The organism is Pseudomonas saxonica, from assembly GCF_007858365.1.
GTDB lineage: Bacteria > Pseudomonadota > Gammaproteobacteria > Pseudomonadales > Pseudomonadaceae > Aquipseudomonas > Aquipseudomonas saxonica.
On record NZ_VFIO01000002.1, the window covers coordinates 517757 to 563050 of the forward strand.

General features: G+C 56.3%; 39 protein-coding genes, 1 tRNA gene, 2 rRNA genes and 2 pseudogenes (1 of these 44 running past the window's edge). 12 read left to right on the forward strand and 32 right to left on the reverse strand.

Going from position 1 to position 45294, the window contains the following annotated elements; genetic code table 11:
• The 3 genes from FJD38_RS09490 to ppx all read left to right on the forward strand — a co-directional run.
• Positions 1–294, forward strand: the final stretch of a protein-coding gene (locus FJD38_RS09490; protein WP_208727508.1) for an amino acid ABC transporter permease. 357 nt of this gene lie to the left of the window's left edge; the window shows 294 of its 651 coding nt (coding positions 358–651); its start codon lies off the left edge, out of view; its stop codon occupies positions 292–294.
• Positions 281–1015 carry an amino acid ABC transporter ATP-binding protein gene (locus FJD38_RS09495; RefSeq protein WP_122785343.1) on the forward strand — a complete coding sequence of 245 codons (735 nt, stop codon included), beginning with the start codon at positions 281–283 and terminating at the stop codon, positions 1013–1015. Before FJD38_RS09490 ends, FJD38_RS09495 begins: the two co-directional genes overlap by 14 nt.
• Positions 1016–1189: 174 nt before the next feature.
• Positions 1190–2692 (forward strand): exopolyphosphatase, encoded by a 1503-nt coding sequence (gene ppx / locus FJD38_RS09500; RefSeq protein ID WP_122785344.1) that lies wholly within the window; start codon positions 1190–1192, stop codon positions 2690–2692.
• 156 nt (positions 2693–2848) lie between these two features.
• On the opposite strand, the gene ppk1 is transcribed toward ppx, so the two are convergent.
• On the reverse strand, positions 2849–5086 hold the full coding sequence (ppk1, locus tag FJD38_RS09505) for a polyphosphate kinase 1 (RefSeq protein ID WP_122785345.1): 2238 nt from the start codon (positions 5084–5086) through the stop codon (positions 2849–2851).
• A gap of 345 nt (positions 5087–5431) precedes the next feature.
• Here ppk1 and FJD38_RS09510 point away from each other — a divergent pair, with 345 nt between their 5' ends.
• Both FJD38_RS09510 and elbB read left to right on the forward strand, forming a co-directional pair.
• Entirely contained in the window at positions 5432–6052 is a 621-nt protein-coding gene (locus FJD38_RS09510) for a DedA family protein (protein WP_122785346.1), read from the forward strand.
• 125 nt (positions 6053–6177) lie between these two features.
• Positions 6178–6843 carry an isoprenoid biosynthesis glyoxalase ElbB gene (gene elbB, locus FJD38_RS09515; RefSeq protein WP_122785347.1) on the forward strand — a complete coding sequence of 222 codons (666 nt, stop codon included), beginning with the start codon at positions 6178–6180 and terminating at the stop codon, positions 6841–6843.
• Here the strand turns inward: elbB and FJD38_RS09520 are convergent, their stop codons facing one another.
• From FJD38_RS09520 to FJD38_RS09540, 5 genes are all read right to left on the reverse strand, one after another.
• A complete protein-coding gene (locus tag FJD38_RS09520; RefSeq protein WP_122785348.1) occupies positions 6844–7296 on the reverse strand; it encodes a YaiI/YqxD family protein in 453 nt (150 codons plus the stop codon). It abuts the gene before it with no gap.
• Between the two features lie 170 nt (positions 7297–7466).
• The gene (locus FJD38_RS09525; protein WP_146385033.1) at positions 7467–9365 is read right to left on the reverse strand and encodes an FTR1 family protein; all 1899 of its coding nucleotides are present in this window, start codon (positions 9363–9365) and stop codon (positions 7467–7469) included.
• 67 nt (positions 9366–9432) lie between these two features.
• On the reverse strand, positions 9433–10065 hold the full coding sequence (locus tag FJD38_RS09530) for a LysE family transporter (RefSeq protein WP_122785350.1): 633 nt from the start codon (positions 10063–10065) through the stop codon (positions 9433–9435).
• A 77-nt stretch (positions 10066–10142) separates the two neighbouring features.
• On the reverse strand, positions 10143–10700 hold the full coding sequence (locus tag FJD38_RS09535; protein WP_122785351.1) for a mechanosensitive ion channel family protein: 558 nt from the start codon (positions 10698–10700) through the stop codon (positions 10143–10145).
• The gene (locus tag FJD38_RS09540) at positions 10700–12610 is read right to left on the reverse strand and encodes an ATP-binding cassette domain-containing protein (RefSeq protein ID WP_122785352.1); all 1911 of its coding nucleotides are present in this window, start codon (positions 12608–12610) and stop codon (positions 10700–10702) included. Before FJD38_RS09540 ends, FJD38_RS09535 begins: the two co-directional genes overlap by 1 nt.
• Positions 12611–12660: 50 nt before the next feature.
• Between FJD38_RS09540 and FJD38_RS09545 the strand changes: the two genes are divergently transcribed.
• Positions 12661–13125: a TIGR02444 family protein gene (locus FJD38_RS09545; RefSeq protein WP_122785353.1), complete on the forward strand. Its 465-nt coding sequence runs from the start codon at positions 12661–12663 to the stop codon at positions 13123–13125.
• On the opposite strand, the gene FJD38_RS09550 is transcribed toward FJD38_RS09545, so the two are convergent.
• On the reverse strand, positions 13122–14129 hold the full coding sequence (locus FJD38_RS09550; protein WP_146385035.1) for an AlgP family protein: 1008 nt from the start codon (positions 14127–14129) through the stop codon (positions 13122–13124). The two genes, FJD38_RS09545 and FJD38_RS09550, sit on opposite strands and share 4 nt — an antisense overlap.
• Before the next feature lie 247 nt (positions 14130–14376).
• On the opposite strand from FJD38_RS09550, the gene FJD38_RS09555 reads away from it, so the two are divergent.
• Positions 14377–15042: an FKBP-type peptidyl-prolyl cis-trans isomerase gene (locus tag FJD38_RS09555; protein WP_146385037.1), complete on the forward strand. Its 666-nt coding sequence runs from the start codon at positions 14377–14379 to the stop codon at positions 15040–15042.
• Positions 15043–15099: 57 nt separating this feature from the next.
• Here the strand turns inward: FJD38_RS09555 and rsd are convergent, their stop codons facing one another.
• The 8 genes and pseudogenes from rsd to FJD38_RS09600 all read right to left on the reverse strand — a co-directional run.
• The gene (rsd, locus tag FJD38_RS09560) at positions 15100–15579 is read right to left on the reverse strand and encodes a sigma D regulator (protein ID WP_122785356.1); all 480 of its coding nucleotides are present in this window, start codon (positions 15577–15579) and stop codon (positions 15100–15102) included.
• A gap of 213 nt (positions 15580–15792) precedes the next feature.
• A complete protein-coding gene (locus FJD38_RS09570; RefSeq protein ID WP_244302711.1) occupies positions 15793–16236 on the reverse strand; it encodes a disulfide bond formation protein B in 444 nt (147 codons plus the stop codon).
• 394 nt (positions 16237–16630) lie between these two features.
• Complete coding sequence (locus FJD38_RS09575) at positions 16631–17857, reverse strand: heme biosynthesis protein HemY (RefSeq protein ID WP_146385043.1); 1227 nt, start codon at positions 17855–17857, stop codon at positions 16631–16633.
• The gene (locus FJD38_RS09580) at positions 17854–18981 is read right to left on the reverse strand and encodes a uroporphyrinogen-III C-methyltransferase (RefSeq protein WP_146385045.1); all 1128 of its coding nucleotides are present in this window, start codon (positions 18979–18981) and stop codon (positions 17854–17856) included. Before FJD38_RS09580 ends, FJD38_RS09575 begins: the two co-directional genes overlap by 4 nt.
• A 16-nt stretch (positions 18982–18997) precedes the next feature.
• Positions 18998–19765: a uroporphyrinogen-III synthase gene (locus FJD38_RS09585; RefSeq protein ID WP_146385047.1), complete on the reverse strand. Its 768-nt coding sequence runs from the start codon at positions 19763–19765 to the stop codon at positions 18998–19000.
• Positions 19762–20703: a hydroxymethylbilane synthase gene (gene hemC, locus FJD38_RS09590; protein ID WP_122785362.1), complete on the reverse strand. Its 942-nt coding sequence runs from the start codon at positions 20701–20703 to the stop codon at positions 19762–19764. Before hemC ends, FJD38_RS09585 begins: the two co-directional genes overlap by 4 nt.
• 104 nt (positions 20704–20807) lie before the next feature.
• On the reverse strand, positions 20808–21554 hold the full coding sequence (locus FJD38_RS09595) for a LytR/AlgR family response regulator transcription factor (RefSeq protein ID WP_122785363.1): 747 nt from the start codon (positions 21552–21554) through the stop codon (positions 20808–20810).
• Positions 21551–21667: pseudogene (locus tag FJD38_RS09600) on the reverse strand (sensor histidine kinase); the annotation flags it as partial. The pseudogene FJD38_RS09600 and the gene FJD38_RS09595, both read right to left, overlap by 4 nt.
• Before the next feature lie 269 nt (positions 21668–21936).
• On the opposite strand from FJD38_RS09600, the gene argH reads away from it, so the two are divergent.
• Positions 21937–23331, forward strand: coding sequence for an argininosuccinate lyase (gene argH, locus FJD38_RS09605; RefSeq protein WP_122785399.1), 1395 nt, complete (start codon positions 21937–21939; stop codon positions 23329–23331).
• A 73-nt stretch (positions 23332–23404) separates the two neighbouring features.
• On the opposite strand, the gene FJD38_RS09610 is transcribed toward argH, so the two are convergent.
• Positions 23405–24064 carry a glutathione S-transferase family protein gene (locus FJD38_RS09610; protein ID WP_122785364.1) on the reverse strand — a complete coding sequence of 220 codons (660 nt, stop codon included), beginning with the start codon at positions 24062–24064 and terminating at the stop codon, positions 23405–23407.
• Positions 24065–24189: 125 nt separating this feature from the next.
• Between FJD38_RS09610 and FJD38_RS09615 the strand changes: the two genes are divergently transcribed.
• Positions 24190–24474 carry a hypothetical protein gene (locus FJD38_RS09615; protein WP_146385049.1) on the forward strand — a complete coding sequence of 95 codons (285 nt, stop codon included), beginning with the start codon at positions 24190–24192 and terminating at the stop codon, positions 24472–24474.
• Between the two features lie 7 nt (positions 24475–24481).
• On the opposite strand, the gene dibA is transcribed toward FJD38_RS09615, so the two are convergent.
• Entirely contained in the window at positions 24482–26404 is a 1923-nt protein-coding gene (dibA, locus tag FJD38_RS09620) for a phosphodiesterase DibA (protein ID WP_146385051.1), read from the reverse strand.
• A 148-nt stretch (positions 26405–26552) separates the two neighbouring features.
• Here dibA and desA point away from each other — a divergent pair, with 148 nt between their 5' ends.
• Positions 26553–27737, forward strand: coding sequence for a delta-9 fatty acid desaturase DesA (desA, locus tag FJD38_RS09625; RefSeq protein ID WP_122785367.1), 1185 nt, complete (start codon positions 26553–26555; stop codon positions 27735–27737).
• A 287-nt stretch (positions 27738–28024) separates the two neighbouring features.
• Here the strand turns inward: desA and FJD38_RS09630 are convergent, their stop codons facing one another.
• From FJD38_RS09630 to gabD, 3 genes are all read right to left on the reverse strand, one after another.
• Complete coding sequence (locus FJD38_RS09630; protein WP_146385053.1) at positions 28025–29251, reverse strand: HDOD domain-containing protein; 1227 nt, start codon at positions 29249–29251, stop codon at positions 28025–28027.
• A 145-nt stretch (positions 29252–29396) separates the two neighbouring features.
• Complete coding sequence (gabT, locus tag FJD38_RS09635) at positions 29397–30680, reverse strand: 4-aminobutyrate--2-oxoglutarate transaminase (RefSeq protein ID WP_122785369.1); 1284 nt, start codon at positions 30678–30680, stop codon at positions 29397–29399.
• Positions 30681–30855: 175 nt separating this feature from the next.
• Positions 30856–32298: an NADP-dependent succinate-semialdehyde dehydrogenase gene (gene gabD / locus FJD38_RS09640; protein ID WP_122785370.1), complete on the reverse strand. Its 1443-nt coding sequence runs from the start codon at positions 32296–32298 to the stop codon at positions 30856–30858.
• A gap of 348 nt (positions 32299–32646) precedes the next feature.
• Between gabD and FJD38_RS09645 the strand changes: the two genes are divergently transcribed.
• Positions 32647–32723 (forward strand) — tRNA-Arg (locus FJD38_RS09645).
• 257 nt (positions 32724–32980) lie between these two features.
• Here the strand turns inward: FJD38_RS09645 and FJD38_RS09650 are convergent.
• The 8 genes from FJD38_RS09650 to FJD38_RS09685 all read right to left on the reverse strand — a co-directional run bounded on the left by FJD38_RS09650 (position 32981) and on the right by FJD38_RS09685 (position 41773).
• Complete coding sequence (locus tag FJD38_RS09650; RefSeq protein ID WP_146385056.1) at positions 32981–34465, reverse strand: YdgA family protein; 1485 nt, start codon at positions 34463–34465, stop codon at positions 32981–32983.
• A gap of 278 nt (positions 34466–34743) precedes the next feature.
• Entirely contained in the window at positions 34744–36204 is a 1461-nt protein-coding gene (locus FJD38_RS09655) for an efflux transporter outer membrane subunit (RefSeq protein WP_146385058.1), read from the reverse strand.
• Entirely contained in the window at positions 36201–37103 is a 903-nt protein-coding gene (locus FJD38_RS09660) for an efflux RND transporter periplasmic adaptor subunit (protein WP_146385060.1), read from the reverse strand. The genes FJD38_RS09655 and FJD38_RS09660 overlap by 4 nt, the downstream gene beginning before the upstream one ends.
• Complete coding sequence (locus tag FJD38_RS09665; protein WP_122785375.1) at positions 37100–37309, reverse strand: DUF1656 domain-containing protein; 210 nt, start codon at positions 37307–37309, stop codon at positions 37100–37102. The genes FJD38_RS09660 and FJD38_RS09665 overlap by 4 nt, the downstream gene beginning before the upstream one ends.
• Positions 37306–39396, reverse strand: coding sequence for an FUSC family protein (locus tag FJD38_RS09670; protein ID WP_146385062.1), 2091 nt, complete (start codon positions 39394–39396; stop codon positions 37306–37308). Before FJD38_RS09670 ends, FJD38_RS09665 begins: the two co-directional genes overlap by 4 nt.
• Positions 39393–39824, reverse strand: a complete 432-nt coding sequence (locus FJD38_RS09675) for a MarR family winged helix-turn-helix transcriptional regulator (protein ID WP_146385064.1) — start codon at positions 39822–39824, stop codon at positions 39393–39395. The genes FJD38_RS09670 and FJD38_RS09675 overlap by 4 nt, the downstream gene beginning before the upstream one ends.
• 109 nt (positions 39825–39933) lie before the next feature.
• Positions 39934–40179 (reverse strand): DUF2789 domain-containing protein, encoded by a 246-nt coding sequence (locus tag FJD38_RS09680; protein ID WP_146385066.1) that lies wholly within the window; start codon positions 40177–40179, stop codon positions 39934–39936.
• Positions 40160–41773 carry a glycosyltransferase family 39 protein gene (locus tag FJD38_RS09685; protein WP_146385068.1) on the reverse strand — a complete coding sequence of 538 codons (1614 nt, stop codon included), beginning with the start codon at positions 41771–41773 and terminating at the stop codon, positions 40160–40162. Before FJD38_RS09685 ends, FJD38_RS09680 begins: the two co-directional genes overlap by 20 nt.
• Before the next feature lie 228 nt (positions 41774–42001).
• Between FJD38_RS09685 and FJD38_RS09690 the strand changes: the two genes are divergently transcribed.
• A complete protein-coding gene (locus tag FJD38_RS09690; RefSeq protein ID WP_122785380.1) occupies positions 42002–42700 on the forward strand; it encodes a GntR family transcriptional regulator in 699 nt (232 codons plus the stop codon).
• 53 nt (positions 42701–42753) lie between these two features.
• Here the strand turns inward: FJD38_RS09690 and FJD38_RS25115 are convergent, their stop codons facing one another.
• The 4 genes and pseudogenes from FJD38_RS25115 to rrf (FJD38_RS09705) form a co-directional block, all read right to left on the reverse strand.
• Complete coding sequence (locus tag FJD38_RS25115; protein WP_411172347.1) at positions 42754–43638, reverse strand: methyl-accepting chemotaxis protein; 885 nt, start codon at positions 43636–43638, stop codon at positions 42754–42756.
• Positions 43612–44682: pseudogene (locus tag FJD38_RS25120) on the reverse strand (HAMP domain-containing protein); the annotation flags it as partial. The gene FJD38_RS25115 and the pseudogene FJD38_RS25120, both read right to left, overlap by 27 nt.
• A 276-nt stretch (positions 44683–44958) precedes the next feature.
• Positions 44959–45074: ribosomal RNA gene (gene rrf, locus FJD38_RS09700) — 5S ribosomal RNA — on the reverse strand.
• Between the two features lie 105 nt (positions 45075–45179).
• Positions 45180–45294: ribosomal RNA gene (gene rrf, locus FJD38_RS09705) — 5S ribosomal RNA — on the reverse strand.

Genomic DNA, 45294 nt, shown 5'->3' on the forward strand with positions numbered 1-45294 from the left:
TCGGCCAGCCTGGCGCTTAGCCCACTGGAGCAATTGCGCTACGTCATTTTGCCGCAAGCCTTGCGCGTGGCCATTGCGCCCACCGTGGGGTTTTCGGTGCAGGTCATCAAAGGCACCGCCGTGACCTCTATCATCGGTTTCACCGAGCTCACCAAGACCGGCAGCATGCTGGCCAACGCAACCTTCGAGCCGTTTATGGTGTATGGACTGGTTGCGCTCGGTTATTTCCTGCTGTGTTACCCCTTGTCGCTCAGTGCGCGCTATCTGGAAAGGAAACTGCATGCCTCTGCTTAGAGTGACTGCTTTGCATAAATATTACGGGGATCATCATGTCCTCAAAGGCATTGATCTGACCGTCGAACAAGGCCAGGTCGTCGCCATCATCGGGCGCAGCGGTTCGGGTAAAAGTACGCTGCTCAGAACCTTGAATGGCCTGGAGTCCATCAACGACGGTGTCATCGAAGTCGATGACGAATACCTGGATGCCGCCCGCGCCGACTTGCGCAGCCTTCGCCAGAAGGTCGGCATGGTGTTTCAGCAGTTCAATTTGTTCCCTCACCTCAGTGTGGGTGAAAACGTCATGCTGGCCCCGCAAGTCGTACAAAAAGTACCCAAGGCCAAAGCGGCTGTATTGGCACGCGAGATGCTGGAAAGGGTCGGGCTTGGCGACAAGTTTGATGCCTTTCCCGAGCGCCTGTCGGGGGGCCAGCAACAGCGAGTGGCGATTGCCCGGGCACTGGCCATGTCCCCCAAAGTGCTGCTGTGTGACGAAATCACCTCAGCGCTGGACCCTGAACTGGTCAATGAGGTGCTCAGTGTCGTGCGCCAGTTGGCCCGAGAAGGCATGACGCTGATCATGGTCACCCACGAAATGCGCTTTGCCCGGGAAGTCGGCGACAAGCTGGTGTTTATGCATCAAGGCAAAGTCCACGAAGTCGGCGACCCGAAGACCTTGTTTGCTAACCCCCAGACCCCGGAACTGGCGAATTTTATCGGTACGGTGAACCTGGCCTGAGACTCGCCCACATCGCGTAGGCATTTTCGTATCCGATAATAAGAAAAACGAATTATCCGGGAACAGCTAATGTCTTTGCTTACGTGTTCCATATCAACGCATCTGACACTACGCGTTGGCGCGAGCCTTTGATCGTGGCACGATGGCGACGTTATCGACCGAGACTTCTCAACTATGCCCCAATCCCAAGCCAAGAGTCCGCCCCTGATCGCCGCCATTGATCTGGGTTCCAACAGTTTTCATATGGTGGTGGCAAAAGCGCAGAACGGTGAAATCCGTATTCTCGAACGTCTGGGTGAAAAGGTTCAGTTAGCTGCGGGCATCGACGAAGAGCGCAAGCTCAACGAAGAATCCATGCAGCGCGGGCTTGATTGCCTGAAGCGTTTTGCCCAACTGATCAACGGCATGCCACTGGGTGCCGTGCGTATCGTGGGCACCAACGCCTTGCGTGAAGCCCGTAACCGTCATGAATTTATCGTGCGCGCCGAAGAAATCCTGGGCCATACCGTTGAAGTTATTTCCGGTCGCGAAGAAGCCCGTCTTATCTATTTGGGCGTGTCGCATACCCTTCCAGACACGCCGGGCAAACGCCTGGTCGCCGATATCGGCGGCGGCAGCACTGAATTCATTATTGGCCAGCGCTTCGAGCCACTGCTGCGCGAAAGCCTGCAAATGGGTTGCGTGAGTTTTACTCAGCGTTACTTTCGCGACGGCAAGATCACCCCGGCGCGGTACGCTCAGGCCTATACTGCGGCGCGCCTCGAAATCATGAGCATCGAAAACGCGCTGCACCGTTTGGGCTGGGATGAAGCCATCGGTTCTTCGGGCACCGTTCGGGCCATCGGGCTGGCAATCAAAGCGGGTGGGCACGGCAGTGGCGAAGTCAATGCTGAAGGCTTGAACTGGCTAAAACGCAAACTGTTCAAGCTGGGCGAAGTCGACAAAATCGACTTTGAAGGTATCAAACCGGATCGCCGGACTATTTTCCCGGCGGGCCTGGCCATTCTTGAAGCCATTTTCGACTCTCTTGAACTGCAACGCATGGACCACTGCGACGGCGCTCTGCGTGAAGGCGTGCTGTACGACCTGCTGGGTCGCCATCACCACGAAGACGTTCGTGAGCGCACCCTCAGCTCACTGATGGATCGTTATCACGTTGATCGCGAACAGGCGGCGCGGGTGGAAGCCAAAGCCCTGCGGGCTTTCGATCAAGTGGCCAAATCGTGGGACCTCAAGGACGGTGTGTGGCGTGAGCTGCTGAGTTGGGCAGCCAAAGTGCATGAGGTCGGTCTGGACATCGCCCATTACCACTACCACAAGCACGGCGCTTATCTGATCGAGCACTCCGACCTTGCCGGTTTCTCACGCGAAGACCAGCAAATGCTCGCGCTGCTGGTGCGCGGCCATCGACGTAACATTCCAAAAGATAAATTCGCCGAATTTGGCGAAGACGGCATCAAGCTGATTCGCCTGTGCGTGCTGCTGCGCTTTGCGATTCTGTTCTATCACATCCGGGGTAATCAGGAGGCGTCGCAAGTCAAACTGCGCGCCCACGGCGACCACCTTGAAGTGATATTCCCAGAGGGCTGGCTGGCACAAAATCCGCTGACTCAAGCCGACTTCGAGCAAGAAGCACAATGGCTGACCCGAGTCGGGATTGTGCTGACGGTGTCTTGAAAACCTGCGTCCCGTAGCAGCTGCCGAAGGCTGCGTCCGGCGGTGAAACCGCCGTAAAGCCTGATATCGCGGTGTTTCACATTCACCGGGACTTCAGGGATTACGAGCGCTTCGCACTCGGACGCAGCCTGCGGCAGCTGCTACGGAGCTGGGCCTTTACACCGACGGGCCGGTGCTGACCGTCAACACCGGCAGGCTCAAACGCTCAAGCAAGGTAGCCTGTGCGCTACGCGGGTTCTGATTGCCGGTCGGTGTGTTACGCACATAACGACCGTCGGACTGCAAAATCCAGCTGTGGGTGTTGTCCGTCAGGTAGCACTCCAGCTCCTTCTTAACCCGCAGGATCAGCTTTTTACCCTCGACCGGGAAGCACGTTTCCACGCGTTTATCGAGGTTGCGTTCCATCCAGTCAGCACTCGACAGGAACATTTGCTCCTCGCCGCCATTGAGGAAGTAGAACACCCGTGTGTGCTCCAGGAAGCGACCAATGATCGAGCGTACGTGGATATTGTGCGAAACGCCTGGAATCCCAGGTCGCAAGCAGCACATTCCACGCACAATCAGGTCAATTCTCACGCCCGACTGACTGGCTTTGTACAGCGCCCGAATGATTTTCGGGTCCGTCAACGAGTTGAACTTGGCAATGATGTGCGCAGGCTTGCCCTCCACCGCGAACTGCGTTTCGCGGGCGATCATGTCGAGCATGCCTTTTTTCAGGGTAAACGGCGCATGCAGCAGCTTTTTCATGCGTAACGTCTTACCCATCCCGATCAATTGGCTGAACAGCTTGCCAACGTCTTCGCACAGCGCATCGTCCGACGTCAGCAGGCTGTAGTCGGTGTAAAGCTTGGCGTTACCGGCGTGGTAGTTGCCCGTGCCCAAGTGCGCATAGCGGACGATTTCGCCCGCCTCACGACGCAAAATCAGCATCATCTTGGCGTGGGTTTTAAAACCGACCACACCGTAAATAACTACCGCACCGGCAGCCTGTAGACGGCTAGCCAGTTGCAGATTGGACTCTTCGTCGAAGCGCGCACGCAGCTCAACCACTGCCGTCACTTCTTTGCCGTTGCGCGCAGCATCAACCAGCGCATCAACAATTTCAGAGTTGGCGCCGCTTCGATAGAGCGTCTGGCGCACGGCCAGCACATGCGGATCTTTGGCCGCCTGACGCAACAAATCGACTACCGGGGTAAACGACTCAAATGGGTGGAGCAGCAAAATGTCCTGCTTGCTCACCACACTGAAAATGTTCTCACTGTTCTGCAACAGCTTGGGAATCGCAGGTGTAAATGGCGTGTATTGCAGTTCCGGGTGGCTATCCAGCCCGGTGATGCTGAACAGTCGTGTCAGGTTGACCGGGCCATTGACCGTATACAGCTCGGTTTCGTGCAGGTTGAACTGCTTGAGCAAGTAATCGGACAGATGTTTAGGGCACGTATCCGCCACTTCCAAACGCACGGCATCGCCGTAACGACGAGAGAACAACTCGCCACGCAGGGCGCGAGCCAGGTCCTCTACGTCTTCCGTGTCGACAGACAAGTCTGCGTTTCGGGTCAGTCGGAACTGATAGCAGCCCTTAACCTTCATGCCTTGGAACAGGTCATCGGCATGGGCATGAATCATCGACGACAGGAACACATAGTTGTCCCCCGTACCGCCAACCTCTTCAGGCACCTTGATCACTCGCGGCAACAAACGCGGTGCCGGGATAATCGCCAGGCCCGAATCACGGCCAAAGGCATCAATACCTTCAAGCTCAACAATGAAGTTAAGGCTTTTGTTAACCAGCAGCGGGAACGGGTGCGTCGGATCCAGGCCGATAGGGGTGATGATAGGTGCGATTTCGTCGCGGAAAAATTTGCGAACCCATGCTTTGATCTTGGTATTCCAGTGGCGCCGACGAATAAAGCGCACCTGATGTTTTTCGAGTTCAGGTAACAAGATGTCATTGAGGATCGCGTATTGGCGATCAACGTGACCGTGTACCAATTCACTGATCCGCGCCAGCGCTTGATGCGGCTGCAAGCCATCAGCGCCCGCCTGCTCACGGGCGAAGGTGATCTGTTTCTTCAGGCCTGCGACACGAATCTCAAAAAATTCATCCAGGTTGCTGGAGAAAATCAGCAGAAACTTCAGCCGTTCCAGTAAGGGATAGGACTCATCCAGCGCCTGTTCCAGCACGCGAATATTGAACTGCAATTGAGACAGTTCGCGATGGATATACAGGCTGCTGTCATCCAGGCTCGGAATGGCGATCACTGGGTGCGCCGCCGCAAGTGTTTCCGCCACCGCCGGAGCTTGGGTGTCCTGGGCGGCTGGCGTTTGCGGGGCCGGCTCAACCATAGGCTGGGCCTCGGTAGCAGCGATTTCTGTCAGTCCTTCGGTATTCATTGAATGTTCCTGTAAGAGCGGGTTGACTCTCGTAACAGTTAAGCGGCGCATGCGGTCAAGCTGCCAGAATGCCACCAACGCCGGTGGGTTTAAACCGCTCGAAGGTGCTTTGTGCGAGTCAGAGCCTGTTAGAGGACAATTTGTCGGTTTTGTTCGTGTTAAACACGCCCGCACCTGCGCGCGCCCTTTATACCGACGCACCATGAACACTAGATGACAACGCCTATGATGTAGGTCAAATAGTCATCATTTGTAGGAATTGTTAACAACAAGAGACCTTCCGAGACTTTCCTGAACGTGCCTTAAGGCGTAGGCTGCGCGTTCAATTTCGCCAGCTTCCAGACAATGCTCCAACAATTTCTTCAAGAATTTGGCTACTTCGCCCTGTTTCTGGGGACGTTCTTTGAAGGTGAGACCATTCTGGTTCTCGCAGGCTTCTTGGCGTTCCGCGGATACATGGACCTCAAACTGGTCATGATTGTGGCGTTCCTCGGCAGCTATGCCGGCGACCAGCTGTGGTATTTCCTGGGGCGTAAACACGGCCGCAAATTGTTGGCGCGCAAGCCGCGCTGGCAGCTGATGGGCGACAAGGCGCTGGAGCACATCCGCCGGCATCCCGACATCTGGGTACTGAGCTTCCGCTTCGTGTACGGCCTGCGCACGGTCATGCCTGTGGCCATTGGCCTGTCCGGCTATCCGCCGGGTCGCTATTTACTGCTCAACGGTATTGGCGCAGCCATCTGGGCCATCGCGCTGGCGACCGCGGCTTACCACTTCGGAGCAGTGCTTGAGGGCCTGCTGGGCAGCGTTAAAAAGTACGAGCTATGGGTGCTTGGCGCTCTGCTTCTGCTCGGTGTGTGCCTGTGGATACGCCGCCGCATCAAAAATGCCCGTATTGCAAAACAGACGGCTCTGGAAGAAAAAAACAAAGCCGCTGCAACCACTGACACCCCGCCTTCCGAATAGACCTGTCAACTCCCCCGGATGACACCGCCGCCTTGATGATGCAAGCGCTGGCGGTGTACAAAGCCCTATAGCTTCACGCGCCGAATCCGGCGACATTAGGGCCATGTCCAAAGGAGACCTCCCATATGACTCAGAAAAAAGTTGCCGTGATTCTCTCCGGTTGCGGTGTCTACGACGGCGCTGAAATTCATGAGAGCGTTATTACCTTGCTGCGCCTGGATCAACGCGGTGCCAAGGTTCAGTGCTTCGCACCCAACATTGCGCAACATCATGTGATTAACCACCTGACGGGCGAAGAAATGCCGGAGTCGCGCAACGTCCTGGTTGAGTCGGCGCGTATCGCCCGTGGGGATATCAAAGATATTAGCGAGGCCAATGTCGAAGAGTTCGACGCGTTGATCGTTCCGGGCGGCTTTGGTGCAGCCAAAAATCTGTCGAACTTCGCCTTCAAGGGCACCGAATGCGCCGTACAACCTGAGGTGCTGGCGCTGGCCGAAGCGTTTGCCGAAGCCGCAAAGCCGATTGGGTTGATGTGCATCTCACCTGCCATTGCCGCCAAAATCTATGGCCCGGGTGTGATTTGCACCATTGGCAAAGACGCCGACACAGCGGCTGCTATCAGCAAAATGGGCGGCGAGCATAAGGAGTGTGACGTGTCTGAAATCGTTGAAGACAGCGCTCGAAAACTCGTCAGCACACCCGCCTACATGCTCGCCAACTCCATTAGCGAAGCGGCTTCAGGCATCAACAAAATGGTCGACCGTGTACTGGAACTGACTCAACAGGAATAATCAGCCCCGCATCAGTCGGGTCAGAATCCGATCAAGTGAATTGGCGAACGCCTGTTTTTCGCGCTCGCCATAAGCCCCTTGCCCGCCGCCCATCTGGCCCTGTTCCCGCAGGTCGGTAAACAGGTTACGCACCGCCAACCGCTCACCCATGTTCTGCGGGTCAAACTCTTTGCCGCGAGGGTCCAGTGCCGCCACGCCTTTCTTTACCAAGCGGTCAGCCAGCGGCACATCGCTACAAATTACCAACTCACCGGGTACGGCATGCTCCACCAGATAGTCATCCGCTGCGTCGGGGCCGCTGGGCACCACGATCAGTTTGACCAGAGCGTACGTGGGCTTGACCTGGCTCTGACCTGCCACCAGCACCACTTCGAACTGGCGCTTGAGAGCGAACTTGATCACTTGATCCTTCGCAGCCTTTGGGCAAGCGTCTGCGTCGATCCAGACACGCATGGTGGGTACTCCTGATGTGATTAATGGGCCGACAACCGGCGTCCGTAGCAGCTGCCGAAGGCTGCGTCCGGCAGCAAAGCTGTCGTAAAGCCAGGGTCCTCGGTGTGCCGGGAAACCTGGAACTCAGGGTTTACGATCGCTACGCAATCGGACGTCGCCCCCGGCAACTGCTACGAGGCACTCACCCGGCGTCTTTCAGCCAGTTTGCTGCGCCCGAAGAGCACCGCAATTGCCGCCAGCGCCAATACTTGAGCGCCCAGCGAATAGGCGTCCGCATGAATACCCAGCCAATCAAATTCGAAGAACGCCACGGGCCGCGTGCCGAAAATACCGGCTTCTTGCAGGGCCTTCACTCCATGCCCCGCGAACACGACTGACAAGGCGCACAGCAATGCCGCATTGATGCCAAAAAACAGCGCCAGCGGCAATTTGGCTGAGCCGCGCAGAATGACCCAGGCCAGACCGACCAACAGCACTAATGCGGTTGCACCACCCGCGAGCACGGCATTGTGCCCGGCCGGGCCAGCTTGCAGCCACAGGGTTTCGTAAAACAGGATGACTTCAAACAGTTCTCGGTAAACCGAGAAGAACGCCAGAATGGCAAAGCCAAATCGACCGCCACCGCTGACCAGGCTGCTTTTTATGTAATCCTGCCACGCCGCGGCATGACGCCGGTCATGCATCCAAACACCCAGCCACAGCACCATGACGCTGGCGAACAAGGCGGTACAACCTTCGAGCAGCTCTCGCTGGGCACCACTGACGTCGATCACATAGGCAGCCAAGGCCCACGTTGCCAAACCCGCCACCAATGCCAAGGCCCAACCTGCGTTGACGCTGCGTACCGCAGATTGCTGACCCGTGTTGCGCAAGAATGCAAGAATCGCCGCCAGCACCAGAATCGCTTCCAGCCCTTCGCGCAGCAATATCAATAAACCGGAGATGTAGCTCAATGACCAGCTCAGGCCGTCGCTGCCCAACAATCCGGCCGACTCTTTAAGCAAGGCTTTAGCCGCCTGCAGGCGTTGCTCAACCTGTGCAATCGGCAGCCCGTCCTGCAACGATTGCCGATACGCCATCAGCGCTTTTTCCGTATTTTTGCGCACAGTGCTGTCAACGTTGTCCAGGGAGCTTTCAACCAGCTCAAAGCCTTCCAGATACGCGGCTACCGATAGGTCATACGCTTGCTCGTGATCACCTTCGCGGTAAGCGGCCAAGCTTTTGTCGAGGGTTGCTCCGGTGTAGTCCAGCAACTGCGCTGGACCACGTTTGACCTGCGGTGGCTGGGCCCGTTGGGCGCGGAAGGTTGCCGCCGCTTGCGGGCCTTCGGCTGCCAGCACTTCATTGGGTGTTTGACGGGCAAGGTCGGCAAGGTTGTAGGTTTTATCCGCTTTGGCCGCTGCCGGATCGGCACTCAACCCTGCGACATAGGTCGCCAGATCCCAGCGCTGGCGCTCGTCCAGTTGGTCGGCAAACGACGGCATGTCGGTGCCTTCAACGCCTAGGGTCAAGGTGTTGAAAATGGCGTAAAGACTCAGACGATCCAGACGCACCGCATCGCGCAGATTGGCGGGTGACGGTGTCATGCCGACGCTGGCCGGGCCATCGCCCGCACCGGTTTGGCCGTGGCATACCGAGCATTGCTGCGCATATAACGTCGCGCCACGAGCCGGGTCTGGGGTGATAACGGGTGCTTGGCTGACTTCGTAAGCCGCCGCCAGCTTGGCCCCTAGCTGACGCGCGGCGCGGGCCACACTGGTGCCATCGTCATGCCGCTCAATGGCGGCCTGCAATGCATTGACGCCCTGCACCAGCTCGGCATGCTCAGGGCGATCTGGCAAGTCGGCAATCAAGCCCTTGAGCACCGACAAGAATTCCAACTGCTCGCGATACTCGGTCTCGTCGATGACATTGCCATCTTCAACCGTCGGCGGATAGTCAGCCCCAATGTAGTCGATCAGGTGCAGCGCTTGTGAGGCGCCCTCGGGGGAGTTGGCAGATGCGTTAAAGCTGCACAACGCGAGCACTGGCACGATCAGCCAGGTCAAGAAACGCGAGCGGGCGGTCATGAATTGTTCCGGAATGGAAATGAGAAGTAACACATTGTTCACTTCCCATGACCGCGACTCAAGATTTTTAAGTGGTGGCGCGATGCAATGTCGCTAGAAAACCGGCTGCCCCCACGAACAAACCCGCAAAGGTGCGGTTCATTCGCCGTTGCTGTTTGGGGGTACGCAGCAAGCGCAGCACTTTGGAGGCCAGCCCGGTGTAGCCGGCCATGACAATCAGGTCAACGCAGATCATGGTCACGCCCAGGGTCAGGTATTGGCTCACCAAAGGCGCGTGCGGATCTACAAATTGAGGCAAGACCGCCAGCATGAAAACCAGGGCCTTGGGGTTGCTGACGTTAACCAGAAACCCGCGAAACATCAGTGCCAGGGGTTTGCCGATGGGGCGTATGGTGGTGTCATCGCTGAGGTCGGCGGGTAGCGCACGCCATTGCTTGACCGCGAGGTAGATGAGGTAGGCAACACCGAACCATTTGATCGCGTAGAACGCGGTGGATGACGCAGCGAGTATGGCCCCGACACCGGCGGCAACAATAGCAATTTGCAGGGCCAGCCCCAATTGCAGGCCCAGCGCGTTCCAGTAGCCCCGCAAGAAGCCGTATTGCAGACCGCAAGACATTGAGGCAATCGCCCCTGCCCCCGGCGACAGGCTGATTACCCAGCAGGCCGCGAAAAAAGCTAACCACGTTTCCAGCGACATATCGCACCCCGGACAATTGTTGTAACAAGTCCACTAAGCTAATGCGCCACTTGGGAAGAATCAACTGGGGTTCGGCGTTAGACGTCGCCTTCGCGCCAGCGGCGTACCGAGCGCTGGAAGAACAAACTGTTGGGAACCTGCACCATGCTGCTACCGCTGCCGGCCTCTACAGGTTCGACCAGAGTGGTATAGAGCAGATTGATGGCCACGACACGGCCTTTGACGCCCGGCTTGTCGAGGGTGTCGAGCAGCTCCACCACATCACCGATCCGGAAGGGCCCGACGGTGAAGATCAGCACAGCGCACAACAGGTTAGAGAGCACGCTCCACATCGCGAAGAAAGCTATCGCTGCCACGGCGACAAAGCCCGAAAGGGCTGTCCACAACACCGTGGCCGAAACACCGAGGCGTTCGAGCACGAAAATCAGTGCGCTGCCCATGATGAGCCAGCGCAACCCACCACGCAGCGGGATCAGCAGTTGCGGCGGCAACGGGTAACGCTCCCCCATACGGGTCAGGAAACGCGCCACCCCACGCTGCATGAAGTAACCCACCAGCAGGATCAGCAAGATCTGCACGCCAATCCACAGCGGTGCAATCATCTGCCCCGGTACAGACAAGCCTAGGGATTCCATCAGGACAGTGCCTCCAGCTCCGCTTGCAAGGTTTCAAGCAGCTCCAGCGCTTCCATCCAGCGCTCTTCGAGCTGGCCTTCAAGCACTTTGAGCTTGGCCTGTTCGGCCAGCAGCTCACGCAGTTCGTCTTTGCGAGCCGCTTCGTAAACACCGCTGTCGCCCAGACTGGTTTCGATCTTCGCGAGTTTTTCGTTGACCTTACCCAGCTCGCTTTCGAGCTTGTCGGCTTCGCGCTTGTGCGGGGCCAATTGTTGACGCAGCGCTGCCGCTGCCTGACGTTGAGCCTTTTTATCGGTCTTGTCAGGGTTGACCGGCGTATTGCTGGTCGGAGCATTGCGCAAGCGATAGTCGGCCAACCAACGGGCGTAGTCTTCGAGGTCGCCGTCGAATTCCTCAACCTTGCCGTCCGCCACCAACAGAAACTCGTCCGTAGTGCTTTTGAGCAAATGCCTGTCGTGAGAGACCACCAGTACCGCACCGCTGAACTCTTGCAAGGCCATGGTCAGTGCCAGACGCATTTCGAGATCAAGGTGGTTGGTCGGTTCGTCAAGCAGCAGCAGGTTAGGACGGCCCCAAGCAATGAGCGCCAAAGCCAGGCGGGCTTTCTCACCACCGGAGAAATTCAGGACAGGCTCGTCGATGCGTGCACCACGGAAGTCAAACCCACCGAGGAAGTCGCGCAGCGTTTGCTCACGCTCAGTGGGCGCCAGGCGTTGCATGTGCAGCAACGGGCTGGCTTTGGAGTCCAGTGAGTCCAGTTGATGCTGAGCAAAGTAGCCCACCACCAGGTTTTCACCACGGGCCAAACGGCCCGACAGCGGCTCCAACTCGCCAGCAAGGTTTTTGATCAGCGTCGATTTACCGGCACCGTTCGGCCCGAGCAAACCAATGCGCGCACCCGGAACCAGTTGCAGCTTGACCTTCTCAAGGATGGTTTTATCGCCATACCCCAAGCGTGCATCGGACAAGTCGAGCAGCGGGCTGGAGAGCTTCACCGCCTCGCGAAACACGAAGTCGAATGGCGAATCGACATGGGCAGCGCTCAGTTCTTCCATGCGCTCCAGGGCTTTGATCCGGCTTTGAGCCTGACGCGCCTTGGTCGCTTGAGCCTTGAAACGAGCAATGTAGCTTTCCATGTGCGCACGTTGCGCCTGCTGCTTTTCGTAGGCTTGCTGCTGCTGAGCCAGACGCTCGGCACGGGCACGTTCGAAGGCGCTGTAGCCGCCGCGATAGAGCGTAATTTTGCGCTGATCCACGTGGGCGATGTTATCGACCACGGCATCAAGGAAATCCCTGTCGTGGGAGATCAGCAGCAAGGTACCCGGGTAATTTTTAAGGAAGTCTTCAAGCCACAGAATGGCGTCGAGATCCAAGTGGTTGGTCGGTTCATCGAGCAGCAATAGATCCGACGGACACATCAGCGCTTGCGCCAGGTTCAGGCGCATCCGCCAGCCACCCGAAAAGTCAGCAACCGGACGGTCCATTTGCTCATTGGTGAAGCCCAACCCGGCCAGCATTTTGCGAGCGCGCGCATCGGCGGTGTAACCGTCGGCGCTGTCCAGCTCGGCATGCAGACGCGCCAGCGCGGCGCCGTCCTCTGCGGCTTCGGCTTTGGCCAGATCGGCTTGCACCTGGCGCAAGCGTTGATCGCCATCGAGCACATAGTCGACCGCAATGCGGTCGAGGGTGTCGATTTCTTGCCGCATGTGGGCAATCCGCCAGTCGGCAGGCAGCAGACAATCCCCGGAATCAGGCGTCAACTCACCCAGCAGCAAGGCGAACAAAGTGGATTTACCGGCGCCATTGGCGCCGACCAGACCGGCTTTGTGGCCGGCGTGCAGGGTCAGCTCGGCGTCTTCTAGCAGACGTTGCGGGCCACGCTGTAAAGTCAGGTTCTGAAGTCGGATCATAATGGCGGCGGAGTCTACCAGCTTCCCTCTCAACTGGCGCGAATTGCACTATGCAGAATGACCTGTGGAATTACTGTTTGAACCTTTATGCCCGGCCGGGTGTGGAGCACGCTTGTTTGCGCCTGCAAGACCAAGGCATGGATGTGTGCCTGTTGCTGTGTGCGGCATGGCTGCAACAGCGTGGCATCGCCTGCACTGAGGCCCGGATGGAGCAATTAAAGGATTGCGCCGAACCGTGGCAGCGCGAGGTGGTGCAACCGTTACGGCAATTGCGCACACAGTGGCGCGAAGCCTGCGCACAAGATGAAGCGCTGGCAGCGTTGCGCGTGCAGGTCAAAGCATTGGAGTTGGAGGCCGAACGAACGTTGTTGAGTCGCCTGGAGGCGTTGAGCCAGCAATGGCAGCGTGCTCAATCGCAAGACAACTGCGATTGGCCAGCAATGATGGCGGCCAGTATCGACCGCCCGGATTACGGCGCGCTGCAAACACTGCGCGCCGCAATCGACCCCGCTTAGGACGCGCTGGAAGGTGTTGCTGCTGGCGTAGCTGAATTAGCCGGGGATGTTGCAGGAGTGGTGGCTGCTGGCGCTGTAGCAGGTGCTGCAGGCGATTTAGCCGATGCACTTGCAGGCGCTGTAGTCGGCTTGGCCGCCGCGCTGGCAGGTTTGGCTGCCGCGGGTTTTTTAACAGCTGGCTTGGGAGCAGCTTTTACCGCTGGCTTGGCTGCAGGCTTGGCAGCTACCGCTGGTTTAGCGGCTGGCTTTGCTGCAACCGCAGGTTTAGCGGCTGGCTTGGCGGCTGGCTTAGCCGCGGCGGTTTTCGGCGCAGGCTTGGCAGTGGCTTTTACTGGCGCCTTAGCAGGTGCTTTGGCTGCTGCGGGTTTGGCAGCAGCCGTTTTAGCTGTACCAGGCTTGGCAGCAGGTTTGGCTGCAGCAGTTTTAGCCGCGGGCTTGGTCGCTGGGGCTTTGGCTGCAACCGGCTTGGCGGCGGGCTTGGCTACACGGGAAGCTGCCGGCTTTTGCGCGGGTGTTTTAGCAGCGGGCTTGGCGGCTGCTTTTGCCGGTGCCTTGGCAGGGGCTTTAGCCGCAGGTTTTTTAGCAGCCGATGCTGGCTTGGCGTCGCGAGTCGACAACGCTTTGCTTACCGCTTCTTTAACGCGGCCCACACCTTGAGCTAACTTCAGGCTTTCTTGAGCATCACGCTTGAGTTGTTGAATGTAATCGCGGGTTTCAGTCTGGCGCTCTTTGAGCGAATCAAGAAGCTGCTCAAGCTCTTTAACCGCAGACTTGGCCTTGGACTGAGCTTTGGACTTGCCTGCACGCGCAGCCTCTTGCAGCTTTTCACGCGACTTGTGCAATTTTTCCTGCGCTTTGCCGCGCTGCTTCTCAAGCTTGGCGAGCAATTTCTCAGCATCAGCCAACGCTTGGGAACAAGCGTTTTCCAAATGCTCAAGCAAGCTGCCTGAGAGCTGTTGGAGCAGGTGCAACGGCGTATTTACTGGCTTCTTTTTGGCCGACATGGTTTACCTCCTGGCTGAAGTGAGTGCGGCTCATACTAGACCTCTGTAGGAACCGCCGCTAGATCATCTTGACACTAACCATAGCTGTGGGTTGCATGCCGTCTAGAAACTTGTGCCGGATCCTTTTTAAATAATCAACGCGCGCAATTCTCAGGGGCCATCAGCGCGTTTGCCAGCCCCGAATAAATACACGTTTCTACGACGGTGCACTGGCATAATCCTGCGCACTTCAGCCCGGAGAGTGTCCATGGCGCGTTACCTTTTATTGACGTTACTGAGCCTCGCACCGTTGGCCCACGCGGCCTCGCCTCCTGGCCCTGACGCCGCCCACGACCTTGCTTACAGCCTGGGCGCCAGCCTCGGTGAGCGCTTGCGTGACGAGGTTCCTGATTTGCAGATCCAGGCATTGATCGAGGGTCTGCGCACGGCGTATCAAGGCAAACAGCTGGCATTGAGTGATGAGCGCATCGAAGCGATTCTGACTGAGCATCAGGCAAACGCGGAAAACACGAGTACGGCACCACGCAGTGAAATCGCCTTGGCCTCAGAGCGTGATTTTTTAGCGATAGAGAAACGCAAGACGAATGCGCGAGAGCTGTCAGAAGGCGTCATTGTGACGGAGTTAAAACCCGGCACGGGCGCCAAGCCGGGTGCGCAGGATTCTGTGTATGTGAACTATGTAGGCCATCTACCAGACGGCACCGTGTTCGATCAAAGCACCCAGCCCCAATGGTTTCGCCTGGACAGCGTTATTGCAGGATGGCGCAGTGCGCTGGTACAGATGCCGGTAGGGGCAAAGTGGCGACTGGTGATTGCATCCAGTCAGGCTTACGGCGCTACGGGAGCCGGGGATTTAATTGCGCCCTATACACCGCTGGTGTTTGAAGTCGAATTGCTCGACAGCAGAAACTGATACCCGGAGAACGAAAAACGGCGCGCCCAGCGCACCGTTTTTTTACAGCCCCAAGACTCAGGCCTGTATTGCTTCAACTTCTTTTTGTTTGTGCGCGTTGTGCAGCACTTCGATCAGGCAGTCTTCGAGTTCAAAACGCTCATCCAGCAAGGCGCCGAGTTTTTTGAAATGGGCGGCAAGTTTGTCGCAAGCAGGGTTGTGGGCGTTTCCACAGCGCTCATGGAAGGCTAAGGCCGCCTCTGTGCTGACTGCAATTCGCGGATAAATACTCTGGGCAAACTGCAGTGCCCGAACATCATTGAATGCTTTGGCTTCTTCAGCCAGCTCTGCATAAATTTCAAAATGGCCTGCGGAAACGTAGTCCACCAAAATCACACAAAAATCTTTTTGGGGCTTCCGCTTGGGGTTTGAGCTCTTTTGCTCAAGCTTGACAGCCTCATACGCCTCGATAAGTTGTTCTCGCTCTGCAAGCCAGCGATCAATCAGCTTATGGACGCCATTGAAACGTTCCTGAGCATTCTTGCAACTCTCGAGCATGACGATCTCTCTTCCCTTGTGGGCTTAGGCCGCCTGGCGATGGCCAAGCCTGTCTGAGCCCAAATGTGCAAAGCGCACCTGGTTTGGGCGGCATATTTCCAATAATGCGTTCGGGCCAGATTATGCCCGCACGGCGACGTCTTCAAGGTACGCACGAGAGAAAGTTCATACAAGCGTTTAATCTGGACTGCTACGCCACGTCGCATGCTCGGGTCATTCGCGGTAAGAAAGCGCTCGAATAATTTGATAACCACTCAGCACAGTTAAACCGGCAAATGCCAGCAAGCTCAGTTCAGCCACGCGCAGATCGAATACGCTCCAGTGAGTCTGCACACACGCATCACTGCCCCGGTAGATTGTCGACACAACTTCGGAGAGCGGTAGATTGAGCCATATCGCGCCAAGACCGGGCTGACAAAACATAAGTTGCTCGGGGGCAAGCCCTTGTAACAGCACCTGCCTCACAGCACTGCCAGCGCCTCCTAGCGCCAACACGGTGGACACAATGGCGTAGGCCTTCATGCCATTACATTGTGGCCTGTGGATAAATGCTGCCAGGTTGACAATGCACAAGCCCAACAAGAAATACCGCTGGATCTGACATAGCAGGCACGGCTCAAACCCCAGCCCATATTCCAGAAATAAAGAGGCACCCATGACGAGAGCGCCAAGAAGGAAAACAAGCAGAAAAATGAAACGTGAGCAGGCCAAAAACATGGCTTTTCCGTAACAAAATTGGTAGCTGGCTACGGTAGATGAAAGCCATTGGCCCTTTCAAGATGGCTCGCTGGCGAACCGTCTTTAAGGTTGTAGGGAATAACAAACAGATCTTGCAGGCATGATGCTATTAACCTGTAGGAAATAACTTCACGCGTCATTTGGTGCCTGTTTTACACCTGTTGCGGTATCACTTCCTGCACTTAACCTTCGCTCTAAGCTAAGACTTTGTAGGAGACAGTGAACGGGAGAGCGGCTGTAAAAATAGCCTCCGCTCACCGCGTTCATTTATCGCTTGAAGCAATCCTGGCTGGGCTCAATTACCGGAAGCGTTTTAGGCCGGCAGCGGCAACGCCAGCAAGCGCTCATCCAGCATATTCAAGCCTTCCTGAAACAACTGGTTGCTGCGCCCCGTATCACCCAGCTGGGCCAGTAAGCGCGCCAACTCTGCGCAGGTCTCAGGATTACGCTCAATCTTCAGGCTACTTTCAAAGTAGTCACGCGCCTTGCCCCACAAACTGTTTTGCAAACACAGACGACCCAACGTCAGCAGCAAACTGGCGTCACCGGGATGCGCCTTCAGCCACCCTTCGGCCGTCTGCAACTGTTTCACCGGGTCACTGCCACGAAGCAGGCCATACAGGCGCACAAGGTGGCTGTCATAGTTGCGCTTGAGAGCGCCACGCAACACCTCTTCTGCCTCGGCTTGAGCACCCAGCTGACGCAATTGTTCGGCATAAGCCAGCACCAGTGCAGGCTCCTGACGCTGGGCCGATGTCAGTTGTTGCCACGCACGCTGCAAGGCTTTAAGCCCCGCCTCGCCTTCTGTTTCACGCTGCGCAGCCAGGCTCAGGTTTTGACCCCAGGCGCGACGCTCCAGCTCGGCCAGCTCATTTGCGGGCAGCACTTTGTCTTTGCGCAATTCGGGCAACAAGCGGATCAAGGCCGCCCAATCACCGCGCTGCTGGTGCAAACGCTGCAACTGGCGGAGCACTTGCACGTTGTGTGGATGACGCTCGTGCATGGCCTGTAAAGTGACCAGCGCACCTTCTGTGTCGGCACGGTCGACTTGCAACTGGGCATGGCTCAAGGCAATCGCCAGTTCGGCTTGAGGCTGGCGCTCAAGCGCACGTTCCAGCAAGCGGTCGCTTTCTTCATAGCGCCCTAGCTCATTGGCAGCCCTGGCGGCACCAAGGTAGTAAAGCAATGGCTGGCGCTCAGCTTCGGCAGCTCGAGCGAGGTGTTTTTGCGCACTGGCCCAACGGCCCTCGGCGAGGTCCATCTGGCCTTGCTCGATAGCGATTTGCACGCGACGGCTACGGTTACGTCGCGACCAGGGATTGACCAGCCCGGTCGACGTGGTCAGCAGTTCGACCAGCAGCTTGATGCCCCAGACCAGCAGCCAAAGCACCATCACCAGTGCCAAGGTCGCCCACAGGCTGGATTCGTAACGGAAGCTTTTGTAGGCAATCAGCACATAACCCGAGTCCTCGGCGATTGCCAGGCCGATGCACGCCGCCGCTGCGATCAACAAAAACACAATCACATAGAAACGTCTCATGGGCTGGTCTCCTGCGCAGGATTGCCAGCCGCCTTGCCCGGCTCGTCAGCAGAAACGTGGCGACGCTCCAGATAGGCCTGCACGGCGCTCAAGGTGCCGGCGAGGTCGGGGGTTTGTACCGTGACAGGCTGTTTGCTCAGCGCCACCACCTGCTCTAGCAACTTCTTACTTTGCGCGTTATCCGAGTTGAAATTATTTTTAAGCACGTCTTCGGCTTGCGCCAGCGCCTGGGTATAAACCGGCTCCTGAGCATTGAGGGCTGCCCACTGCGCCTGTTCCAGCGCCAGACTCAGGGCAAGGCGTACTTGAGTCAGGCTCTGACCGGCCAAGAGTGGTCGTACATTTTTATCCGCGTTGAAGTCGATACGGATGTAATGCGAAATCTCATCCCACCACTGCGCCCAACGACTCGCGCCATCGCCATCAGCTGTGAGGCCCAACAGAGAGTCGCCCGTATCCTTGAAGGACGGTGCCAGCGCATTGAGCTGTGCCACCTGGTCACGCAAGGCGGCCAACTGCAGGAACAGGCCTGTGCGATCGGGTTGTTCTACGCTGCGCAGGGCGGTAAGGGTTTTGGCCAATTGCTCACGGGCAGCGAATGACCCGGGATCATTCTGCTCGCGCAGAATATCGTCAGCGCCCTGCACCAGCGCTTGCGCACTGCTGATGTCTTGCAGGGCTGACAAGCGCAGGCTGGCCAGGCGCAGCAAATGTTCGGCCTCGGCCAAGCGCCAATCCTTGCGGCTTGCACCCAATACGGTTTCAAGACGCTGGTTCAAGCGCTGTTGATCACCTTGCAACTGCACAACCAATTGGCGCTGGTTATCCAGCTCATTGGCAGACGGCAACTGATTGAGGCGCGTCAGCAGTTGTTGCTCTCCCTGCTTGATCGACAGCGTTTGCGCCGCCAGCGCCGGTACTTCGCTTAACTGCTGCTCGGTGGCGACTTGCAGATGACGCACCTGCCACACCCCCCAACCGCCGACGGCAACGCCAGCGGCACCGAGCAACAGCGCCACCACGGCCAGACCATTGCCCCGCCGCTCGGAGCGCGTATCGGGCTTTTGAGCCGGCGCTTGAGGCGCGGGCTGCACGGATTCTTTTGGCAAGACTGTTTCGCTCACGTATCCATCCTTTGCATTAGAAAGCAGGTACGGGATGTTCCCGTAACGCCGCCAGCAAAGCCGTGGCACTGGCACCACGACAATCCACAACGTTTAGCGCCCCGGCATTTCGCGCCATTTGCGCAACCCGAGGGCTTGGAACAAACAACGGTAAACTTGCCAGTTGCGGCCAGGCATCGCCTGCCAATTGGCATAAATGTTCGAAACCCTGCCCACTGCTGACCACCAGACCGTTCAGGCGTTCCACTTTCACGCGTTCCACCAGCGCGGCTGGCGGGTAGGAAGGCAGCTCGCGACGGTACAGCTCAAGGTAGTCGAGTTGTGCACCCAGGTCTCGTAAACGCTCGGCCAGCATCTCTCGCCCACCCTCGCCGCGCAAAATCAGAACCCTTGGGTTATCGCAGGCAACAGCCTGACTGAACGCAGGCAATGCCAACAAGGCCTCACTGTCATCCGCGCTTTGAGGGTAGCTAACATCGAGACCATGGTCGGTGAGAATCTGCGCGGTCGCGGCTCCCACACTGAACCACTTCTGGGCGGGGGGCTGTGGCCAATACTGGCTGACCAGAGCAAGGCCCAGCCGCGCTGCGGGTTTGCTGACGACAATGACCGCGCAATAGCGATCAAGCTGAGCGATCAGCGCCCGCTGCGCGTCAGTCAATACCAACGGCTGGATGTTCAGCAGCGGCAAGCTGCTGCTGTAAACACCCACACTGGACAACTCACACGCCAGCGCTGCCGACTCCTCTGCGGGCCGGGTCAGCAACAAGCGCCAACCTGTCACTCGTGACCTGCCTCACCGTAAACAGCTTTCAGGATCGCGCCGGCACCTTGATCCAGCAACGCTTCAGCCACCTCGATCCCAAGTTCTGTTGCAGCGCTATGGGGCCCGCGTGCCTGAGCCGTCAGAAGCATGCTGCCATTGGGGTCGCCCACAAGGCCTCGCAACCAGATTTGATCGCCTTCGAGCACGGCATAACAGGCAATAGGCACCTGACAGCCGCCATTCAAATGCTTGTTCAATGCGCGCTCGGCCGTCACACGCACCGCGGTGTCGGCATGATGCAAAGGCGCTAGCAAGGCATGAATGTCACTGTCGGCACTGCGGCACTCAATACCCACCGCGCCTTGGCCGCCGGCCGGCAAGCTGTCATCGATACTGATCGCGCAGGTGATGCGGTCTTCAAAGCCGAGGCGAATCAAACCTGCAGCCGCAAGAATGATGGCGTCGTATTCACCCGCGTCCAGTTTGGCCAGACGGGTATTAACGTTGCCACGCAAAAAACGGATATTCAGGTCGGGTCGACGGGTCAACAACTGGGCCTGTCGACGCAGGCTCGATGTGCCGACCACGCTGCCTTCTGGCAAGGCATCAAGCGTGGCGTAGGTCGTGGAGACAAAAGCATCGCGCGGGTCTTCACGTTCGCAGATACAGAACAAGCCCAAGCCTTCAGGGAAGTCCATCGGCACGTCTTTCATGGAGTGCACGGCGATATCTGCTTCGTTTTCGAGCAATGCGGTTTCGAGCTCTTTCACGAACAGACCCTTGCCGCCGATTTTCGACAGCGGAGAGTCCAGCAACTTGTCGCCACGGCTGACCATAGGAACCAGCGTCACCAAAAGACCTGGGTGAGCGTGCTCCAAGCGGGCTTTGACATACTCGGCCTGCCACAGAGCCAGGGCGCTTTTACGGGTAGCGATGCGGATTTCGCGAGAGGACATGGATCAATCCGTACTGAATAGATACGGCTGATAATAACAGCTCAGCCAAAACAGCTTTGACTTGTATCAGAAAGTACGTGGCCTCCCTGGCCCGCTGACCGGCCCTAAAGCTGCTGCATCATTTTGCGAACCCCGGCTACATGACGTCTGCTGACAATCAACGCATCACCATTGAGCCCACGCAGATAGAGCTGGAAATGCCCTAACGGCGTACGTTGAAGGCGCTCGATACGGTTGCGTGCCACCAGCGCATTGCGATGAATACGCACAAAACGTTCGCCGAATTCGTCCTCAAGGGATTTGAGAGGCTCATCAAGCAAGACTTCGCCGCCTTCGTGACGCAACGTCACGTATTTATGATCGGCGATGAAGTAGATCACTTGTTCGATGGGAATCAGCTCGATTCCTTTGCGGGTTCGGGCACTGATATGACTTCGCGGACCGCTGCCCGATTGCGCGGCAGGCCGGGTCAGCGCAGCTAGCTGGCTTCGATTGGGCCGATGCGCCTCTTTCAATGCTGCGCTCAATGCCTCGGCACTGATCGGCTTGAGCACATAGCTGAGCCCGCTCTCCTGCAAAGCTTGCAGCGAGAACTCGTCAGGGGCGACGCAAAAGACAACCGAAGGGGGCAGCTCGCGCTCGCATAATTTGGCAGCAACCTGCAAGCCGTCGAGGCCTGGGAGACCAATGTCGAGTAACACGACATCCGGCTTGAGGCTTTCGATCAGGCTCAATGCCTCTTCGCCATTAGTGGCGGTGGGTTCCAGCAATGTATGGCCACCAAGCGTGCCAACTAATCGGCTCAAATGCTCGCGGGCCAGGGTTTCGTCATCAACGATCAGGACATTCATATAGCGCTGTATTCCTGCGTGAGTCTCGCACAAGGATAGCGTAGACAGGTGAAGTGACGACTGTCACGGCGATCCACGCTAAGACTAGCGCGAAGGCCAAAAAGTGCCGCAACATCGCAGCAAAATTCACCTGTGTCTGTTGCTCGGTTTATTACCGAATCAGTTTAGTCATTGATAAAGACCTGCAAAGACTGATCCATATGACCAACTGTAGACGGTTGCCAAGACGAATGGGGGTAATCCGTCAATTTCGTTGCTGTATTTTTTATAACCCACTTCATACAAAAGGTTACCGACGTACGTCAACGTCAGCGCTGGCAACCCTGTTATGATCTGCAGCAACTTTTTGTGTAACTTTCCTCAGCCGATTACGAGCGAATTCATGAGCACCGACAAGACCAATCAGTCCTGGGGCGGCCGCTTCAGTGAACCCGTCGACGCCTTCGTTGCGCGCTTCACTGCTTCCGTCACTTTTGACCAGCGCCTTTACCGTCACGACATCATGGGCTCCGTGGCTCACGCCACGATGTTGGCCAAAGTCGGCGTGCTAACCGATGCCGAGCGCGACAGCATCATCGAAGGCTTGAAAACCATCCAGAGCGAAATCGAAGCCGGCACGTTTGACTGGCGTATCGACCTGGAAGACGTGCACATGAATATCGAAGCGCGCCTGACCGACCGCATTGGTGTGACCGGTAAAAAACTGCACACCGGTCGCAGCCGTAACGATCAGGTCGCCACCGATATTCGCCTGTGGCTACGTGACGAAATTGACGTGATCCTGGCTGAAATTACCCGTTTGCAGAAAGGCCTGCTGGAGCAGGCCGAACGCGAAGCCGAGACCATCATGCCCGGCTTTACACACCTGCAAACCGCACAGCCAGTGACATTTGGTCATCACATGCTGGCGTGGTTCGAAATGCTCAGCCGCGATTATGAGCGTCTGGTCGACTGCCGCAAGCGCACCAATCGTATGCCTCTGGGCAGTGCCGCACTGGCAGGCACCACTTACCCGATCGACCGCGAATTCACGGCGCAGCTGCTGGGTTTTGACGCCGTGGGCGGTAACTCGCTGGACAACGTGTCGGACCGCGACTTCGCCATCGAATTCTGCGCCGCAGCCAGCATTGCGATGATGCACTTGTCGCGCTTCTCTGAAGAGCTGGTGTTGTGGACCAGTGCGCAGTTCCAGTTTATCGACCTGCCTGATCGCTTCTGCACCGGCAGCTCGATCATGCCGCAAAAGAAAAACCCGGACGTCCCGGAACTGGTACGCGGTAAAAGCGGCCGTGTATTTGGCGCGCTGATGGGCCTGTTGACCCTGATGAAAGGCCAGCCACTGGCCTACAACAAGGACAATCAGGAAGACAAAGAGCCGTTGTTCGACGCGGCTGACACCCTACGCGATTCGCTGCGTGCCTTTGCCGACATGATCCCGGCGATCAAGCCCAAGCACGCCATGATGCGCGAAGCGGCGTTGCGCGGGTTCTCGACAGCTACTGACCTAGCCGATTATCTGGTGCGTCGAGGCCTGCCGTTCCGTGACTGCCACGAGATTGTTGGCCACGCGGTGAAGTACGGCGTTGAAACGGGCAAAGACCTGGCTGAAATGAGCTTGGAAGAATTGCGCCAGTTCAGCGATCAGATCGAAGACGACGTGTTTGCCGTGCTGACCCTCGAAGGCTCGGTCAACGCCCGTAATCACATTGGCGGCACCGCGCCTGCGCAAGTGAAAGCGGCTGTAGCCCGTGGCAAGGCGTTGCTGGCTAACCGCTAAGCTCGTTTACCTTGCAGCAAAAAAACGGGCACTTTATGTGCCCGTTTTTTTTACCCAGCGCTTAAGCCAAGCTTTATTTCTTGCTACTGATCCAGGCCAGAAACTGCGGCATGACCGCTTCTTTATCCGCAGCGATTTTCTGCACGTGCGGGTTTTGCTCAAGTTGTTCGAGCAACGCCTTGGCCCCCGGCAGATCGGCCAGCAAGTCCAGGCCAAACAATTTATGCCCGACCGCACACGCCAGACTGACGCTGTAAAGGAAGTAAATATCCGCCAGGCTCAGCGTCTCACCCGCCACGAAGGGTGAGAATTTTCCGTGGCGACCTAGCGAAGCAATACCTTCAAGCAACTCAGTACGGGCTTTAGTTTTGATTGCCTCAGGGACCGTCATGCCGAAGAATGCCTCCGAGTACAACGCACGGGCAGGCAACTCGATATACAGCTCTATTTCTTTGGCGAGCGCCAGCACTTGAGCGCGCTCGAAAGGATCCGTCGGTAACAGCTTTGGACCCGATTGTGTCTGCTCGATGTACTCAAGGATCACACTGGTTTCGTTGATAAAACCTTGCTCGACACCCAACACAGGGACTTTGCCACGCGGGCTGATGGTCAACGTTTGAGGTGCAGAACCTGGAAAGAAGGGGACTTCTTCGAAAGCAACGCCCTTTTCCAGCAGCGCCAGTTTGACCATGTTGTAGTAATTGCTGACTGCGAATCCATAAAGCTTAAGCATTGCAAAGCCTCCAGGCCGTGTTGGGGTTGGCAGCAGCTGTTATAGAGGTTCGCCGCTAAGCTGGCTAGCAGCATCACTGAGCTGAATGCCGTTAGACTGCCACCCTTTACTTAAGGAGCCTGCCCATGAGCGAGCCAACCGATATCGACACCGACGAAGAAGAATTCGCAGAAGATACCCTGACTCAAGCGATTGAAAACCAGATTGAAAGCGACAACCCCCCTGCCGCTAAAGCCACGTTCAATAAGCTGACTTTGGTTGGCTACGAGCGCGACGAAATTTTGAGCATGATGGCGCATGTGCTTGCCGTGGAGATTGACGCGCTCCTCGAAGAAGACCGCGCCTTTGATTCGCAATGGTACGAAACAGCCCTTCGCGAGCTGCCGACCCTGCCGCCCGAGAAGAACTGAATCCGGCTTAGCCGTGAATCGCTGGAGCTCGCTGCCAGTCCAGTTCGCTGGCCGGCATCGGGCGTCCAAACCAGTAGCCTTGGCCCAGATCACACGTGAGGTCGTGCAGGAATTGCGCCTGCTCGACTTGCTCGATCCCTTCTGCCTGCACATGCAAGCCCATGCTTTGAGACAGTGCGATGACCGCGCGAACAATCGCCACGTCGTCATTGTCTGCCGGTAGCCCGGCGACAAATCCCTGATCGATCTTGAGCTTCTGCACAGGTAACTGCTTGAGCCGTAGCAAAGACGAAAAACCCGTTCCGAAATCATCAATGGCCAGTCGCAACCCCAAGGTTCGCAGGCGATGCATTTGCTCCAGCGCGGCCTGTGAATCGTCCATCACGGCACTTTCCGTGACTTCCAGTTCCAACAGCGCCGGATCCAGCCCTGTATCGGCCAGCACGGTAGATACCAGCGTGAACAATTCAGGACGAGCAAACAAACGGCTGGAGATATTAACGGCCACAAATGACAACTCGACGCCAGCGCATTGCCACTGGCCCATTTGCCAGCAGGCTTGCTCCAACACCCACGCGTCAATTTCGGCAATCAGACCGGTACGTTCGGCGATCGGAATGAATTCGCCCGGCGATATCAAACCTCGCACCGGATGCTGCCAGCGCACCAGCGCCTCAACGCCAATCAGACGGCTGGTCTTGAGGTCGTGCACCGGCTGGTAATACACACGCAGCTCTTGCTGCTCCAGTGCCCGGCGTAAATCGCTGGCCACTTCTACCCGGTATTGTGCGTGAGTGGTCAGCTCTTCGGTGTAGAGGGCATAACCCTCGCGGCCCGTTTTTTTGGCCTTATACAACGCCGAGTCGGCATTGCGCAGTAATTGCTCGGCGTTCAAAGCGTCACGAGGGAATACGCTGATGCCGACGCTGGCGCTGATAAATAGCTGATGCTTCTCAACCTCAAAGACCCCTTTCATCACCTCCAGCACCTTCTGCGCAGCCAACGCCGCCTCAGCCGTGCGCGAGCAATTGTCGACCAATACGGCAAATTCATCGCCACCCAATCGGGCCACGGTGAAACCTTTACCGAATAGACGCTGCAAACGGTCAGCGACCCTCTTGAGCAGCAAGTCACCGATGTTATGGCCCAGGCTGTCATTGACGATTTTAAAGTGATCAAGATCGATCAGCAGCAGCGCGCACCCCGAGGAGTGCCGTAGCGCCGAGGCTAACGCCTGTTCAGTGCGATCGGTAAACAACAGTCGATTGGGCAAGTCAGTCAGCGCGTCGTGGTGGGCCAACCGAGTCAATTCAGTCTGGGATTTTTTTATGGCCGAAATATCCGTGAACACCGCGACATAGTGAGTTACTAGCCCTTCACCATCAGTAATCGCACGGACGGTTTGCCACTGCGGATACACTTCGCCATCTTTGCGACGGTTCCAGATCTCACCGCTCCAGTCACCGTTTTCTTGTAGTGACTTAAACACCGCCTGATAGAACTCGGGGCCATGACGACCCGACTTGAACATATTGGGGCGGTGGCCCAACACTTCGTCGGCGGTATAGCCGGTGATTTCAACCAGAGCACGGTTCACATGCACAATCGTGCCCCGGCAGTCGGTGACCAACACGCCTTCACGGGTGCAATCGAACACCACGGCCGCTTGGCGCAGGCGCTCCCGATCTTGACGTTGATGCTTCAAGCGGGCGCCCACACCCATAAAACTCAACAGCCGTGCGCGGGCAATAAAAATTAATACGGCACTGAAAAACGCCCAAAAATAACCGTTGATCCGTTGCCACTGGGCCAATTGGCTCCAATCATCGAAATAACTGTTCAATAAATGATCAGATATTTGCAGCCAGAAAACCGATAACAGCCCGTACAACAAAGCCGCACGCAAAGCATCACGATATGAAACCGACATAAGAAAGTTAAAGAACCTACAAAAAAAGAGGAATTATAGTGTAAGAAACATCTGAATACTCTTATCTGAAAGGTCGACTGGTTTTATCTGGCAGCAAGGGGATAATGCGCGTTGCAATTTTTTTATCTTCCCGAGGGCCAAACAGCCTATGTGGTACAACGGTTTTCTTGACTTGTCAGCCTGGCAACTGGTTGCGGTCACCCTGTTGATGACCCACGTGACCATTATTGGGGTCACGGTTTATCTGCACCGCTATTCAGCGCACCGCTCTTTGGAGCTTAACGGTGGCCTGAAACACTTCTTCCGCTTCTGGCTGTGGCTAACCACTGCGCAGAATACCCGCGAGTGGACTGCCATCCACCGTAAGCACCACGCAAAATGCGAAACCGTAGATGACCCGCATAGCCCGGTCATCAAGGGGTTATCGACCGTTTTGCGCAAAGGTGCAGAGCTGTACCGCGAAGAGGCACAAAACGCGGAAACACTGCGTATTTACGGTAAGAACTGCCCTGAAGACTGGATAGAACGGAATCTGTATTCGCGCTACAAATTGCTGGGCGTGGGCATCATGCTGGCCATTGACCTGCTCTTGTTCGGCGCCATCGGCCTGACCATCTGGGCGATCCAGATGATGTGGATCCCGGTGTGGGCTGCAGGCGTGGTCAATGGTCTGGGCCATGCCGTGGGTTACCGCAACTTTGAGTGCCGCGACGCGGCGACCAATCTGGTGCCGTGGGGCATCATCATTGGCGGTGAAGAGCTGCACAACAACCACCACACCTACCCCAACTCGGCCAAGATGTCGGTCAAGAAATGGGAATTCGACCTGGGCTGGGCGTGGATCAAGGTGTTCAGCTTTTTAGGTCTGGCCAAGGTTCAACGCGTTGCGCCCATTGCTCACCGGGTTGAAGGTAAGGGCAATCTGGACATGGACACCGCCATGGCGATCCTGAACAACCGGTTCCAGATCATGGCGCAGTACCGCAAGTTAGTGATTGCCCCCTTGGTGCAGCAAGAGCTGGCCAAGGTTGATCATTCGGTTCGCCACCAGTTCCGTCGCGCCAAGCGCTTGCTTTCGCGTGAGACCAGCCTGCTTGAAGATCGTCATCACCAGCGTATCGAAAGCCTGCTGGAGCACAGCCAGTCGCTGAAAGTGATTTACGAAAAGCGCCTGGCCCTGCAGCAGATCTGGGTCAAGACCAGCACCAACGGTCACGACATGCTGGCCGCTATCAAAGAGTGGGTACATGAGGCAGAAGCCAGCGGGATTCAGTCGTTGCGCGAGTTTGCCAATCAATTGAAGACGTACTCATTGCGTCCCGCTAAAGCGTAGAGGCTACTACCCTCACCCCAACCCTCTCCCAAAGGGAGAGGGGGCTGGTTCAGGGTAACCTTGAAGCCGCGTGCGGTCAGCGCCCTCTCCCTCTGGGAGAGGGCGCTGGTTTGGAGTGATCTTGAAGCCGCGCGCGGTCAGTCCCCCCTCCCTCTGGGAGAGGGCGCTGGTTTGGAGTGATCTTGAAGCCGCGCGCGGTCAGTCCCCTCTTCCTCTGGGAGAGGGCGCTGGTTTGGAGTGATCTTGAAGCCGCGTGCAGATCAGTCCCCTCTCCCTCTGGGAGAGGGTTAGGGTGAGGGGCTCTGCTTTTTTACCAACCGCGCCAACTCTAACGGCCCGACTTTCAACAGTCGGGCCGTTTTGCTTTCAGCAAGTGACTCAATCCCATCGTCTGACGCCAAATTGGCTACTTGAGCAGCCATACTCATGACCAGCGCCTCGCGTGAATACACTCCACCGCCCAGGTGATAGATCGCTGCGATCAATTCCCGCAACTCCAACGGCAAGCGCCAGCGCGTGCGCAATGCGGAACCATAAGCTGCAGCAAATTCGGCCAGAGACGCGTCAATCACCTGAGTGTCCAGCTCGCCACCGGCCAACTGCCATTCCTGTAAACAGCGCAACACCGCCAGATCACCAATACGGTGCAGCAGCCCGGCGTAATAACAACGTGCTTTGTCCAGATTCAGGATGCCTGCCAAGGTGCGGCCATACTCAGCTGTGCGCAGTGACACGGCCCACTGCTGCTGCGCATAGTCAGTCAGGCACGGGTCGGTCAGATAGGCGCTCTGCTTTAGCGCCAGCCCTTGTATAAGGTTCACGCTTTGCGTCGCGCCCAAGCCTTGCAAGGCCTGCCCAAGCGTCTGTGTGGGACTGGTACGGTGCCTGGCGGCGCTATTGACCGCCGCAATCAATACTGCACCGATTTGCGGATCGGTATGGGCGTACTGCTCAAGCAACCCGAGGTCCAGGCCGACAGGCCCCATGCTCTGCTTGACGACCGCGTGGACATCCACCGACAGCGGGGCACCATCGCATGACGTTCGTCGCTGTGCCAAAAACTCCTTGAGCGTCATGCCCGGGGACAGTGCGGGCACATCACACGAGACCGCTTGCCCTGCCCTCAGCAACAAGGTTTGCAGGCGAAGCGTCAAACCACTCATGTCCAACGGTTTGGTCAGGTAGGCCGTCGGTGCCAAGGGCAAAGCTTCACGCACACTGGCGCTGTCACTGCGCTCACTCAGCAAAATAAAAGGCTGGAGAGGACTGCGACGCAGTTGGCGAACCCTGCGCAATAAATCCAGCCCGCCAATGCCCGGTAATTTGCCGTCAGCTATGACCAGGTCGTAGGTTTTTTGCTTCAAGAGCGTCAGTGCTTGCGGACCTTCCTGGCACACATCCAGCTGCGCATCGCAGCGCACACTCAACACCATCTGTTTAAGCAAATCGCAAGTCCAAGGGTCTGGCTCGGCAATCAGCACGCTCGGCACCGCCAGTGAATCTACAGCTGTCATCGAGTTTGCTCCCGGCGTAATGCCTGCACCTTAGTCAAAGGGAGCGCGCGCTGGTAGAAAAAATACGTAAATGAATCGCCCAAACCAAAAAAAACCGCCGAAGCGGTTTTTTTTGTCTATCGAGTCACAATTCAGGCATCAGGACTCACGCCAGCTCAGCGAAGCACTCTTCGATGATTGCCAGGCCTTTATCCAGTTGCTCGTCGGGCGAAGTCAACGGCACCAACACTCGCAGGACGTTGCCGTAAGGGCCGCACGACAGCAGGATCAAGCCTTTCTCACGCGCTTTAGCGACAACTTGAGCCACTGCAGCGGCGTTTGGCTTATGCGAATCACCGCCTTCAAACAGCTCGACCGCGATCATCGCGCCCAATGCACGCACATCACCGATAACCGGGTACTTGGCCTGAATAGCCTTAAGACCCGTGACCAAGCGCTCGCCGACCGCTTTGCAGCGATCCAGCAGGTGCTCTTCTTCAAACACTTCAAGCACGGCCAACGCAGCGGCGCAGGCAATCGGGCTGCCGGCATACGTGCCACCCAGACCGCCCGGAGCGATAGCGTCCATGAGCTCTGTCTTGCCGCACACACCGGCCAGCGGGAAGCCACCCGCGATGGATTTGGCGAAAGTGGTCAGGTCGGCGGTAACGCCCATCTGTTCCATGGCGAAGAAAGTGCCCGTACGGCCAGCACCTGTTTGTACTTCGTCAGCAATCAGCAGGATGCCGTGCTTGTCACACAGTTCGCGCAATCGGGCCATGAACGCTTTCGGTGCCACGTAGAAACCACCTTCGCCCTGCACAGGCTCGATGATGATGGCGGCGATGTCTTTAGGCTCGGCGTCGTTTTTGAAAATACGCTCGATGCTGGCGATCGAATCGTCAACGCTGATGCCGTGTAGCTCACACGGGTACAACGCGCGGAAGATGCCGCCGGGCATCAGGCCCATGCCAGCCGAGTACGGCACGACTTTGCCAGTCAGGCCCAGGGTCATCATGGTGCGACCGTGGTAAGCGCCGGTAAAGGCAATCACGCCAGCGCGGCCAGTGGCAGCACGGGCGATTTTCACGGCATTTTCTACCGCTTCCGAACCCGTGGTCACCAGCAGCGTTTTCTTGTCGAAATTGCCCGGCACTTTGGCGTTAATTTTTTCGCACAGCTCAACGTACGGTTCGTAAGCCAGAACCTGGAAGCAGGTGTGAGTCAACTTGGTCAGTTGCTCTTGCACGGCCGCGATGATTTTCGGGTGCAAGTGACCGGTGTTCAGTACGGCAATACCGCCCGCAAAGTCGATGAACTCACGACCTTCAACGTCGGTTACCGTGGCGTTCTTTGCCGACTCGGCGAAGATCGGGTGAATTTGGCCAACACCGCGTGGTACAGCAGCTTCACGGCGTTTCATCAGAGATGCGTTGGTCTTGTTGCTCATGATGTCCTCATTCGCCGCGTATCACGCGGCGTGGTTCAAGTCTGACGCGCCTAAGTCACAGCCTTGCCAGCATTCGATGATCGACTGGCATGGCGCACCCGGCCACAAAAGTTAACGATTTGAAGCACAGAGGGGGCATCGCTCTCGTACCCCTTCTGCTGAACCACCCGCCGGATTAGATGCTCAGGCAGAGATATTTGATTTCCAGATAGTCTTCGATGCCGTACTTGGAGCCTTCACGGCCCAGGCCCGACGCCTTGATACCGCCGAAAGGTGCCACTTCGTTGGAGATCAGGCCGGTGTTCACACCCACCATCCCGTATTCAAGGGCTTCGGCTACACGGAACACACGGCTCATGTCGCGTGCATAGAAGTAGGATGCCAGACCGAACTCGGTGTCGTTGGCCATCGCGATCACTTCAGCTTCGTCTGTGAAGCGGAACAGCGGCGCCAGCGGGCCAAAGGTTTCTTCCTTCGCGACGGCGGCGTTTTTCGGCACATTGATCAGAATGGTCGGCTCAAAGAAACTGCCTTCCAGGCTGTTGCCGCCAGTCAGCACGGTTGCACCTTTACTTACGGCGTCAGCGATATGTTCTTTGACTTTGGCCACAGCCTTGTCGTCAATCAGCGGACCGGTCGTGGTGCCTTCTTCAAGACCGTTACCGATCTTCAATTTAGCCACAGCCACTTTCAGCTTCTCGGCGAACGCGTCATATACACCGTCTTGAATGTACAGACGGTTGGCGCATACGCAGGTCTGGCCGTTGTTACGGTATTTGGAAATGATCGCGCCTTCGACGGCCTTATCCAGGTCAGCGTCGTCGAACACGATAAACGGCGCGTTGCCGCCCAGCTCCAGCGACACTTTCTTAATGTCTTTGGCGCATTCAGCCATCAACTGGCGACCGATTTCGGTCGAGCCGGTGAAGGACAATTTACGCACGATCGGGTTGCTGGTCAGCTCGCCGCCGATGTCGCCAGCGCTGCCGGTGACAACACTCAATACGCCTTTTGGAATACCGGCACGGTGCGCCAGCTCAACCAGTGCCAGTGCCGAGAACGGGGTTTGCGAAGCCGGCTTGATCACCATGGTGCAGCCTGCCGCCAACGCGGGGCCGGCTTTACGAGTGATCATGGCCGCCGGGAAATTCCACGGTGTGATAGCCGCGGTAACGCCGATTGGTTGCTTGATCACGATCAGGCGCTTGTCCGGCTGATGGCCCGGGATAACATCGCCATAAATGCGCTTGGCTTCTTCGGCGAACCACTCGATAAACGAGGCCGCGTACACGATTTCGCCTTTGGCTTCGGCCAGCGGCTTGCCTTGTTCGAGCGTCATCAGGCGGCCTAGATCGTCCTGGTTCTCGATCAGCAGCTCAAACCAGCGACGCAGCTTGGTCGCACGCTCTTTGGCGGTCAGTGCACGCCAGGCAGGCAGTGCATTGTCTGCGGCTTCAATGGCGCGACGGGTTTCAGCAGCACCCATTTTTGGCACCGTACCGATAATTTCACCGGTCGCCGGATTGTTGACCTTGATCGTCTGACCACCGTCCGCGTCTACCCAGGCACCATCAATGTAGGCTTGCTGGCGGAACAACTGTGCGTCTTTGAGCTGCATGTGGGCTTTCCTTAACAGCACCGCGCGGGCGCGGAGCGAATTATTGAGAGTAGAAAGGCGCCATGGAAGGCTGCCGTCAGGAAGTCATTCACTTACCAAAGTATCTGGAAAACGCACAGGACGTTAGGCGTTCGGCTCAGCACTCAGACAAGATCGTTTGAAATCTCAAACGAATCCTAGGGACAAAGGGGGTAAAGGACAATAGCCTGTTCGAAAAAAAGAACAACCGAGGGCTTTATACCGTTTTGGCTCTTGTCGCCATTAATAGCCTATAACAGGCGAGGAAACACCCGACGAATCAGCGGCATGGACGGGCGGCACGCAGATGAGTATCATGGCGCCCGCGTCGCACCAGTAGCTCAGCTGGATAGAGTACTGCCCTCCGAAGGCAGTGGTCGTGGGTTCGAATCCCGCCTGGTGCACCATCTTCTTTCCCTTGTCCAAGGGACTCGCGTCAAACACCCTGCTCTGCTCCATGCCGTATCTGGCAGCGCTTGTCTGTGGGTAATTGAAAACGACTGCACCGCCAGCCCTGGAAGACCTGTGCCTGCCCTTTGCGTGCAAGCAACTCCACCTGATGTAGCGGATTGAAAGATTTCTCGAGTTGCCGTCGATCGCAGACTTCGAACGTCGTCAGCGACTACAAACCTTCAGGCCTGTAGCCGCTGACAAACACCGCTAATTACTCTTGAACGTTCATGCCACCAAAACGGTTCATCATGGCGGCGATAAACTCCTCAAGGCTCATTTTCTGACCATTTAAATCCACTTTGCCTGCGGCATAGTTGAGGGAGGCAAGAATGTTGGCACCTTCCACTTTTGCCAGCCCGCTCTGTACGGCCAGGACACCTGCCGTTTCACTGTTCAGTTGCGCCATTTCGACAATGGTATGTGGGTCGGTTTGCCCGTCTAGCTGTGCTTCAACAGCCGACAAATCCGCAATCATCGGTTTGGACAATTGCAACTTGGCGTCCAGTGATGTCACCAGTTGCTTAACCAGTTCAATAGGCGGTTGTTCGAACGTGGCCGGCTTGGCCAGGCTCACAGCAACATTGAACTGGCTTTCGCCATTGGCCGTTTTAAAGGTCAGGTTTTCCAACGCCAGTTGAGGCTTGGCATCCAACATTTTTTCGATGTCGGCTTGCATCTGTATTTGTTCAGCCGGGGTTAACTGCGCCACGGGTAATGTGCCATCGGCGTGCGGCTGGAACTTGGTCTGGTAGATCTGCAAAAGCGATTGCATGGCCGGAATATCCACGCTACTGGCCGTCATGACCATTTTCGCGCTGCCGACAGGTTTGCCGTCCAGTGTGATGTCACCGACGTTGTAGGCCAGACGCCCGGACAACAGGCTGCCTTTGGCAGACGCCGAGCCTGCGTATTCAAAGCCTTTGATCTTGGCCACCGATTGGCGTTCACCAAAGGTCAGTTGGCCTTCGCTCAGCTCCAGAATGTTTTGCCCAAGATAGAAGCCATAAGGGCTTTTATTAAGGTCGCTGGCCAGGGTCAGCCCATTGAGCTCCACCAGTACAGGGGGTTTATCTGCTGAAACGGCATGGACTTTGAGATGATCCATGTAGCCTTTAGCTTTAATGTTTTGCCCATCGGCATCGGACTGGGCGTCCATGGTCAAGCCCGAAAAGCTGAGGCTGGTGTTTTCATCCAGAGCCAGCTCAAGGGGCAACATCTCCGTATGGGCGTCAACCGAGCGGTTGTAGCCCAGCGTGACCTGGCCTTGAAGCGGAGACTGATCTTTGGCAGCGTTAAACCATTTTTCAGTGGAGGGTGTTTTTTCCAGCGAATAGTTGCTGGTCGCCATCACTGGCATCCACTTGAACGTCTTGATGCGAGACCACGGCAACGGACCGTGCTCAATGTGGTCGACAAACTGCATGACCAGCGGCTGCGCATCTGCGCCCGCGGATTCGTCCTGGATGTTCACACGGTACTGCGCGGTGCTGCTATATAACCCGCGATCAATGGAAACCAATTCGACAGTGGCGCGGGTCGCGGTGCCTTTGAGCTGCGTGGCAAGCGCTTGATTGCCCTGCTCAATAGAAGTCTTGAGTACGCCCTCAAGCTTGGAGCCTGTGTACCAAGCGCCAGCCGTATTAAGGGCCCCTGCGACGACAACAATTCCTACCAGTACGCCTAATGGTTTATTCATCAATTGACCCGTTCAATGTCCGTTGTGTTGAAAGATATGCGGTCTTGTTGGGCCCCTCATGGGCCAAAAAGTGGCTGCAGGTTAACACTGCAAAGAACGTTTGAACGATGACAGCTGCTTCACCTGGTAGACGCAAGGCAGCCCCCGCCTCATGGAAGTGACGGGGCAAACTCAGAAGGGTGGCGCTTCAGGCGTACACCAGGTCGCTCAAATCACGAGCACAGAAGTCTATTCCTACAGAATTTAGAGAAATGTCTGAACCAGCACACTGAAACAACTCACGGCTTAGCTTGAGTCGCAGTTGAATGTGGGCCCTGTGGCTTTTGCGCTGACTCCCATCCGCCTCCCAGCGCCAGGAACAGATCAATCTGGCTCATGGCGACTTGGGTGTTGGCCGCTGCCAATTGAGCTTTCACGTCGGTGTAGGTGCGGGTGGCTTGCAGGTCGGCGAGAAACGATTCTCGCCCGGCCTGATAGAACTGACGGGTTTGCTCGGCCGCTGTTCTCGCCGACTCATCCGCTTCAGCCAGCGCATCTCGGCGCTGCAGCAAAGCGGTGTACTGGACGAGGCTGGTCTGGGTTTCGCGGATGGCGTTAAGCACCACGCCGTCAAATTTGGCCAGTGCAGCTTGAGTGGCCGCTTCTGCCTCTCGAATCCGCGCCCGCGAGCCGTTGGTCGGGATGGTCCAGCTCAGCAACGGGCCAAATCCCCAGCGATTGGTCGGTGCAGTACCTAGATTGTCGATAATCCCGACGGTGCCTATGCTCGCACCGATGCTGATGTCCGGGTACAAGGCGCCGGTGGCTACGCCAATCTGGGCGGTGGCGGCGGCGAGATGGCGCTCAGCCTGACGCACATCAGGGCGGCGTTTGAGCAGTGCCGCGCCATCACCCACGGGCAGTAATTGACCGATGTGTGGCAGTTCGGCGCAAGTGGCCACGCCAGCCGGAAGTTGGTCGAGCGGCTTGGCCAGAAGCATTGATAAGCGGAACAGGCCCGACTGTCGCATGGCTTGATAGCGCGGCAGTTCAGCACGCAGGGATCTGAATTGAGTTTCTGAACGTGTTACTTGGGTTTCGTCTCCACGCCCCGCGTCGCGCAGGCGCTGAGTCAGGGTTGTGCTTTGTGACTGGAGGCGTAATGACTCTTCAGCGATTTCACGTTCTTCATTGGCCGAACACACTTGTGTATACGCCCGCACAACATCGGCCACCACGGTGATACGTGCCGTGTCCGCTGCCGCCTGAGTGGCATCGGCATTGGCCTGAGCGGCTTCTATACCGCGCTGAAACGTACCCCACAGGTCGAACTGATAGGAGGTGCTGATGCCCAGATCGCCAACGTTGGCCACGGGCACTTTGTCTGCGAGCAAGAACGCTTCACCCGACTCCTGCAAGCGTTGCGCACCCGCCTTCACGGAACCACTCCAGCCGCCCGCCGACTGCGCTTGCTCAACCTGAGCCCGCGCGCGCAACAAGTTGGCTGCGGCTACGCGTAAATCGGTGTTGGAGGCCATGGCCTCGCGCACTAACGCGTTCAGCGTCGGGTCTTGGTAGAGTTTCCACCAGTCGTTCGGAACGGGGGCTGACACTACATTATCGCCCTCGCCCGCCAACTCGCCCTGCAAGTCCGGGCGCTGCACCGCCGAATCTTTGGGCAGTTGGTAATCCGGCCCGAGTAATTGACAACCTGACAGCAGTAACCCCAACCCTACGGCCGCCAGGTGTACAGCTTTCATTGCGCAGCCTCCTGCGCAGGCTTGGCGTCGGGAGCGTCATCGATGATCGACACAGTTGCCGTACGCCCGGCGATCATGCGGAAATCTTCAGGCACATCATCAAACGCAATACGCACCGGGATTCGTTGCGCCAGCCGTACCCAACTGAAAGCAGGGTTAACGTTGGGCAGTAGATTTTGGCCGCTGGTACGGTCACGGTCTTCTATGCCCGCCACAATGCTTTCGACATGGCCGCGAAGGCGAGCATTGTCGCCCATTACCCGAATATCAACGCGCTGGCCGACATGGATGCCTTCAAGCTTGGTTTCTTCAAAGTAACCATCGATATGAAACGAACTGCTGTCGACGATCGACAGAACAGGTCGTCCGGCAGTAACGAACTCATTGAGCCGGGGGGCGCGGTCATTGACGTAGCCATCAACCGGACTGCGTACCACTGTGCGCTCAAGGTTGAGTTTGGCACTGTCCACTGCAACCTGAGCCTCGGTCAGAGCCGCCTGTGCACGCATTTCTCGGGACTGGCTCTCTTCAAGACTCTCGCGGGAGACCAGATTGCCCAGGCCTCGATTACGCCGGCTTTCGCGCTGCGCCTGCGCCAGTGTTTCCTTGCGGTCAGCCTCGGTCGCTTCTGCTTGACGCAAGGCCAACTTGAAGCGCTCCTGATCGATGACAAACAATACTTGATCGCGGATCACGGGCTGGTTGTCGCGCACATCCACCTGTTTGATCAGGCCTGACACATCAGGCGCAATTTGCACCACGTCAGCACGGATATGACCATCGCGGGTCCAGGGGGCAAACATGTAATACATTGTCATGCGCCAGACCACGACGCAGGCAAACGCGACCACCAATAAGGTGAGAACGACGCGGCCCAAGGTCAATACAGGTTTTTTCATGTCATTAGGTATCGACTAAACGAATCTACAACGCCGAGCAGCAGAGCGTAGAGACCGACGTTGAATAAAGCCCGGTGCCAGACCAGGCGGTAAAAGTGCACACGCGTGAGTACTGCGTGGATCAGCAAAAACAGTAAATACGTGATGCCCATCAACACCAGAAGCGTCGGCAGAAACACCCCGCTGATATCTACCTCACCGATCATAGCGGCGCTCCATCCAGGCCAGGGTTGTGGGGTTGAGGCAGGTTGTCTTGGTCGACGATGAATTCAACACCCGGCAAGAGCGCCAGACGCAACCCACTCAGCGCATGAAGCAAGTGCACCCGTGCATCACCTTCGTCTTGCAGGTCATGAATATTCAGTGCCCGGCGGGTACGCTCCAGAGTCATTTGCAGGTCAGTGGGCATAGACAAGCGCTCGCCGGCCTTGAGGCAAGCGCTGAAGTATTCGCCGACTTCATGCACCACCTGGCTCAACAAGCGTCGTGGCTCGCCACTGACTCGCGGCGAATAGGCGAGCAAGTCCAGCACATTGAGTGCCACCCTCAGGTCGCGCAGGGCACTGCCTGTGTCTTGGCCGGTCAAGGCCAGTCGCGGCAGGTGCTGCATCAGGCGATCAAGCATTTGCGCGCCCATGTGCCGGTGCTCGGCTAAAGTCGCAGGGCGGGTCAGCATGACGATATCTCGCCAACTGAAACGAGTCAGGCGCTTAGCCGCCAGTTCGGCACCAAACGGGCGAGCAATCAAGGTCCAGATGAAAGCGAACAGCAAACCAATGGGCCCAGCTAGGTTTGCGTTCATAAACACCAGAAAGTCAGCATCGTAAGCGCCCTGGATGCTGATAAACGACGCCGTATTGACAATGGTCAGCAGGGTGCCCAGGTAGAAACGCGGTTGTACGGTCAGTGTGCCGACACAGATGAACGGCACAGCAAATGCCAGCACCAGCATGGGGAAGTCATGCAGGTTGGGCAGGATGACGAACAAATACAGACTGGCGAATACGACTGACAACGAGGTCCAGAAAAAGAACCGGTAAATCTGGGGTGCGGGGTCGTCCATCGCAGCAAAAAAACTACAGGCAACGGCGGCCAGAATGACGGCACTGGCGCCATCGGACCAGCCGAGCAATATCCACAACACCGAGGCGACCACAATCGCGGTCACGGTTGAAAAGGCCGAATAGAGCATCAGGCCACGGTCAAGGAACGGTGTCAGACGGCCCAGCCGCCAATGTCGGTAAACCGCTCGCCAAGGCGTCTGGCTGCCGGTGGCGATCGCATGCTGAAGGCTGCGGCAGTCTTGCCATAAATCGATCCACTCCCCCAGTCGATAGAGCACGTTGGAGAAAACCAGCTGGCGTCGTTCATCCAAGGCTTCAGCGCTGGGCTGCAGCAGCTCCAGTTCATGACGCAAGGCCTTCCAGGCTTCGACCGGGGCGCCCTCTTGAGTGCTTTCAAGCCAGTCCCGGGTTTTAGCCAACAGTGGCTCAATTCTATCCTGTTGCTCAGGGGTACGACGCTCCAATGCATACAAGGCATCATCCAGTGCGTCGACCACTGGCAATAAATGGATCATGCGTCCGCGCAGTTCTTTGGTGTTGCGCACGGTTTGCGGCAAGGCGCCTTCGTGGGGCAGTTGACCAATCATCAACTCCAGACTGTTGAAGGTTGCCACCATTGAGGAACGTAGACCGCTGGCTCTGGCGGGGTCTACATCACGAGCCAGAAAGTGTTTGCTGTAGTGGGCGGCGTCGTTCAGCCAACGAGTTGCAGCATCGACAAACACAGGCGCCAGACGCCGCGGCCAAAACATGCTGCCGACAACGGCAGCACACACAATACCGAGCATGATCTCTTCGGTTCGCGAAACAGCAATGTCGAATACATTTAGCGGGTTATCCACAATCGGCAAGGCGATCATGGGCATGGTGTAGCCCGCGAGCATAAAAATATAGCTGTTGGCCGTGCGCAGGTGCAGCGACAAGAACAGCAAAATGCCCGTCCAAAGCGCGATCACCAGCACCAGCAAAAAGGGGGTTTGTACAAATAATGGAACAAAAAATACGGCGGCCGCGGCGCCAATCAGCGTCCCCAGCGCCCGGTAGATCGCTTTAGAACTCGTCGGCCCGACAAAGGGGCTGGAGACAATGTAAACCGTCGCCATGGCCCAGTACGGGCGCGGCATTTCCATCCATAAAGCGATATACAGCGCGAGCATTGACGCGGCAAAGGTGCGCGTACCGTAAAACCAGTCACGAGCAGGCGGCAAACTGCTGAAAAAACCGCTCAAGATGATGCTCGATCAGGCAACTGACCTGTCGCCTCGAAGGCTTTGATTACACGTAATGCTGCTTCTTGGTCTGCCACAGAAACTCCAGCCAACGCCATGCGTCGCAATTCTACGAGTTGCGCTTCAATCGCCTGTGCCACTGCACGACCGGTGTCGGTCAGGCTCAGGGATTTGGCTCGGCGATCGCTTGCGTCTTCATTGCGCACTACGTAGCCGGCCCTGCACAACTGATCGAGCAGGCGTACCAGTGAAGGGCTTTCCATGCCGGCCGCCTGGGCCACAGTGACTTGGCGCACGCCCTCACCCAAGCGGCCGATGATCAACAGCGGCATCGCACAGGCTTCGGTAATCCCGTAATTAAGCAGCGTGGTCTGGCAGACGCGACGCCAATGACGCGCCGCAACCACCATACCGGAGCTGATATTCATTTGAAGCAGATCAAGAGTGTCTGGCAAGAGGCATCGCATAATGTTAGTTGGCTAACTATTATTATTGGGGTGCCAAATGATAACAGTCAAGTGTTGCTGGTTATTTCTGTTACTCAATTTTGGGTTTTACGTGCAATCGCTCATTTAGCTCATCGACCGGAATCGCCCATTCGGCATCTGCCTTGAGCTGCTCCGTCAAAAAATCCCGTTGACTTGGGCTCCAAAATTTAGCGTCTACCAATTTAACGCCGTCAGGCATCAGATTTGCCTCGATAAACTCCTCTATCTCAGCATCGGATGACGGCAGGCCAAGTTGGTCGAACAGAAGGTTGATGCTAGGGATTGGCTCTTGCATGGGAGGGTCTCCAGTCAGGTGGGGCGCAGTCAGCGCCAGTGCAGGTCAAATATAGTCGAGCCTGCGTATCATCGACTGTTATGTCCTGCGCTTTGTTCCAACGGGCCGGAATCGAACTGAAATCATCAGGCTGAACGCTGCTGCTAATCAGCCAGACGCGCGCTGTTTGCGAGGGTAAATCAGTCAGATGGTCAATGTAGATTCTGGCTGCATCTGCGTTCACCAATGTGCCAAAACCGTAATCGTTTGGCCGCCCTGATGAGCCGTCCGCCATGGGCGGCGTGTACAGCATGGGGGTTGCCCCAGTCTTGTTGTAATAGAGATAACTGAAATACCAGAACAGATCGCTGACTACGATCTTGTCGCCCGGCAAGAACTGCTGATTGACGTGACGAACCAAGCGGTCGAAATGATCAGCCTCACTGGAGAAATTACTGTGCAGGCCAGCAAGCTCAGTCCCTACAAAGAGGGTCAGTACAGCGATGGCCAATACCCGGCTGCGCTTGTACACGCGATCAATAACTATCGCGACAATCATCGGTATGCCCAGCGCAGCAAACATCACATAGCGCTCGATAAACAACGGCGAGACAAACGATACGGCGTAAATCGCCAGAATGGGCAGCAGGGTATAGATCACGATCAGGATGATGAATTTGTGCGGTGTCGAATCTCGCATCGCCAACCACACAGCACCCGCCATTAGCGCAAAGGGGGCAAACCAGAACAGGGGCCAAGGCAGATCATCGCCTTCGCTCTGAATTAGCAGCTGCCAGATCATGCCGGGTAAAGAGTGCGAATCGACCTCGGGCTCCCAACCCACATCACCGCCGCTTTTGAGTTCGTCCACGTGGTGAAGCAAATCCCACAATCCGGGGAGCCAGGGCAGGAACAACAGCACGATGGCGGTATTGGCGAGCCACCAGGCTGGGCGTTTGATCAAGTAGCCGGTATGGCGGGCAGTGAGCGACAGATACAGCCAATGAGCCATTACACAGAAGGCCGTGAAGTAATGGGCATAAAAGCCTGCGGCCATTAACACGCAGTAAATAACCAGGAAACGCTTTTTGTGCGGGGCTTTAACCCAGTACATCAGCGCAATTGTGGCGGCTATCAACCAAAAACCCATGAGTGAGTACATCCTCACCTCTTGGCTATAGCGCACTGCGGTCGGCAACAACGCCAATAGAAATCCTGCCAGTAACGCGACCGGTTGTGGCGCAACCAGCCGCACCAGCCACATCCCCAGCACAACCGTGGCTATGCCGGGTAATACGCTCAAAGTGCGAATCGATGCAAGGCTATCGCCGAACAGCATTATCCAGCCGTGCAACAGCATGAAATAGAGCGGTGGATGCACATCATGTGCCGCGTGCTCCCAAATACCTGTAAGCGGGTAATTGCTCAATATCAGGCTGGAAGCTTCGTCACACCAAATCGCAGAGGTGGTGGAACCATAAAAACGCACAGTGCAGGCCAGTAATAAAATACCCCACAACATGGGCTGGCGAATCAGTGTGCCCAACACACCTGTAGACAAATGAAGGTCGCGAAGCGGTGTGACGAGTACATCGTTACGGCTGAATACGCCCATTCTTCACCTGTTAAATAGAGCTGCCGACTGGATACCTTGCCCGTTCACGATTAAAGGTCGATAGGGCCGGACTAACCCTCCAATCGAAAAAGAGAATGGCCTTATAGGGTCGCTGAACGTGGAGTAACGTTAAACTAATCGTAACAAGGTTTGACAGGGACTGGGTCAGTACCTAACGTGGATTGGATCCAAAAAGCATGTCCCAATTTCGGCATAGGTAGTCTTAACGTGGCCGTCAAAATTTCCCCGCTACATTGCCTCGACGTATCAGGTCCTATACCGGCTCATTTGGCACGATCGAACATTGAGGAGACTTTACGCACCGCCATCCTTGATGGACGACTTCCCTGCGGCACGGCCATTCGGCAAGAGGCGCTTGCAACACTATTTGGCGTCAGTCGGATGCCGGTCAGAGAAGCCTTGCGACAATTGGAGGCTCAAGGCTTGCTTCACGTCGTTCAGTACAAAGGTGCAGTGGTTGCCCCTTTGATTGCAGATGATTCGTTGCAAACCTATGAGCTGCGTTTATTGCTTGAGGCTCAAGCCATTCGATTATCGGTCCCCCTGCTCACCGAGGAAGACCTGGAGGCCGCTGATGGCCATATCGAAGCACTCGAAGTCGAAACAGATTTCGGAAAAATCGGCTTGCTCAATCGACAGTTTCACCAGGCCCTCTACTGCAAAGCTCCCAATAAGAAATTATTAGCTCTCGTTGAAGCCGGTCTTATTGAAGAAGAGCGCTTCCTACGTTTTAACCTTGAACATATGAATCTGGGGAAACTGGCTCAGGACGATCACCGGGCTTTGCTACGGCATGCCCGAGCCAGAAATGTTGAGATGTGTATTGCAGAGTTGGAACAGCACCTGCAACGCGGCGTCAACGCCATTACCCAGTATCTGAAAAGCCAGAAACCAAAACAGCCCTGACGTTGGAAGCGTCAGGGCTGTGGATAAGTATTCAACTACTGTGTGATATCACTCTAGATTTTGAAGCTGTCGACCAATTGTTTAAGCCGGCTTGCTTGCTGTGATAATGCATCGCAGTCCTTCAGAGTCTCAGTGAGGTTGACCACACCTTGCTGGTTGAGCAGATTGATCTGGTTGATATCGACGTTAAGGGTTTCGACAACCGCCGTTTGCTCTTCAGTCGCTGCTGCAACTGATTGGTTCATGCCGTCAATTTCTTCGATACGCTTGGTAACGCTGATCAACCGTGCACCGGCTTGGTTGGCCACCTCCACGCTTTCCTCACTCGAGGCCTGGCTCGCATTCATGGTACTGACGGCTTCGCGGGAACCCACTTGCAGCGAGGTGATCATTTTATGGATCTCCTCAGCCGACTCCTGAGTGCGGTGAGCCAAATTCCGGACCTCATCCGCAACCACCGCAAACCCACGTCCTGCTTCACCGGCACGCGCGGCCTCAATGGCAGCGTTGAGAGCCAGCAGGTTGGTTTGTTGAGAGATACCCTTAATCACATCCAAAATATGGCCAATATTGTCGGTACTGGCATTCAAGGTTTCGATTTGCGCACACGACTCGCTGATTTTCAGCGACAACTCAGACATGGCCAGAATGGTCTGCTCTACCACTTTGCGACCATCATCTGCCTGCTCGCTTGCACCACTGGCATGTTGCGAAGCATCAGCCGCATTGCGGGCAATTTCCTGAGTAGCAGCACCCAGTTCATTGATGGCAGCAGCAACGCTATTGGTACGTGCACTTTGTTCATCGGAGCCGATGATGGAAGCATTGGACGATGCCATAACGCGCTCGGATAAATCATGAACCTGGCGAGTTGCAGAAGACACTTCTGAAATGGATGCGTGAATACGCTCCACAAACAGATTAAACGAACCCGCCATTTCGCCGAACTCATCCTTATGTTCAATCACCAGACGCCGTGTCAGATCTCCTTCCCCGTGTGCGATGTCTTTCATGGCACGGCCCATCGTAACCAGCGGGCGCATCAACACCTTAATCAACAGACTCAAAAGCAGTGCAATGGCAGCTACCGCGATAAACATCGCAATTAATGCTGAAGTACGAAATTCGGATAGCGGTAAGTAGGCTTTATCTTTATCCAGCGATTGGCCGATGTACCAATCGGCGGATGGCAAACCTGTTACCGGCGTGAAGGAAATAATCCGTTCATGACCATTGAGCTTCACTTGCTGAATGCCCTTTTCGATCTTCAGTGAGCCGGACGGATAGATATCCTTCAGATTTTTCATAACCTGATTTTCTTCCGGGCTAACGATGATCTGACCATCACCGCTCACAAGAAATGCGTAGCCCAAGCCGCCTGAATCCACCGAGTTAATAATTTTGACCAGGCTATCCAAGCTCAGATCGCCCCCGACAACACCCAGCAACTGGCCATCTTTGTTGACGGGCATGGCAATGGTCACAATCAAACCGCCTACAGCAGCCATGTAAGGCGCAGTCAGCATAGGTTTACCGTTAGTTACCGCTTGCGTGTACCAAGGGCGCTGACGGGGGTCATATCCTTCCGGCATTTTGGCGTCTGGGCGCTGGGTAAACACACCATTGGCTTGACCGACGTAAGTGAATTGAAAGTTCGAGGTCAGCGCAGGCTGGTCGACCAATCCAGCCAGATCTGCTTGGTTACCTTGATGGCCGATATTTTGTGCCAGGTTTTCGAGTAACAAGATCCGCCCAGCCAGCCAGTTCTGAACACTGCTGGCGGTAAGGTTGCCTGCCTGTTGCACAGACTTTTCAATATTCTGATTGATGGTATTTCGCTGGAGATAGTCGTTGTACAACGTGAAAAACGCGAACGCCAGAACCACGACTCCTGAAGCGGCCAGAAGGATTTTATGGCTGAACTTTAGATTCATTTCATGGGACTTCTTATGCCGAAAGGGGGGATGCGTGAGGGAAGACATCAGATAAGGGCTCTGTACCCGATTCACACATTGCTCAATTAGGCTGTCGGCACCCACTGCGGAAAAATGAGCGGATTATCTCGGCTATTTGTAACCACCGTTTCGGCACCCTTGCCGAATCGCCTCAATAAACTGCTTACGTTAAACGTAAGGGCTAAGACCTGAGGGTTGGTGTCATTTCAGAAGAGGTGGAGGCTATGACGGAAGTTGGAGATTTTTATCTCGCAAAAAACAAAACCCCTGTCTGCGTGAGCAGACAGGGGTTTTGGAATTCAATCTTGACGATGACCTACTCTCACATGGGGAAACCCCACACTACCATCGGCGATGCATCGTTTCACTGCTGAGTTCGGGATGGGATCAGGTGGTTCCAATGCTCTATGGTCGTCAAGAAATTCGGTATCAGATCCGTTATGAAAACGTCTCTGTGAAAACTTGGGACTTCTACAAAAACAAAATCCCCGTCTGCGTGAGCAGACAGGGATTTTGGAATTTAATCTTGACGATGACCTACTCTCACATGGGGAAACCCCACACTACCATCGGCGATGCATCGTTTCACTACTGAGTTCGGGATGGGATCAGGTGGTTCCAATGCTCTATGGTCGTCAA

Bases quoted from the DNA above. Each gene is read 5' to 3' on its own strand.
- FJD38_RS09525 (WP_146385033.1), bottom strand. From the start codon at position 9,365: ATGACCGCCCGCTCGCGTTTCTTGACCTGGCTGATCGTGCCAGTGCTC.
- FJD38_RS09570 (WP_244302711.1), bottom strand. From the start codon at position 16,236: ATGGGTGCCTCTTTATTTCTGGAATATGGGCTGGGGTTTGAGCCGTGC.
- ppx (WP_122785344.1), top strand. From the start codon at position 1,190: ATGCCCCAATCCCAAGCCAAGAGTCCGCCCCTGATCGCCGCCATTGAT.
- FJD38_RS09535 (WP_122785351.1), bottom strand. From the start codon at position 10,700: ATGGAATCCCTAGGCTTGTCTGTACCGGGGCAGATGATTGCACCGCTG.
- FJD38_RS09660 (WP_146385060.1), bottom strand. From the start codon at position 37,103: ATGAAAAAACCTGTATTGACCTTGGGCCGCGTCGTTCTCACCTTATTG.
- dibA (WP_146385051.1), bottom strand. From the start codon at position 26,404: ATGTCGGTTTCATATCGTGATGCTTTGCGTGCGGCTTTGTTGTACGGG.
- FJD38_RS09655 (WP_146385058.1), bottom strand. From the start codon at position 36,204: ATGAAAGCTGTACACCTGGCGGCCGTAGGGTTGGGGTTACTGCTGTCA.
- FJD38_RS09520 (WP_122785348.1), bottom strand. From the start codon at position 7,296: ATGCGTGTCTGGATCGACGCAGACGCTTGCCCAAAGGCTGCGAAGGAT.
- FJD38_RS09610 (WP_122785364.1), bottom strand. From the start codon at position 24,064: ATGCTTAAGCTTTATGGATTCGCAGTCAGCAATTACTACAACATGGTC.
- argH (WP_122785399.1), top strand. From the start codon at position 21,937: ATGAGCACCGACAAGACCAATCAGTCCTGGGGCGGCCGCTTCAGTGAA.
- FJD38_RS09495 (WP_122785343.1), top strand. From the start codon at position 281: ATGCCTCTGCTTAGAGTGACTGCTTTGCATAAATATTACGGGGATCAT.
- FJD38_RS25115 (WP_411172347.1), bottom strand. From the start codon at position 43,638: ATGGCGGGTTCGTTTAATCTGTTTGTGGAGCGTATTCACGCATCCATT.
- FJD38_RS09630 (WP_146385053.1), bottom strand. From the start codon at position 29,251: ATGACAGCTGTAGATTCACTGGCGGTGCCGAGCGTGCTGATTGCCGAG.
- FJD38_RS09595 (WP_122785363.1), bottom strand. From the start codon at position 21,554: ATGAATGTCCTGATCGTTGATGACGAAACCCTGGCCCGCGAGCATTTG.
- FJD38_RS09680 (WP_146385066.1), bottom strand. From the start codon at position 40,179: ATGCAAGAGCCAATCCCTAGCATCAACCTTCTGTTCGACCAACTTGGC.
- FJD38_RS09615 (WP_146385049.1), top strand. From the start codon at position 24,190: ATGAGCGAGCCAACCGATATCGACACCGACGAAGAAGAATTCGCAGAA.
- hemC (WP_122785362.1), bottom strand. From the start codon at position 20,703: ATGTCCTCTCGCGAAATCCGCATCGCTACCCGTAAAAGCGCCCTGGCT.
- FJD38_RS09675 (WP_146385064.1), bottom strand. From the start codon at position 39,824: ATGAATATCAGCTCCGGTATGGTGGTTGCGGCGCGTCATTGGCGTCGC.
- FJD38_RS09575 (WP_146385043.1), bottom strand. From the start codon at position 17,857: ATGAGACGTTTCTATGTGATTGTGTTTTTGTTGATCGCAGCGGCGGCG.
- elbB (WP_122785347.1), top strand. From the start codon at position 6,178: ATGACTCAGAAAAAAGTTGCCGTGATTCTCTCCGGTTGCGGTGTCTAC.
- FJD38_RS09510 (WP_122785346.1), top strand. From the start codon at position 5,432: ATGCTCCAACAATTTCTTCAAGAATTTGGCTACTTCGCCCTGTTTCTG.
- desA (WP_122785367.1), top strand. From the start codon at position 26,553: ATGTGGTACAACGGTTTTCTTGACTTGTCAGCCTGGCAACTGGTTGCG.
- ppk1 (WP_122785345.1), bottom strand. From the start codon at position 5,086: ATGAATACCGAAGGACTGACAGAAATCGCTGCTACCGAGGCCCAGCCT.
- FJD38_RS09555 (WP_146385037.1), top strand. From the start codon at position 14,377: ATGGCGCGTTACCTTTTATTGACGTTACTGAGCCTCGCACCGTTGGCC.
- FJD38_RS09685 (WP_146385068.1), bottom strand. From the start codon at position 41,773: ATGGGCGTATTCAGCCGTAACGATGTACTCGTCACACCGCTTCGCGAC.
- FJD38_RS09545 (WP_122785353.1), top strand. From the start codon at position 12,661: ATGCAGAATGACCTGTGGAATTACTGTTTGAACCTTTATGCCCGGCCG.
- FJD38_RS09550 (WP_146385035.1), bottom strand. From the start codon at position 14,129: ATGTCGGCCAAAAAGAAGCCAGTAAATACGCCGTTGCACCTGCTCCAA.
- FJD38_RS09650 (WP_146385056.1), bottom strand. From the start codon at position 34,465: ATGAATAAACCATTAGGCGTACTGGTAGGAATTGTTGTCGTCGCAGGG.
- FJD38_RS09540 (WP_122785352.1), bottom strand. From the start codon at position 12,610: ATGATCCGACTTCAGAACCTGACTTTACAGCGTGGCCCGCAACGTCTG.
- FJD38_RS09530 (WP_122785350.1), bottom strand. From the start codon at position 10,065: ATGTCGCTGGAAACGTGGTTAGCTTTTTTCGCGGCCTGCTGGGTAATC.
- rsd (WP_122785356.1), bottom strand. From the start codon at position 15,579: ATGCTCGAGAGTTGCAAGAATGCTCAGGAACGTTTCAATGGCGTCCAT.
- gabT (WP_122785369.1), bottom strand. From the start codon at position 30,680: ATGAGCAACAAGACCAACGCATCTCTGATGAAACGCCGTGAAGCTGCT.
- FJD38_RS09665 (WP_122785375.1), bottom strand. From the start codon at position 37,309: ATGATCGGTGAGGTAGATATCAGCGGGGTGTTTCTGCCGACGCTTCTG.
- gabD (WP_122785370.1), bottom strand. From the start codon at position 32,298: ATGCAGCTCAAAGACGCACAGTTGTTCCGCCAGCAAGCCTACATTGAT.